At 66.8% G+C, this 56610-nt stretch carries 52 protein-coding genes and 2 pseudogenes (2 of these 54 cut by a window edge); 30 read left to right on the plus strand and 24 right to left on the minus strand.

Going from position 1 to position 56610, the window contains the following annotated elements:
• The 5 genes from ptsP to O8I58_RS06065 all read left to right on the plus strand — a co-directional run.
• Window positions 1-1399, plus strand: partial view of a phosphoenolpyruvate--protein phosphotransferase gene (gene ptsP / locus O8I58_RS06045; protein ID WP_298321502.1) — the 3' portion only. 320 nt of this gene lie to the left of the window's left edge; the window shows 1399 of its 1719 coding nt (coding positions 321-1719); its start codon lies off the left edge, out of view; it ends in the stop codon at window positions 1397-1399.
• A 293-nt stretch (window positions 1400-1692) separates the two neighbouring features.
• A complete protein-coding gene (gene mgtE, locus O8I58_RS06050) occupies window positions 1693-3051 on the plus strand; it encodes a magnesium transporter (protein WP_298321503.1) in 1359 nt (452 codons plus the stop codon).
• 18 nt (window positions 3052-3069) lie between these two features.
• Window positions 3070-3684, plus strand: a complete 615-nt coding sequence (locus tag O8I58_RS06055) for a DUF1294 domain-containing protein (protein ID WP_298321504.1) — start codon at window positions 3070-3072, stop codon at window positions 3682-3684.
• Window positions 3685-3762: 78 nt separating this feature from the next.
• The gene (locus tag O8I58_RS06060; protein ID WP_298321505.1) at window positions 3763-4545 is read left to right on the plus strand and encodes a carboxylesterase family protein; all 783 of its coding nucleotides are present in this window, start codon (window positions 3763-3765) and stop codon (window positions 4543-4545) included.
• Between the two features lie 47 nt (window positions 4546-4592).
• Window positions 4593-5366, plus strand: a complete 774-nt coding sequence (locus tag O8I58_RS06065; protein ID WP_298321506.1) for a tetratricopeptide repeat protein — start codon at window positions 4593-4595, stop codon at window positions 5364-5366.
• Between the two features lie 24 nt (window positions 5367-5390).
• On the opposite strand, the gene O8I58_RS06070 is transcribed toward O8I58_RS06065, so the two are convergent.
• A complete protein-coding gene (locus O8I58_RS06070; protein ID WP_298321507.1) occupies window positions 5391-6776 on the minus strand; it encodes an amino acid permease in 1386 nt (461 codons plus the stop codon).
• A gap of 182 nt (window positions 6777-6958) precedes the next feature.
• Here O8I58_RS06070 and O8I58_RS06075 point away from each other — a divergent pair, with 182 nt between their 5' ends.
• From O8I58_RS06075 to O8I58_RS06085, 3 genes are all read left to right on the plus strand, one after another.
• Window positions 6959-7513: a peroxiredoxin gene (locus tag O8I58_RS06075; protein ID WP_298321508.1), complete on the plus strand. Its 555-nt coding sequence runs from the start codon at window positions 6959-6961 to the stop codon at window positions 7511-7513.
• Between the two features lie 230 nt (window positions 7514-7743).
• Window positions 7744-8235, plus strand: coding sequence for a M48 family metallopeptidase (locus tag O8I58_RS06080; RefSeq protein WP_298321509.1), 492 nt, complete (start codon window positions 7744-7746; stop codon window positions 8233-8235).
• 145 nt (window positions 8236-8380) lie between these two features.
• Window positions 8381-11407, plus strand: a complete 3027-nt coding sequence (locus tag O8I58_RS06085; RefSeq protein WP_298321510.1) for a ligand-binding sensor domain-containing diguanylate cyclase — start codon at window positions 8381-8383, stop codon at window positions 11405-11407.
• A gap of 63 nt (window positions 11408-11470) precedes the next feature.
• Here O8I58_RS06085 and O8I58_RS06090 read toward each other — a convergent pair whose 3' ends face one another.
• Window positions 11471-12484, minus strand: coding sequence for a transporter (locus O8I58_RS06090; RefSeq protein ID WP_298322793.1), 1014 nt, complete (start codon window positions 12482-12484; stop codon window positions 11471-11473).
• 224 nt (window positions 12485-12708) lie between these two features.
• Here O8I58_RS06090 and O8I58_RS06095 point away from each other — a divergent pair, with 224 nt between their 5' ends.
• The 5 genes from O8I58_RS06095 to O8I58_RS06115 all read left to right on the plus strand — a co-directional run bounded on the left by O8I58_RS06095 (window position 12709) and on the right by O8I58_RS06115 (window position 17536).
• Window positions 12709-13692, plus strand: coding sequence for a DMT family transporter (locus O8I58_RS06095; protein WP_298321511.1), 984 nt, complete (start codon window positions 12709-12711; stop codon window positions 13690-13692).
• 7 nt (window positions 13693-13699) lie between these two features.
• Complete coding sequence (locus tag O8I58_RS06100) at window positions 13700-14722, plus strand: GlxA family transcriptional regulator (RefSeq protein ID WP_298321512.1); 1023 nt, start codon at window positions 13700-13702, stop codon at window positions 14720-14722.
• A gap of 117 nt (window positions 14723-14839) precedes the next feature.
• Window positions 14840-15322, plus strand: a complete 483-nt coding sequence (locus O8I58_RS06105; protein ID WP_298321513.1) for a low molecular weight protein-tyrosine-phosphatase — start codon at window positions 14840-14842, stop codon at window positions 15320-15322.
• A 63-nt stretch (window positions 15323-15385) separates the two neighbouring features.
• On the plus strand, window positions 15386-15787 hold the full coding sequence (locus O8I58_RS06110; RefSeq protein ID WP_298321514.1) for a hypothetical protein: 402 nt from the start codon (window positions 15386-15388) through the stop codon (window positions 15785-15787).
• Window positions 15788-15922: 135 nt separating this feature from the next.
• Window positions 15923-17536, plus strand: coding sequence for an ATP-binding cassette domain-containing protein (locus O8I58_RS06115; protein ID WP_298321515.1), 1614 nt, complete (start codon window positions 15923-15925; stop codon window positions 17534-17536).
• A 155-nt stretch (window positions 17537-17691) separates the two neighbouring features.
• Here the strand turns inward: O8I58_RS06115 and O8I58_RS06120 are convergent, their stop codons facing one another.
• The 3 genes from O8I58_RS06120 to O8I58_RS06130 form a co-directional block, all read right to left on the minus strand.
• Window positions 17692-18630, minus strand: a complete 939-nt coding sequence (locus O8I58_RS06120; protein ID WP_298321516.1) for an NAD(P)/FAD-dependent oxidoreductase — start codon at window positions 18628-18630, stop codon at window positions 17692-17694.
• Window positions 18631-18836: 206 nt separating this feature from the next.
• On the minus strand, window positions 18837-19301 hold the full coding sequence (locus tag O8I58_RS06125) for an Rrf2 family transcriptional regulator (RefSeq protein ID WP_298321517.1): 465 nt from the start codon (window positions 19299-19301) through the stop codon (window positions 18837-18839).
• A gap of 45 nt (window positions 19302-19346) precedes the next feature.
• The gene (locus tag O8I58_RS06130) at window positions 19347-20120 is read right to left on the minus strand and encodes an SDR family oxidoreductase (RefSeq protein WP_298321518.1); all 774 of its coding nucleotides are present in this window, start codon (window positions 20118-20120) and stop codon (window positions 19347-19349) included.
• Window positions 20121-20248: 128 nt separating this feature from the next.
• Between O8I58_RS06130 and O8I58_RS06135 the strand changes: the two genes are divergently transcribed.
• The gene (locus tag O8I58_RS06135; RefSeq protein WP_298321519.1) at window positions 20249-21184 is read left to right on the plus strand and encodes a LysR family transcriptional regulator; all 936 of its coding nucleotides are present in this window, start codon (window positions 20249-20251) and stop codon (window positions 21182-21184) included.
• Between the two features lie 233 nt (window positions 21185-21417).
• Here O8I58_RS06135 and O8I58_RS06140 read toward each other — a convergent pair whose 3' ends face one another.
• Complete coding sequence (locus tag O8I58_RS06140; protein ID WP_298321520.1) at window positions 21418-22317, minus strand: LysR substrate-binding domain-containing protein; 900 nt, start codon at window positions 22315-22317, stop codon at window positions 21418-21420.
• A 161-nt stretch (window positions 22318-22478) separates the two neighbouring features.
• On the opposite strand from O8I58_RS06140, the gene O8I58_RS06145 reads away from it, so the two are divergent.
• From O8I58_RS06145 to O8I58_RS06160, 4 genes are read left to right on the plus strand one after another with little or no spacing between them, the layout of a single operon-like run.
• A complete protein-coding gene (locus tag O8I58_RS06145; RefSeq protein ID WP_298321521.1) occupies window positions 22479-23024 on the plus strand; it encodes a hypothetical protein in 546 nt (181 codons plus the stop codon).
• Entirely contained in the window at window positions 23017-23343 is a 327-nt protein-coding gene (locus O8I58_RS06150) for a hypothetical protein (protein WP_298321522.1), read from the plus strand. The genes O8I58_RS06145 and O8I58_RS06150 overlap by 8 nt, the downstream gene beginning before the upstream one ends.
• 17 nt (window positions 23344-23360) lie before the next feature.
• Window positions 23361-24200, plus strand: a complete 840-nt coding sequence (locus O8I58_RS06155; RefSeq protein ID WP_298321523.1) for an MBL fold metallo-hydrolase — start codon at window positions 23361-23363, stop codon at window positions 24198-24200.
• A gap of 57 nt (window positions 24201-24257) precedes the next feature.
• Entirely contained in the window at window positions 24258-24476 is a 219-nt protein-coding gene (locus O8I58_RS06160; RefSeq protein ID WP_298321524.1) for a hypothetical protein, read from the plus strand.
• 364 nt (window positions 24477-24840) lie between these two features.
• Here O8I58_RS06160 and O8I58_RS06165 read toward each other — a convergent pair whose 3' ends face one another.
• Both O8I58_RS06165 and O8I58_RS06170 read right to left on the minus strand, forming a co-directional pair.
• A complete protein-coding gene (locus O8I58_RS06165) occupies window positions 24841-25236 on the minus strand; it encodes a DUF2628 domain-containing protein (protein WP_298322796.1) in 396 nt (131 codons plus the stop codon).
• 253 nt (window positions 25237-25489) lie between these two features.
• Window positions 25490-26482, minus strand: a complete 993-nt coding sequence (locus tag O8I58_RS06170) for a DUF3829 domain-containing protein (RefSeq protein ID WP_298321525.1) — start codon at window positions 26480-26482, stop codon at window positions 25490-25492.
• Between the two features lie 262 nt (window positions 26483-26744).
• On the opposite strand from O8I58_RS06170, the gene O8I58_RS06175 reads away from it, so the two are divergent.
• Both O8I58_RS06175 and O8I58_RS06180 read left to right on the plus strand, forming a co-directional pair.
• Window positions 26745-26915 (plus strand): hypothetical protein, encoded by a 171-nt coding sequence (locus tag O8I58_RS06175; RefSeq protein ID WP_298321526.1) that lies wholly within the window; start codon window positions 26745-26747, stop codon window positions 26913-26915.
• A 380-nt stretch (window positions 26916-27295) separates the two neighbouring features.
• The gene (locus tag O8I58_RS06180; RefSeq protein WP_298321527.1) at window positions 27296-27943 is read left to right on the plus strand and encodes a hypothetical protein; all 648 of its coding nucleotides are present in this window, start codon (window positions 27296-27298) and stop codon (window positions 27941-27943) included.
• Window positions 27944-27955: 12 nt separating this feature from the next.
• On the opposite strand, the gene O8I58_RS06185 is transcribed toward O8I58_RS06180, so the two are convergent.
• The 6 genes from O8I58_RS06185 to O8I58_RS06210 all read right to left on the minus strand — a co-directional run bounded on the left by O8I58_RS06185 (window position 27956) and on the right by O8I58_RS06210 (window position 34104).
• Window positions 27956-28537 (minus strand): DJ-1/PfpI family protein, encoded by a 582-nt coding sequence (locus O8I58_RS06185; RefSeq protein ID WP_298321528.1) that lies wholly within the window; start codon window positions 28535-28537, stop codon window positions 27956-27958.
• Window positions 28538-28702: 165 nt separating this feature from the next.
• Complete coding sequence (locus O8I58_RS06190; RefSeq protein ID WP_298321529.1) at window positions 28703-29305, minus strand: hypothetical protein; 603 nt, start codon at window positions 29303-29305, stop codon at window positions 28703-28705.
• 109 nt (window positions 29306-29414) lie between these two features.
• Complete coding sequence (locus O8I58_RS06195; RefSeq protein WP_298321530.1) at window positions 29415-31421, minus strand: M1 family metallopeptidase; 2007 nt, start codon at window positions 31419-31421, stop codon at window positions 29415-29417.
• A 369-nt stretch (window positions 31422-31790) separates the two neighbouring features.
• Window positions 31791-32732: an aspartate carbamoyltransferase catalytic subunit gene (locus O8I58_RS06200; RefSeq protein WP_298321531.1), complete on the minus strand. Its 942-nt coding sequence runs from the start codon at window positions 32730-32732 to the stop codon at window positions 31791-31793.
• Window positions 32733-32996: 264 nt separating this feature from the next.
• Entirely contained in the window at window positions 32997-33446 is a 450-nt protein-coding gene (gene ruvX / locus O8I58_RS06205; protein WP_298321532.1) for a Holliday junction resolvase RuvX, read from the minus strand.
• A gap of 91 nt (window positions 33447-33537) precedes the next feature.
• Window positions 33538-34104: a YqgE/AlgH family protein gene (locus tag O8I58_RS06210; protein WP_298321533.1), complete on the minus strand. Its 567-nt coding sequence runs from the start codon at window positions 34102-34104 to the stop codon at window positions 33538-33540.
• A gap of 245 nt (window positions 34105-34349) precedes the next feature.
• Between O8I58_RS06210 and O8I58_RS06215 the strand changes: the two genes are divergently transcribed.
• Complete coding sequence (locus O8I58_RS06215) at window positions 34350-36578, plus strand: TonB-dependent siderophore receptor (protein ID WP_298321534.1); 2229 nt, start codon at window positions 34350-34352, stop codon at window positions 36576-36578.
• Between the two features lie 100 nt (window positions 36579-36678).
• On the opposite strand, the gene msrA is transcribed toward O8I58_RS06215, so the two are convergent.
• Window positions 36679-37350: a peptide-methionine (S)-S-oxide reductase MsrA gene (gene msrA / locus O8I58_RS06220; RefSeq protein ID WP_298321535.1), complete on the minus strand. Its 672-nt coding sequence runs from the start codon at window positions 37348-37350 to the stop codon at window positions 36679-36681.
• 33 nt (window positions 37351-37383) lie between these two features.
• Window positions 37384-37650, minus strand: coding sequence for a putative signal transducing protein (locus tag O8I58_RS06225; protein WP_298321536.1), 267 nt, complete (start codon window positions 37648-37650; stop codon window positions 37384-37386).
• Between the two features lie 184 nt (window positions 37651-37834).
• Between O8I58_RS06225 and O8I58_RS06230 the strand changes: the two are divergent.
• The 5 genes and pseudogenes from O8I58_RS06230 to O8I58_RS06250 all read left to right on the plus strand — a co-directional run bounded on the left by O8I58_RS06230 (window position 37835) and on the right by O8I58_RS06250 (window position 42703).
• Window positions 37835-39611 (plus strand): annotated as a pseudogene (locus O8I58_RS06230) (glutamine--tRNA ligase/YqeY domain fusion protein).
• Entirely contained in the window at window positions 39611-40093 is a 483-nt protein-coding gene (locus tag O8I58_RS06235; protein ID WP_298321537.1) for a hypothetical protein, read from the plus strand. Before O8I58_RS06230 ends, O8I58_RS06235 begins: the two are co-directional and overlap by 1 nt.
• Window positions 40093-40656: a nucleoside deaminase gene (locus O8I58_RS06240; RefSeq protein ID WP_298321538.1), complete on the plus strand. Its 564-nt coding sequence runs from the start codon at window positions 40093-40095 to the stop codon at window positions 40654-40656. Before O8I58_RS06235 ends, O8I58_RS06240 begins: the two co-directional genes overlap by 1 nt.
• An 8-nt stretch (window positions 40657-40664) precedes the next feature.
• Entirely contained in the window at window positions 40665-41714 is a 1050-nt protein-coding gene (gene rlmM / locus O8I58_RS06245) for a 23S rRNA (cytidine(2498)-2'-O)-methyltransferase RlmM (protein WP_298321539.1), read from the plus strand.
• 269 nt (window positions 41715-41983) lie between these two features.
• Window positions 41984-42703, plus strand: coding sequence for a hypothetical protein (locus O8I58_RS06250; RefSeq protein WP_298321540.1), 720 nt, complete (start codon window positions 41984-41986; stop codon window positions 42701-42703).
• A 144-nt stretch (window positions 42704-42847) separates the two neighbouring features.
• On the opposite strand, the pseudogene O8I58_RS06255 reads toward O8I58_RS06250, so the two are convergent.
• The 8 genes and pseudogenes from O8I58_RS06255 to O8I58_RS06290 all read right to left on the minus strand — a co-directional run bounded on the left by O8I58_RS06255 (window position 42848) and on the right by O8I58_RS06290 (window position 52155).
• A pseudogene (locus O8I58_RS06255) lies at window positions 42848-44027 on the minus strand (UbiH/UbiF family hydroxylase).
• Complete coding sequence (gene ubiH / locus O8I58_RS06260) at window positions 44024-45232, minus strand: 2-octaprenyl-6-methoxyphenyl hydroxylase (protein WP_298321541.1); 1209 nt, start codon at window positions 45230-45232, stop codon at window positions 44024-44026. The pseudogene O8I58_RS06255 and the gene ubiH overlap by 4 nt, the downstream one beginning before the upstream one ends.
• Window positions 45233-45285: 53 nt before the next feature.
• A complete protein-coding gene (locus O8I58_RS06265) occupies window positions 45286-45705 on the minus strand; it encodes a type IV pilin protein (RefSeq protein ID WP_298321542.1) in 420 nt (139 codons plus the stop codon).
• A gap of 2 nt (window positions 45706-45707) precedes the next feature.
• Window positions 45708-49724, minus strand: a complete 4017-nt coding sequence (locus O8I58_RS06270) for a pilus assembly protein (protein WP_298321543.1) — start codon at window positions 49722-49724, stop codon at window positions 45708-45710.
• Complete coding sequence (locus O8I58_RS06275; RefSeq protein ID WP_298321544.1) at window positions 49721-50257, minus strand: pilus assembly PilX family protein; 537 nt, start codon at window positions 50255-50257, stop codon at window positions 49721-49723. Before O8I58_RS06275 ends, O8I58_RS06270 begins: the two co-directional genes overlap by 4 nt.
• Window positions 50254-51177, minus strand: a complete 924-nt coding sequence (locus O8I58_RS06280; protein WP_298321545.1) for a PilW family protein — start codon at window positions 51175-51177, stop codon at window positions 50254-50256. The genes O8I58_RS06275 and O8I58_RS06280 overlap by 4 nt, the downstream gene beginning before the upstream one ends.
• Window positions 51174-51653, minus strand: a complete 480-nt coding sequence (gene pilV / locus O8I58_RS06285) for a type IV pilus modification protein PilV (protein ID WP_298321546.1) — start codon at window positions 51651-51653, stop codon at window positions 51174-51176. Before pilV ends, O8I58_RS06280 begins: the two co-directional genes overlap by 4 nt.
• Complete coding sequence (locus O8I58_RS06290; protein WP_298322798.1) at window positions 51646-52155, minus strand: GspH/FimT family pseudopilin; 510 nt, start codon at window positions 52153-52155, stop codon at window positions 51646-51648. Before O8I58_RS06290 ends, pilV begins: the two co-directional genes overlap by 8 nt.
• Window positions 52156-52529: 374 nt before the next feature.
• On the opposite strand from O8I58_RS06290, the gene O8I58_RS06295 reads away from it, so the two are divergent.
• The 4 genes from O8I58_RS06295 to lptD form a co-directional block, all read left to right on the plus strand.
• Window positions 52530-53150, plus strand: a complete 621-nt coding sequence (locus O8I58_RS06295; RefSeq protein WP_298321547.1) for a hypothetical protein — start codon at window positions 52530-52532, stop codon at window positions 53148-53150.
• A 19-nt stretch (window positions 53151-53169) separates the two neighbouring features.
• Complete coding sequence (locus tag O8I58_RS06300; protein WP_298321548.1) at window positions 53170-53733, plus strand: cob(I)yrinic acid a,c-diamide adenosyltransferase; 564 nt, start codon at window positions 53170-53172, stop codon at window positions 53731-53733.
• Window positions 53730-54674 carry a histone deacetylase family protein gene (locus O8I58_RS06305; RefSeq protein ID WP_298321549.1) on the plus strand — a complete coding sequence of 315 codons (945 nt, stop codon included), beginning with the start codon at window positions 53730-53732 and terminating at the stop codon, window positions 54672-54674. Before O8I58_RS06300 ends, O8I58_RS06305 begins: the two co-directional genes overlap by 4 nt.
• 92 nt (window positions 54675-54766) lie before the next feature.
• On the plus strand, window positions 54767-56610 hold the 5' portion of the coding sequence (gene lptD / locus O8I58_RS06310; RefSeq protein ID WP_298321550.1) for an LPS assembly protein LptD. It continues 559 nt past the right edge of the window; the window shows 1844 of its 2403 coding nt (coding positions 1-1844); the start codon lies at window positions 54767-54769; its stop codon lies off the right edge, out of view.

Below are 56610 nucleotides of genomic sequence, written 5' to 3' on the forward strand. Positions count from 1 at the left end.
GCGCCTGCAGCGTGACCGGTTGGCCGCCGTATTCCAGGACATGGACGACGCCTACCTGAAAAGCCGCATGGACGACCTGGACCATGTGATCGGACGCATCCACGCGCACCTGCACAGTCGCGCCGCCGATGCCGAAGGCCTGGCCGGCGAAATCCTGGTCACCGATACCGTGGCGCCCTCCGAATTGGCCCAACTGCAGGCGCAAGGCGTGGTGGCGGTGGTCACCTCCACCGGCAGCACGCTCTCGCACAGCGCGATCCTGGCGCGCAGCCTGCACATGCCGCTGGTGGTCGGCGCCGCGCACGTCCTGCAGAAGATCAACGACGGCGATGCCCTGATCGTCGATGGCGACACCGGCGAAGTGGTGGTCGACCCATCCGCGAACGACCTGCGCGATTTCCGCCAGCGCCAGAAGGACGCGGCGAAGGAACAGCGCGAACTCGGCCGCCTGCGCAGCAAACCCACCCGCACCCGTGACGGCGTGGATATCGCTCTGCACGCCAACGCCGAATCGCGCGAGGACGTGGCCCGCGCGCATGCCCTGGGCGCAGCCGGCATTGGCCTGTACCGCACCGAATTCCTGTTCCTGCAGCGCAAGGAACTGCCAGACGAAGAAGAACAGTTCCGCACCTATCGCGACGTGGTGCTGGGCATGAGCGGGCGCCCGGTGACCATCCGCACGCTGGACCTGGGCGCGGACAAGGCCGACCGCACCGGCCTGGCCCTGCGTGGCGAAGAGAACCCGGCCCTGGGCCTGCGCGGCGTGCGCCTGTCGCTGGCCCACGGCGATGTGTTCGATACCCAGCTGCGCGCGATCCTGCGCGCGTCCGGCTACGGCCCGGTGCGCGTGCTGGTACCGATGGTCAGCGTGCGCGAGGAACTGCTGCAGGTGCGCAAGCGGCTCAAGCGCCTGACCACGCAGCTGAGGAAGGAAGGCCATGAAGTCGCCGCCGAGGTCCCGCTGGGCGCGATGATCGAGGTGCCCTCGGCGGCGATCTGCGTCGAGCACTTCATCGACCTGGTGGATTTCCTGTCGGTCGGCACCAACGACCTGGTCCAGTACCTGCTGGCCGCCGACCGCAACAACGATGCGCTGGGCGAACTCTATTCACCGCTGCGCCCGGCCCTGCTGCGGCTGCTGGACATGGTGCTGCGGGCCGGCCGCGAACACGGCAAGCAGGTCGCCATCTGCGGCGAGATCGCCGGCGATGCAGCGATGGCGCCGATCCTGCTGGCGCTGGGGCTGGAACACTTCAGCCTGCATCCGTCGAACATGCTGGAGCTGCGCCGTACCATCCGCGACCACGACCAGGGCGCACTGCTCGGGGCCGCCGACAAGCTGCTCAAGGCCCGCGACCGCGCCGGCATCGAACGCTGGCTGGAAAAAGTCGGCGGCTGAACCACGCCAGCCACCTGCGTGGCGTTGTTTCCCGATCCGGGCGTGCAGGCGTTTTTTCCGTCGTGCTACATCGGCGCCGCCACATCCGTCGATACCGCCGCACATGCCTGCCCACCTGCATGGCATCCATCGCGCGGAACCGGCGCTACCAACGCAAACCAGGCTGCCACACGCAGGCCCAAGGGTGTCCTTTCCCGGCAGCGGAGGGGATAATGCCGCGATGAACACCTGATCTGCAGCGCATCGTCTCCCGGCGGCGCGGTGCTTCCACCGACCGCACAGGGGCCACGCGCATGGCAGAAGCCGTCCGCCACGACAAGACCGCGCGACAGCTGCGCCTGCTGTCCGATGCGCTGGACAGCGGCCGTCTTGGCCCGGTGCGGCGGCTGGTCAACACCTTGTCGCCTGCCGAGATCGGCAACCTGCTCGAATCACTGCCGCCGGGCAAGCGCGAAGTGGTGTGGGGCCTGGTCGACCCGGAAGACGATGGCGAAGTGCTGGTCCACGTCGGCGAGGAAGTGCGCGAAAGCCTGCTGGCCGAGATGGACCCGGACGAGATCATCGCCGCGGTCGAAGACCTGGACATCGACGACCTGGCCGACCTGGTTGAAGACCTGCCCGATACGGTCATCGACGAAGTCCTCAAGTCGATGGACCGCGAGAACCGCGAGCGCCTGGAACAGGTGCTGTCCTATCCGGAGGATTCGGCCGGGCGCCTGATGAACCCGGACGTGGTCACCGTGCGCACCGACGTCAACGTCGAAGTGGTGCTGCGTTACCTGCGCCTGCGCGGCGAGCTGCCCGACCACACCGACTACCTGTTCGTGGTCAGCAAGAAGCACCAGTACCTCGGCCGCGTGCCGCTGGCGGCGCTGGTCACCCACGAACCATCCACCCCGATCAACCGCCTGGTCGACGACGAACAACCGGCCATCGACGTGCAGGAAGGCTCGTCGGAAGTGGCCCGCCAGTTCTCCGACCATGACTGGGTGTCGGCCCCGGTGGTGGACGACAACAACATCCTGCTCGGCCGCATCACCATCGACGACGTGGTGGACATCATCCGTGACCAGGCCGAGCACCAGGCCATGAGCGCCGCCGGCCTGGACGAAGACGAGGACCTGTTCTCGCCGATCCGCCGCGCGTTCCGCCGCCGCATGCTGTGGCTGGGCATCAACCTGGGCACCGCGTTCATCGCATCCTCGGTGGTCAGCCAGTTCGAAGGCACGATCTCCAAGCTGGTCGCACTGGCCGCGCTGATGCCCATCGTCGCCGGCATGGGTGGCAACGCCGGCACCCAGGTGCTGGCGCTGATGATCCGCGGCCTGGCGCTGGGCCAGATCGGCGCGTCCAACGTCGGAGTCCTGTTGCGCAAGGAGCTGGGCGTGGCGCTGATCAACGGCCTGGGCCTGGGCACGCTGCTGGGACTGATCGTGCTGGTCTGGTTCCGCCAGCCGGGCCTGTCGCTGGTGATCGGCAGTGCGCTGACCCTGAACCTGCTGACCGCCGCCGCCGGTGGCGTGGCCGTACCGCTGCTGCTCAAGCGGCTGGGCTTCGATCCGGCGCTGGCCGGCAGCGTCATCCTGACCACGCTGACCGACGTGATGGGCTTCATGAGTTTCCTCGGACTGGCCACCCTGGTCCTGCTGTAAGCCATCGCGGAAGACGGCATGAACGGGCTGGGCAAGGTCAGCGAATGGAATGACGAACGCGGCTTCGGCTTCGTGCAACCGCAGGCCGGCGGGCCGCGCCTGTTCTTCCACATCCGCGATTACCGGCAGCAGGGCCGCAGGCCCGAAGTCGGCGAATGGGTCCGCTATGCCGCAGGCACCGGCCGCGATGGCAAGCCGGCAGCCAGCCAGGTGCGTCGCGTCGTGCCGCCAAGTGCCTCGGCCCAGGCAAGCAGGGCGCAACAGGCGCCACGCGGCTGGAACGGCGGCTGGCCTGGCTGGGCCATGTTGCTGGCCTACGCCATCGCGCTGGGCTGCACCGTGCAGTCCGGGCGCCTGCCGGACTGGGCCGCGCTTGGCGTGCTGGTGATGAGCGCGGTGACCTGGATCGCCTATGCGCTGGACAAGCGCGCCGCAGGACGCCAGGCACAGCGCACCCCGGAAGCAAGCCTGCACCTGATGGAACTGCTGGGTGGCTGGCCCGGCGCACTGATCGCCCAGCGCAGCCTGCGCCACAAGAACCGCAAGCGCAGCTACCAGCTCGCCTTCTGGTGGATCGTCGCCCTGCACTGCGCCGCACTGGCCTGCTGGATCTGGAAAACAGCCTCGCCATGAGCGCGTGCTGCAGCGCCCCGTGCCCGCCTGCGTCAGGACCACTAGGCTCGGGTCTTTCCGCTGCCCACCTGCCTGTTGATGGAACGTGCACTCCTGCTGTTGCTGGCCTGCCTGCTCAGCGCCTGCGCGAAGCCGCGTGAGGTGATGCCCGGCCACTTCGTCGAACGCCAGGTCCAGGTCGATGGCGCAAGCCACCGTTACCAGGTCTTCGTGCCCTCGCCCGCCGCATACGCAGGCAAGCCGGCGCTGGTGCTGTTCCTGCATGGCTCGGGTGAGCGCGGCAACGACAACCGCGCGCAGCTCGATGCCGGGCTCGGTCCGTACCTGAGGCAGCACACCCGCGACTTCCCCGCCTTGGTGGTGCTGCCACAGGTGCCCGGCGACGATGAGTGGACACAGACCAGCGCGCGCGTGGCGCTGGCCGCGCAGCAGGCGACGCGGGTCGAATTTGATGCCGACCCGCAACGCGTCTACGCCACCGGCATGTCGATGGGCGGCTACGGCACCTGGGAAGTGGCGATGCTGGCCCCGGAGCGTTTCGCCGCGCTGGTCCCGGTCTGCGGCGCGGTGCATCCGCCCCGCCCCGAGCGTCCAAGCCTGCGCGTGACCCAGGTCGATGGCGCGGCCGATCCATACGCGGCCATCGCCCAGCGCCTGCACGGCATGCCGGTGTGGCTGTTCCATGGCGCGCTGGACGACGTGGTTTCCACCCACGATGACCATCAATTGGTGGCCGCCTTCAAGGCCGTCGGCGCACCTGTGCGCTATACCGAATATCCGCAGGGCAACCACAACGCCTGGGACGCGACCTACGCCGATCCCGCCATGTGGGCCTGGCTGTTTGCGCAGCGCCGCCGCTGAGGCAAGCTGCGCCTGCGGCGTCACGCCGCCCAACCTGGAGTTCGAACATGAAAGGAATCATGCGCGGTGCCTGCCTGCTCCTGCTCGGAGGCGTGATGCACGTGGCGAGCGCCGAGGTCGGCGTCGTGGAAACCTACCAGTACTACGCAGCCGAACCAGCCACTGGTTACGCGTATCGCGCCGATGTCGGCAAGGCCACCCGGGCCCTGCAGCAAGGCGACATCGCCACCGCCAGGCCGCTGCTGGAAAAGGCCCTCGCTTACTGCGATGCCCAGCGCCAGCAGCCCGGTCGTCGGGCGCTGAGTTTTTCCAGCCGACGCCAGTACGAGCAGTACATGGACGGACCCGGCAAGGGCCAGCCCACCGAATGGCTGGACGTGGCCTGCTCCAGCGCCTATCAACAGACCGGTTACATGCTGGCTGGTGCCAAGCGCATGGAAGAAGCGCTGCACTTCCTGGACATCGCCATCGAAGTGGGGCCATACGACCCAATGGCGCGGGTTGAACGCGGCTTCGTCCTCAACGCACTCAAACGCTTCGACGAGGGCCTGGCCTCCTATCGCACGGCACTGGACCTGGCCCAGCAGAATGCCGAATCGGCCTTCATCAAGCCCATGGCCCTGCGTGGCGTCGGCTACACCCTGGTCGAGCTGGGCGACCTGGCCGGCGCGCGCGAGGCTTACCAGCAATCGCTGCAGCTGGAACCGGGCAACCAGACGGCATTGAACGAGCTGGACTACATCCAGCAGCAACTCGCAGTGCTGCCCTCGCCTTCGAGCGAAGCCACCCAGGCCATCGTCCCGGCGGCCACGCCGCACTAACTCGCAGCGACGCGTGCAAAGCGCTTAGCCGCGCGTGCCTCGCAGGCTGCGCGCAGTTTTGATGAGCGCGGCGATCACGCCGGTCAGCACCACCATCGAGACGAATTGCATCCGTGTGGAAGGCGTGACCACCAGCAGCACGAAGATCAGGCCAAGCACTGCCAGCCCGACCAGGGTCAGGACCGGATAACCCCCCATGCGGAACGGCAGCGGCGTCCCCGCGCGGTCGGCGCGTACGCGCAGGATCAGCTGGGACAGCAGCGAGATCGCCCACACCAGCAGGCAGATCGCGCCGACGATATTGAGCAGCACGGCCAGGACCTTGCCCGGGTACAGCAGCTCCAGCACCGCCGCGGTAAAACCGAACAGCACGCTGGCCAGCACCGCCAGCCACGGCACGCCACCGTTACTGAGCACCGCCAGCGGGCGCGGTGCCTCGCGACGCTGCGCCAGCGAATGGATCATCCGCGAGGCGCCGTAGAGGTTGACGTTCAAGGCCGACAACAGCGCGACCACCGCGATCAGGGTGATGACGGTGACCGCGCCGGGGATATGCGCCACCTGCAGCACCGCGGCAAACGGCGAGGACAGGGCCGGATCGGTCCACGGCACCACCGCGATGATCACCGCCAGCGAGCCCATGTAGAACACCAGCACGCGCCAGGCCACGGTCCGCACCGCGCGGGCGATGCTGCGCCCCGGATCGGCGGTTTCGGCCGCGGCCACGGCCACGATCTCGGTGCCGCCAAAGGCGAACACCACCACCAGCAGCGCCGCACCGATACCGGTCAGTCCCTTGGGCGCGAAGCCGCCATTGTTGGTGAAGTTCGAAAGACCCGGCGAAGGCACGTTGGGCAGCCAGCCGGCCAGCAGCGCGATGCCGATGGCGATAAAGGCCAGGATCGCAGCCACCTTGAGGATGGCGAACCAGAACTCGAATTCGCCGAAGTTGCGCACCCCCAGCAGGTTGACCGCAGTGAACCCGGCCATGAACAGCAGCGCCGCCGCCGGCACCGACAGCCCCGGCCAGACCGTGGCCAGCAGGCCGGCCGCACCGACCGCCTCGGCCGCGATCACGATCACCATCTGCAACCACCACAGCCAGCCCAGGGTCGCACCCGCGGTTGGCCCCATCGCCTCGGCCGCATACACCGAGAACGCGCCGCTGGACGGCATCGCCGCAGCCATCTCGCCCAGCGCGTGCATGACGATGATCACCAGCGCGCCGGCGATCAGATAGGACACCAGCACCGCCGGGCCGGCCGCCTGCACGCCGACGCCCGAGCCCAGGAACAAGCCAGCCCCGATCGCACTGCCCAGGCCCATCATGATCAGCTGGCGCGGCTTGAGCCCGCGTTCCGGCGCTAGCGTGGAGGAGAGTGCGGCGTCGCCGCGCGGGTCACTGGACATGGAAAGGCACGGTCGGGGCGAAAGCGCGCCACCATACCGGTTCGCCCGCCACCTTGCCTTCCCCATGCCCGATCACGACGCCAGTTGTCCAATGATTTCGGTCATGCCGCGACACGCCGATGGCGGGCGCGGCACGCGGGCAAGTGGCGTATAAGAAGCGCCATCCCGTCAGGAGTCATCGCATGAAATCCCTGTTCAAGATCGCCGCCCTCGGCCTGGCCGGCACGTTGGCCCTAGCCTCCACCGCCTCGGCCGCATTGAAGGAAGGTGCCGCGGCACCGGAGTTCAGCGCGCCAGCCTATCTGGCGGGCCAGCCCTTCACCTTCGATCTCGCTGGCGCGCTGAAAAAGGGCCCGGTGGTGGTGTATTTCTTCCCGGCCGCCAACACCGCCGGCTGCAACCTGGAGGCACACCTGTTCTCCGAAGCCGTGGATGACTTCAAGGCGCATGGCGCCACGGTGATCGGCGTGACCGCCGGCAACACCGACCAGCTGGCGACCTTCTCCAAGGACACCGAGACCTGCGGCGGCAAGTTCGCCGTGGCGGCCGATGAGGGCGCCAAGATCGCCAAGCAGTACGACGCGGTCCTGCCGATGAAGCCCGGCTGGTCCAACCGCACCTCGTATGTGATCACCTCCAGCGGCGTCGTCGCCCACGCCTATTCGGACCTGAATCCGAAGCAGCACGTGCAGGAAACCCTGGATGCAGTGAAGGCCCTGGAACACAAGGGCAGCTGATCGCCGCGACCAGTAGCGCCGGCCCCAGGGTCGGCGCTCCTTCATGGCCGCAACTCGGCCACCTTCACGGCAAGCGTTTCGCGAATCCGGAATCGCGGCCGGCAATCTCCGACCTAGTTGCAGCGCCCATGCGCGGATGCACCTTGCGTGCGGCCCGCTGCCCGGCGAATCGATGCCCGATGCAGGCCGCGCCGATGAGCGCTGGTGGCGCAGGCCGCTAAGCTGTGCGCATGTCCACGCTGAAATACATCGCCGGCTATCCCGAACACGTCCAGGCCCAGGTCCGCGCGCTGCTGGATGCCGGCAAGCTGGGCGAGGTGCTGGCTCGCCGCTATGGCGAATCGCACGTGGTCCGCACCGACCGCCAGCTCTACGACTACACCCAGGGCATGAAGGAGCGCTACCTGCGCTCGGCCCAGCCGCTGCACAAGGTGATCTACGACAGCAAACTGCAGGTGCTCAAGCACGCGCTGGGCACGCACACCACGGTCTCGCGCGTGCAGGGCGCCAAGCTCAAGGCCAGCCGCGAGATCCGCATCGCCACGGTGTTCCGCGAGGCCCCGGCGGAGTTCCTCAAGATGATCGTGGTCCACGAACTGGCCCACCTGAAGGAAGGCGACCACAACAAGGCCTTCTACCAGCTGTGCACGCACATGGCGGCCGACTACCACCAGCTGGAATTCGACCTGCGCCTGTACCTGACCGCGCTGGAGCAGCGCTGAGCCGTTGCGCCAAGGGGGGCACGGCGGACATCCGCGGCCCCGGAAATCGAAGGAAACCCAGCCAACCGGGCGCTCCGCCGGCCTGGCGAACAGCCCCGCAGATGAAATCGTTATTGCATACTCATTCCCATAGGGAAGTGGGGATATGTCTCGAATCGGGGTGCTGCTCTGGATGCTGCTGTGCATTGCCATGCCCGCTGCCGCACAGGCACCGGCAAGCAGGGCTGCGCCTGTCACGCCCCTGGACCTGATGGAGCTGGGCGCGCCGGCCTTCACCGACTTCACCACCCGTGATGGCCTGCCCGATGCGGGCATGATGTCCACGGTCGTCGACCGCGAAGGCTTCGTCTGGGGCGCATCACCTGCGGGCGTCTACCGCTACGACGGCCGCCACTGGGTGGCCAGCGACGACCCTGCCATGGCGCATTCGGCCGTCAACGTCTATATCGACCATCGCGGCACGCTGTGGGCGGCGTTCCGCAACACAGGACTGGCGCACTACGACGGCACCCGCTGGCATGCGGAAAGCACTGCCACCGGCCTGCCTTCCGACCAGATCCGGCGCTTCGCCGAAACCGTCGATGCCCATGGACTGACCACGCTGTGGGCGCTGACCTGGGACAACGGCCTGATGCGCCTGGTGGGTGATCGCTGGCAGCTGGACCCGGGCAACGACTCCCTGCCTGCCGATCCGCTGCGCTCCATGGCCCAGACCCACCAGCTGGGCGCGCCGGGGCGACAGTGGCTGGGCACCAATGCCCGCGGCCTGTGGTACCGCGATGAAGGCCAGGCCCATTGGCGTCGCTGGGAAGGCCATGCGCTGGATGCGACCCAGGTCGAACACATGCTGCCCGTCATGCGCGACGGGCACGAAGAGCTGTGGATCTCGACCTACGTCAACGGCCTGTGGCGCCTGCGCGCCGACGGCATGGACCATTGGAGCCAGCAGCAGGGCAACCTGCCCAGCAACGTGCTCTACAGCATCGCCGCCACGCCCCTGCCCGACGGCAACAGCGTGATCTGGGTGGCCACCCGTTCCGGACTGCTCCGGGTGCGCGGCGATACGTTGCAGATCTTCGACCGCCGCCACGGCATGCACTCGGACGTCATCCGCGACATCAGCGCCTGGCGCAGTCCCGATGGGCTGGATGTCCTGTGGATGGCCACCGACTCCGGCGTCTCGCGCACCGCCCTGGGCGCCAGTCCCTGGTCGATCGCTTCGCTGATGGGCACCGGTTCGCTGGGCGTGTTCGGCTTCCTGGTGGAACCGGACGGCCGTGGCGGCGAGCGGCTCTGGGCCAGTTCGGCCGGCGAAGGGCTGGCGCTGTACGAGGACCACCACTGGCACCGACTCACCGAAAGCGAGGGCATCGCGTCCAATGCCAACATCGGCTCGGTCATTGCCACCGCCAATCCCGACGGCGGCAAGACCTACTGGATCACCCTGCGCGGCGGTGCGCTACTGCGCAGGCGACCGGGCGAATCGCGTTTCGAGTCGATGGCCACGCCCTGGCGGCAGCGCACGGGGGAAATGGTCTACGACACCCTGGTCCGCACGGTCGATGGGAAGCAGGAACAGTGGTTCGCCACCCGCGAGACCGGGCTGTACCGCTGGCGCGACGGCGTCTGGACCAGTTTCCCGCCCCCCGACGCCAAGGTCCCCTGGCGCGCCATGCGCGTGCGCGAAGTGATCGATGGCGGTGGCCGTTCGTGGTTGTGGGCGGCCACCAACCAGGGGCTGTCACGGTTCAACGGGCAGCGCTGGGACACGATGAGCCACGACATCGGCCTGCCTGAAACCAACGGGATCGGCCTGACCATGATCCCCGATGCCGCGGGCCGCCAGATCCTGTGGCTGGGCACCAGCAGTGCCGGCGTGACCCGTGTGGATGTCACCGACGCGCTCGATCCACGCGTGCTGCCCAACACCCTGCCCACGCCGCCCGATCCCAGCGTCTACAACGCCCAACCCGACAGCAAGGGCCGCGTCTACCTGTGCACCAACAACGGCGTGCAGCTGCTGACCCCGACCGCGAACGGCTACGACAGCCGTGTCTTCAACCGGCGCGATGGCATCGTCCACCAGGAGTGCAACTACGTGCAGGCGGTCGATGCCCACGACCGTTTCTGGACCGGCACCCTCGGTGGCCTGGCGGTCTACGATCCGCAGCACGAGCTCTACGACAACCAGCCAAAACCGCTGAAGATCACCGGCCTGGAGATCGACGGCCAGCGCGCGACCGGGCCGCTGCTGGATGTTCCGGCCGGCGCCAGGGAAATCCGCATCGACTACGCGCTGCTATCCTGGTACCGCGAGGCCGACTCGCGCTTCCGCACCCAGCTGGTCGGCTACGAGACCACGCCCAGCGCATGGAGCGAACAGGCCTCACGCACCTTCAACGCGCTGCCGCCTGGCCGCTACCTGCTGCGCGTGGAAGCCCGCGACCACGCCGGAAACGCCAGCACGCCGATGGAAGTGGCCATCGTCCTGCACGCGCGGTGGTGGCAGACGCCCGGGTTCCGCATCCTCGTTGGCATGGCGGTGCTGCTGCTGGTCTACGTGGTCGTGCTGCTGCGCACGCGCCACCTGCGCACGCAGCGCAGCGCGCTGGAAGCCCACGTCGCCATGCGCACCGCCGAGCTCAACATCGCCAACGCGCGCCTGCTGGACCTGTCCTACCGCGATGCCTTGACCGACCTGCCCAACCGCCGGCGCCTGCTGGAAGCGCTGGAGGACCCGGCCCAGGCCGGCGTGGCCACGCTGATCCTGATCGACGTGGACCACTTCAAGTCCTACAACGACCGCTTCGGCCACCTGGCTGGCGACCAGGCGCTACGCCATGTCGCCGAGGTGCTGCGCGGTTGCGTCCGCAGTGATGAACTGATCGCCCGTTACGGCGGAGAGGAATTCGCCTGCCTGATCCGGGGCGACGACATCGCCCACGCGCAGACGGTGGCCGAATGCATCCGCGCGGCAGTCGCCGGCCGCGATGTCCCCATCCAGGGCGAAACCCAGTCCATGCACATCACCGTGAGCGCCGGCATCGCCCGTGGCCCGCTCGGCGGCAGCGAACAGGCCGACCAGCTGCTACGCCGTGCCGACCGCGCGCTCTACCAGGCCAAGCACGATGGCCGTGACCGCGTGCACAGCGAGGACAGCGACACTCCTTAGCGTCCTCCCGAAGCCTGATGGCCAGGGCCACGATCAGGCTCCCGGTCAGACGCATTGCCCTGCTCAGTCGCCGCGTCGGCGAAAGGCCAGGTACGCCAGCAGCGCGGTCAGGATCACCAGCCCGCCCACCACGAGCGAAAACCCATGCGCGCTATGGGTTAGCGGCACGCCGCCGACGTTCATGCCGAACAGGCCGGCGATCAGGTTGACCGGCAGCGCCAGCACGGTGACCACGGTCAGTACGAACAGCGTGCGACTGGTGTTCTCGTTGATCAGCGCGGCCAGTTCTTCCTGGATCAGCTTGACCCGTTCCACCAGCGCCGATGAATCCCCGATGGCGGCGGAAAATTCCTCCGCTGCCTGCTGCAGGTCCAGCACGTCGTCGCGGCTGATCCACGCCGGCGGCCGATTGAGCAGGCGGAACAGCGCGGTCGGCTCCGGCGCCAGCAACCGCTGCAGGCGCACCAGCGAGCGCCGCAGCGTGCCCAGTTCCTTGCGGTCGGCCGGGACCCGGCTGGCCAGCAGCCGGTCTTCGATCTGGTCCACGCGCAGCGTGGACTTGCGCAGGATGTCGCCCAGCACGTTGGCCTGGTCGCGCAGCAGGTGCGCCAGCAGTTCGACCGGGGAGCGGAAGGCCTGGCCGCCGCGCACCGCCGCACGCAGGCGATCCACCGAACGCAGCGGCCGCAGGCGCGCACTCACCACCATGCGCGGCGCGATGCACAGGCTGGTGGTACCGACATCGGATGCATCGAAGCTCGCATCGAACAACACGTCATGGATCACCGCCACCAACGCGCCGTCGTCCAGCTCCAGCCGGGTGGAGCCGACCGCGCTGTCCAGCGAATCGTGGAAGGCATCGGGCAGGTCCAGCACCTCGCGCAGATAGCGCTTGGAGCCCTGGTTGGCCAGCGAAAAATGCAGCCAGACGAACGCCTGTTCGTCGCCTGCCTCCTCGCCCCCCAGGAACGCACGCACCGTCTCGGTGGTGATGGCTTCGGCCGGCCGGCCCGGTGAAAAGCGATAGCCCCAGATCAGGCCGTCTTCGTTCGAGCCGTAGGTGTTGTCGAGCTGCATGGACACGGGTTCGCCAGATATTGGGACGAGGGTAGCCCAACCCGGTTGCAGCATCGCGCCCGCGCCGGCAATCACCACCAAGGAAAAGCGCCAACCCGCATGCGCACAACGGCGCATGTCGTAAAACATCGCATTGGCGACGTCATCGGTCTCGCCACGGGAATGCCCACTGGAACAGAATGCGCAGGTCATTCTTCCAGGCCCTTTGGCCAGGGCCTTATCCCGTGGATCGCAATCCTCTCTGGCCGGGCATCAGCGCAGGCATCGCGGCCGGTGCGCTGTGGGGCCTGGTGTTCCTGGCACCGGAACTGGCCGGCGCCTTCAGCCCACTGCAGCTGGCGGCCGGGCGCTATCTCGCCTTCGGCGTGATCGCAGCGGTGCTGCTGGTGCCGCGCTGGTCGCGCGTGCGGGCATCGATGGGCCCACGCGAATGGCGGGCACTGGTCGGGCTGAGCCTGACCGGCAACATCGTCTACTACGTGCTGCTGGCCAGCGCGGTGCAACTGGGCGGGATCGCCATGACCTCGCTGGTGATCGGCTTCCTGCCGGTGGCGGTGACCGTGCTCGGCAGCCGTGGCGCGGGCGCCATGCCGCTGCGCCGGCTGGCCTGGCCGCTGGTGCTGGGCATCGCCGGCATCGTCTGCGTGGGTTGGGAAACCCTGGCTGGTGCCGCGCCGGCCAAGCCAGCTTCCGCCCTGGGCTTTCTCTGCGCGCTGGGCGCGCTGGCCAGCTGGACCAGCTACGCCATCGTCAACAACCGCTGGCTGTCGCGCCTGCCGCACGTCTCCGAGCACGACTGGAACCTGCTGATCGGCGTGGTCACCGGGGCGCTCTCGTTGCTGCTGGTCGTCCCCGCCTTCCTCGGCCGGCAGGCATCGCATGCGGCGCCGGCATGGGGCCTGTTCGTCGCCGTGTGCTGCGGGATCGCACTGCTGTCGTCGGTGCTGGGCAACGCCTTCTGGAACCGCGCCAGCCGGCGGCTTCCGCTGACTCTGGTCGGTTCGATGATCCTGTTCGAAACCCTGTTCGCGCTGCTCTATGCCTTCGCCTGGGAGCGGCGCGGCCCGACCGGCTACGAATCGGTGGCCATGCTCCTGATCAGTGGTGCGGTGCTGGCCTCGGTGTGGGTGCATCGCCATCCAGCGCAGCACGCCACCCAGGCGCTGCATCCGCAGGCCGATGGTCACGGCCCGGCCGCCGGCCCATGATGGGAGGATGAAGAAACCACCGTCGCCATCCGATGCGCCAGTGAAGCTTCGGGTCGGCATCGTCCTGATGCCGAACTTCACCCTGACCGCATTCGCCGGCTTCATCGATGCGTTGCGCCTGGCCGCCGATGAAGGCGACCACAGCCGCCCCATCCATTGCCACTGGGACGTCATGGCCGCGAGCGGTGGCGATACCACCACTTCCAGCTGCGGTGTCCGGGTCGGCACCAGCACGCTCTTCAAGCCCGTCGACAGCTATGACTACATCGTGGTCGTGGGCGGCGTGCTACATGGCGGGCAACGCGTGTCGGCGCCGGTGGGCCGGTTCCTGAAACAGGCTGCGGCCAGCGGCGTCAAGCTGGTCGGGCTGTGCACCGGCTCGTTCGTGCTGGCGCGTGCGGGACTGCTGCGCGGCCACCTGGCCTGCGTCAGCTGGTTCCACCGCGACGACTTCGAAGCCGCATTCCCCGACCAGCACGTGGTCTCCAGCCAGATGTTCGTGGTCGACCGCGACCGCCTGACCTGCGCCGGCGGCACCAGCGTCGTGCACCTGGCCGCGCACATCATCGAACTGGCACTGGGACGGGCCAGCGCGGTCAAGGCGTTGCGCATCCTGATCGAAGAGCAGCCGCTGCCGTCCAAGGCCCTGCAGCCCGAGGCCGTCGTCTCGGAGCGCGCGACCGATCCCATCGTGCACAAGGCGATGCTGCTGCTCGAACAGCAGCTACAGGTGCCCGCGCCGATCAACCGCGTGTGCGCGCCACTGGGCCTGGGCCAGCGCCAGCTGGAGCGCCGCTTCCAGCACGACATCGGCCTGACGCCCGCGCAATACCGGCAGCAGCTGCGGCTGGAACGCGCACGCTGGCTGCTGCAGCATTCGGCACTGGGCCTGCAGGACATCGCGCTGGAATGCGGCTTCACCAGCGGCGCACACCTGGCCCGCCTGGTCCAGCGCGAACTGGGCCAGAGCCCGCGCGCGATCCGCACCGGTAAACCGCAGGCACGCGCAACCGCGTCCTCCCGGCGCTGACCGCCCGGGCGTCAGTCGAGCATCGACCTCCCGCGGGATTCGCCCGACCCGGATTCGCTCGACGCGGTGCCACGCGGCAGCATGCGATGCTCCCCGTCCCCCGCACCTCCATTCGCCATGCCCTCGCCCATCCCCTCGGTCCTGTTCGTCTGCACCGGCAACATCTGTCGTTCGCCCACCGCGCAGGCATTACTGCTGCACAAGGCGACAGCACTTGGCATGCCGGCCCACGCCGACAGCGCTGCGGTGACCGGAGAGGAAATCGGCAACCCACCCGACCGCCGCGCCCTGCAGGAACTGCGCCGCCGTGGCGTGCCGATGCCGGCGCACCGGGCACGCCTGGTACAGGCGCGCGACTTCCAGCAGTTCGACCTGGTGCTGGGCATGACCGCCGCGCACGTGCGCGCCCTGCAGCAACGGGCGCCGGCCGACGGCAGCGCCACCATCGACCTGCTGATGCGCTATGCCGAAGGCGGAAATCCCATCGATGTGCCCGACCCCTGGTACGGCGGTCCGCAGGATTTCATCGAAGCCTTCGACATGATCGAAGCCGGCATCGACGGATTGCTGCAGCGCTGGGCAACGCAACGCAGCGACTGAACACCGCCCCCATCCTGGCAATCGACGGCGACGCCGGCCGTCATCCACCGGAGGACTTCCGTCATGTCCCACGCCCGTTCCGCCATCGCCGGCCTGCTGCTGTCCTGCCTGCCGCTCGCACCGCGGGCCATCGCCCAGGATGCGCCTACGATCGCCGTGCATTTTCCGCAGCGCGCCAACAGCACCACGGTCAGCGGCACCCTCGCCGGCGATGCCAGCGTCACCTACACGGTCGACGTCGCCACCGCGCAGGTCATCCAGCTGAAGCTCAGCGGCAGCAGCACCGTCTCTTTCCATCTGTACGCGCCGGGCGAAGACACCGCGCTCGATACCGGTGGCGACGGCCAGCGTTTCAGTGGCCTGCTGGCCACACCCGGCACCTACCGCATCCAGCTCTACCAGCCACAGCCAACGGCCCGCGCTGCTGAAGTGGCGCGCTTCACCCTGAGCGTCTCGCTGCGCTGATAGACTCCGCGCTCCCTTCCGCCACACCGGTGCCCGGGCCAATGCGCCAGTAATGCCTTCGCCGTCGACCTGACGGCCTGACCGCCTCCCTCCCTTCGCGGGATGGATCGTGCATGGCATTGCCCTGGAGTCCGCATGACCCCTGTGTCCCTGGCGCTGGAAGGCGTCGCGTTTTTCCTGCCCGATGGCAGGCCCCTCTTCAGCGATCTGGACGTGCGTTTCGACGCGCGGCCCACCGGCCTGGTTGGTCGCAACGGCGCCGGCAAGAGCGTGCTGGCGCGCATTCTGTCCGGTCAGCTCGCGCCCAGCGCCGGGCGCTGCCTGCGCGCGGGCACGGTGTTCCACCTGCCGCAGCAGATCGCGCCTGTCCCGGGAACGACCGTCGCGCACGTGGCCGGCGTGCAGCCGGTGTTTGACGCCCTGGCGCGGATCGAAGCCGGCAGCGTCGACCCAGCCGATTTCGATATCGTCGGCGAACGCTGGGACATCCACCAGACCTTCGCCGCCGCACTGGAAGCGCACGGCCTGGGCCACCTCACGCCTGGCCAGCCGGCCACGCAACTGAGTGGTGGCGAACACACCCGCCTGGCATTGCTGGGCGGCTGGCTGGCGGAGCCCGATTTCCTGCTGCTGGACGAACCGACCAACCACCTGGATCGCACCCAGCGCCGCGCCCTGATCGAACGCCTGCAGCACTGGCCCAAAGGCCTGCTGGTCATCAGCCACGACCGCGAACTGTTGGACACGATGCAGCGCACCGTCGCACTGACTGCCTTCGGCCTGCAGGATTACGATGGCGGCTATCGCCTGTACGCAGCGCAGCGCGCGCAGGAACAACAACACGCCGTCGATGCACTGGAACGCGCCAAGACCGAACGCCGCCGCGCCGAGGCTGAAGCCCGCGTCCTGCGCGAACGCCTGGATCATCGCCAGGCCCAGGCCACCCACAAGGGCCGCGATGCCAACCAGGCACCGATCCTGCTCGGCGGCCTGCGGCAGCGCAGCCAGGTCAGTGCCGGCAAACGCGTGCACCAGCAAAGCGGTGCACTGGAAACCCTGCAGCAGGGCGTGCGCGATGCCGCCAGCCGCATCGAGCACCGCAACCCCATCGCCCTGTTCGCACCGCTGCCTGCCGCGGCCGCACAGCGCAGAGCTGTCGTTGCCGAACAGCTGGTGCTGCCGTTCGGCATCGCCGGTGGGCAAGCGCTGGATCTGGTCGTCACCGGGCGACAACGCATCGGCCTGGTCGGCGACAACGGCGGCGGAAAATCCACCTTGCTGCAGGTGCTGGCGGGCAAGGTCGCGCCGGTGTCCGGTGCATGCGCGATCCCGGTGCCTTTCGCTTACCTGGACCAGGGCCTGGACGCGATTCCCACACACGATTCGCCGCTGCAGCATCTGCTCGCCGCCAACCCGCAGGCGCGCGAAGCGCAGGTCCGCATGCAGCTGGCGCAACTGGGCCTGAGTGGTGACACCGTGACCACGCCCTGCGATCAGCTCAGCGGTGGCGAACGCCTGAAGACCGCGCTGGCCCACGCGCTGTATCGGGACACGCCGGCCGAACTCCTGTTGCTGGACGAGCCCACCAACCACCTGGACCTGGACGCGCTGCAGGCGCTGGAGCAGACCCTGCGCAATTACCCTGGCGCGCTACTGGTGGTCTCGCACGATGCCGCATTCCTGCAGGCGCTCGATCTGCAGCTGCGTCTTGAAGTGCATCCGCAGGGTTGGCGCCTCATGCCGTGGTAACGCCGAATTGGCTGCACCGCAGCGCTTGCGCCCTCTGTAGAGCGGAGCTTGCTCCGCTGGGGCTTTATGCAGCATCGCGAAAAGCAGCGGAGTCCCCAAGAGGGGATTGCCACAAGCTCCGCTCTACAAAAGGCGGACGCACGGCGCGGAACAACTTACGCTGCCAGTGCCCGCGCCACCTTCGCCGCCATCAGCGCCCGATGCGCAGCCAGTCCCGCCATCGCACCGGATGACACCGACAACACTGCGCTGGACATCGGGCTGGCCATGTCGCCACCGGCGAACACGCCCGGCACGCTGGTCGCACCCACGCCGTCCACCACCACGTACGGACCCAGCGGACCATCGGCCAACTTGCAGCCCAGCTGCTCTGCCAGCGGACTGGTGAAAGCCAGCTTTGGCGCCGTGAACATCGCCTGCACCGGTACGCGGCGGCCATCGGCCAACACCACCGCCGACAGCGACGTGCCTTCGCCTTCCAGTTCCACCACCGGCTCGCGTTCGATCACAACACCCAGCGCCAGCAATCGCTGCATTTCCTCGTCTGTGGGCTCGAAACGGCCCTGGGTGAAATAGGTCGTCGCCCCCCACTCCGGGATCATCTCGGCCTGATGCACGCTCATCGACGAGTTCGCCAGCACCGCCAACTGTCCGCCCGCCACCTCATAGCCATGGCAGTACGGGCAATGCAGCACGCTCTGGCCCCAGCGCGGCGCCAGGCCGGGGATATCCGGCAGCACGTCGCGCATGCCGGTGGCCAGTACCAGCGTGCTGCCTTCCACCGGCGTGCCTTCGTCCAGGGTCAGGCGGAAGCCGCCCTCCACCTGTGACGCCTGCTGCACATAGCCGATCCTCAGCTCCACCGTCGGGTATGCCATCAGCTGGCCGATCGCCTCGCCCAGCAGCTGTTCCGGTGGCTTGCCGTCATGGCCAAGCAGGCTATGCGCGTGATCGGAAAATCGGTTGCGCGGCTGGCCGCCATCGACGAGCAGCACGCGCTTGCGGGCACGCGCCAGCATCAGCGCAGCGGACAGGCCGGCAAAACTGCCGCCTACGATCAGCGCGTCATGGCGCGCGGGGTTCAACGTCGTCATCGGGCATTCCTTCCAGCGGGCGGTTCCGACGTGGGCGCAGACGCAGCGCGCAAGGTCGCGGAAACCAGTGCGTCGCATCTTACGACACTTTTATTGTTACTTGAATGAACCGGCAGCGAAACGCAGCATCGCGAGTGCCGTTCCGGCTCGCGCAATCGTCTGTCATCGGTGTGTGGAGCGCCGCCGCAACGCGTGCGGCGCAGCGGTCAGTGTCGGTGCGCGCGGGCCGTCTTGCGCTGCCAGCCACCGGCTTCGCACAGCGCGTCGAACTCGGCGGCCAGGTCGGCCAGCGACACCTCGGCCAGGCGCGCCAGCAGCAACGCCTCGGCTTGCTTCAATGCATCGTCGATGGCCGCGTTGACCACCCGCTCAACCCCGCAGTCAGGGTTGGCGTTTTCGTGGCCCAGCGCGAACAGCCTGACTCCGCCCACGGCGCGGTGCACGTCCAGCAGGGTCACCTTGCCCAGGTCGCAGGCGATCACCCAGCCACCGCCGTGGCCGCGCGCGGACCGCACGTAACCGGCGTCGCGCAGGCCGGCCATCGTGCGCCGCACGACCACCGCATTGGTGCCCAGCATCTGCGCGATCTGATCGGAGGTGAACGGCGCATCGTGCCGGGCCATGTGCAACAGCACGTGGAGCATGCGGGAAAGGCGGCTGTCCGTTCTCATCGCCAAAGTGTAAAGCCCAGCCAGCGCCACGCTGGCTGGCCTGGATTACTTGGTCGTGTAGCCGCCGTTGACCAGGATGGTCTGGCCAGTCATCCACCAGCCATCGGACACCAGGAAGCGGATCCACGGCACGATGTCGGCGATGTCGGTCAGGCCGGTCTTGGAGAACGGCGAAAGCGCCGCGGCGGTCTTGTGGTAGGCCACGGCTTCGGCCCCTTCGGCCGGATAGAAGAACGGCGTGTCCATCGGGCCCGGGCCGATGGCGGTGACCGAAATACCGCGCTCGCCGAATTCCCTGGACGCCGCGCGCGTGTAGTGTTCCACCGGCGCCTTGGTGCCGGCGTAACTGGCATAGAACGGGGTATAGGCGCCCAGCAGCGAAGTCACCAGCGTGCACACCTTGCCGTTGTCGGCCAGCTGGCGGCCGGCCTCCTTCAGGAAGAAGAACGCGGACTTGGAATTGACCGCGCTCATGTCGTCGAACTCGGCCTCGCTGATGTCCACCATCGGCTTCTTCAGGACCTTGCCCACCGTGTTGACCGCGATGTCGATCCGGCCCAGCGCGGCCTTGGCATCGGCGAAGAGTTTTTCCACCGCATCGGCTGCGGTCAGGTTGGCCTGGAAGGCATGGGCCTGCGCACCGACCGCCTGGATGGCCGCCACCGTCGCCTCTGCGGCGGCCCGCGAGGCATCGCTGTTGTAGTGGATGGCGATGGCAGCGGCGCCCTGTGCGGCCAGGTCCCGGGCCAGCAGGCCACCCAGGTTCTTGGCGCCACCGGCGATGAGGACGGTCTTGCCGCGGATGCTGTGATCGGTCATGGCAGGTCTTCCCGTATGGATGGAGGCGCGGCCACACGACGCGGCTGCGCGGGTAACCGCTACCGTACCCGCTGGAAATCCCGGATAAAGACGGGGATGCTGACTTCACCTGTCGGGAAGATCGAACAATGGCGCTGGACCGCATTGAACTGTTCCGCATCTTCGTGCGCGTGGTGGACTGCGCCGGCTTCAGCCGTGCCGCCGATCAGCTGGACCTGCCCCGCTCCACCGTGTCCGAGGCCGTGCGCAGCCTGGAACAGCGCCTGGGCGCGCGCCTGCTCCATCGCACCACCCGGCGGGTGACGCCTACCCAAGACGGATTGGCCCTGTACGAACGCTGCCAGCTGCAGATCGCCGACATGGACGAGACCGAGCAGCTGTTCCGGCAGGCGCCGCAGGCGCTGGCCGGGCGCCTGAAGGTGGACCTGCCCAGCCGCATCGGCCGGTTGATCGTGGCGCCCGCACTGCCGGATTTCCTGCGCCAATACCCGCAGATCGACGTGGAACTGGGCATGGGCGACCGTGCGGTGAACCTGGTCGAGGACGCCGTGGACTGCGTGCTGCGAGTCGGCCCGCTGGAAGACTCGCAACTGGTGGCGCGTCCGGTCGGCCCGCTGCCGCTGCTCAATGTCGCCAGCGCCGACTACCTGCGCCGCCACGGCACGCCCTCCAACACCACCGACCTGGACGCACACTGGGCCGTGCTCTACGCCTCGCCCACCAGCGGCCGGGTCGAACCCTGGGAATGGCGCGAAAACGGCGAACTGCTGGCCCGGCGCATGCGCGGGCGGATCACCGTCAACAGCGCTGAGGCTTCCATCGCCTGCTGCCTGGCCGGCCTTGGCCTGATCCAGATTCCCGCCTACGACGTACGCGACGAACTGGCCGCAGGCCGGCTGGTGGAGGTGCTGCCCGACCATCGCGCCGACCCGTTGCCGATGACCCTGCTTTACCCGCATCGCCGGCATCTGTCGCAGCGGCTGCAGGTATTCCTCGACTGGCTGCATGCGGTACTGCAGCGCGAAGTGCTGGCACCCGGCCCGCCGTCGCCAGCCAACACCTAGAACACGCGCAAAGGCGCCCCCGTGGTGCCTTCCGGTGCAGGCCGGGCCAGCGCCTTCGGTCCACTGAAAACTGCGGTGCAGGATCACCCGCCCGCTGCCGTCGAGCTCTCCGGCATGCCCATGCCAGGCGCATTACTGCGACAGGCCACTGTCAGGTAGAACGCGCCTGGCGGCGCTGTGCCATGGCAGACCAGGCAACGGCCTGGTCCATCCATCCAGCGAAACCGAAGCCCCTATGACGCGGCCTCCGCGGCCTGCTTTGCCTCGCCCAGGATCCACTGTGCAAACGCCCGTATGGGCTCCCCGCTCAATCCGATCGGTTCTGGCAGGACCAGACAGAAGGTCTTGGAGATGGTTTTCCCCTCCGGCCAAGGCGCGACCAACCGGCCTTGGGCGAGCTCTTCTTCAACGTACAGGCGTGGCACCAGGGCAACACCGAGGCCGGCCAATGCGGCTTCGATCAACATGGCGTGGAGATCGTAGCGGGCACCGGTTGCGGGATTGCCCAGGGGGATCCCGGTTTCCGTGGAATAGCGCAGCCAGGCGTCCGGGTTCTGACGACGATGCAGGCGCGGCAGCGTGTCCAGCAGCACCTCCTTATCGCCCTCCAGCAGCGCTGGATGGCACACCGGAACCAGCACTTCATGCAACAGCCGATGCGTCCGCATCCCGGCCCAGGCCGGATGCTCGAAATGGACCGCAGCGTCGAAGCCGCTTCCAGCCAGGACAAACGGATCGGTGCGCTCGGCAAGGTGCACGGTGATGTTCGGGTATGCCTGGCGGAACCGCGACAGGCGCGGAATGAGCCATCGCATCGCGAATGTCGGGACGGTTGCAATGTCCAGGCTTGCACCGTCGCTCGGCTGCCCCATCAGGTACTGGCTGTCGCGGTCCAGCCGGTCGAGCAATTCGCGGACCTGAAGCGCGTAGCGCTCCCCATTGGGAAGGAGCCTGACGCGGTTGCCGACCCGCTCGAACAGCGTGGCCCCAAGGAAGGCTTCCAGCCGGCCGATCTGGCGACTGATCGCGCCCTCGGTCAGCGCCAGCTCGGCCGCAGCGCGGGCGAAACTGCCGTGGCGGGCCGCAGCCTCGAAGGCCGTCAATGCGGCGCTACTGGGGATCTTGCGGCGCATGGGGACTCCTGACGCTTGGCGGGGCACTCCATCTTGCCTTGATATTTGCTCAATGAAGCATGCCAAAGAATCGATTTGTTGGCGAAGATCATGGAAATACCATGATCGAACATCAACAAAGACCTGGGGGCGCATGCGCGCCTCCAGCCAGGAGCGACCTGATGATCTACACCGTCGAATGCAGCTTCACCGACCCTGCCAGCGAAGCGGAATGGAACGATTTCTACAGCCTGGACAAGCTGCCAGCGCTCATTTCAGTGAGCGGATTCCACACCTCGCAGCGCTTCAGGGCAGTGAGTCCCGGCTGTCCCGTCTACCTTGCCATCCACTCCATCGACGGCCTCGATGTTCTGCAGGGCGATGAGTACCGCCAGAAAGGCGGTGGCAATTTCGCCCGGTGGCAACAGCACATCACCGACTGGCACCGGAATCTCTACGACGGACTTGAACGCGCGCCAGCCATCGGCGCCCATGAACACCTGCTGGTGAGCGCAACCGGGCCCGAGCCACTGATCGGGCTGGGCCTCGCCCCCTGCCAGATGCACGCCGTTGCCCTGGAGAAGTCACCCGAACATCGCTGGCTGGCCAGGCTGGATCGTCCCGCACACGCGATCCCCCAACACCTGCCGGAAGGCGTCCATCTCTACGCCGCGATGACCGAGCAGCTGACCAGCCGCCGCGATCCAGGCCAGCGCACAGATGCCTAATGTCACCTTCTTCATCCAGGTGGAGAACATGCCGCCGTCAAACGTCCTGGCGGAACTCACCGCGCACTGCACCCGGCTGTGTACGGGAATCCTCAACGCTGCGCTGGAAAACGTGCACATCATCCATGTCGCCGCTCACCAGGGGCGCGGGCATCCGATCTTCGCGGAAATCAAGTACCGCCTCGATCCGCTCCGGACCCGGCAGGTCATGGAGGACTTCATGGAAAAGCTGGATGAAGCCATCCACCGCGAGACAGGCCTGACCGCGCGCATCCGCTGTTTTGGCTATGCGCCGCCAAGCATTCACGCACGCAACTGATGACCAGGAACCCTGCGATGGACGGTCCAACATTCCCGAGCCAGCAGATCGGGGAATTCTCGATCATGGCCCTCAGTGACGGCTATCTTTCCGCCAACCTGGCGCTACTTTCCAATATCGATCCAGATGATGCCGCCGGGCTGCAGAAGGCCGCAGGCCTGCGCGACCCTTCTTCGATCCACATCAATTGCTACCTGGTCCGTGGCCGCGGCCGGACGATCCTGATCGATGCCGGCGCCGGGGGATTCAAGCAATGGGGTGGCGAATTGAAGGCGAATCTCGCACTGGCTGGCGTACAGCCCTCCGAGATCGACACGATCCTGCTGACCCATGCGCATCCCGATCATGTCGGGGGACTGCTCAGCGCGTCTGGAGACATCGCCTTTCCCGAAGCCGAGCTGGTCGTGCACCAGCGCGAGCTTGCCTTCTGGGAGGACGACGGCAATCTCAGCCGGGCAAGTGAGCGCGCCCGCGGAAATTTCCTGTTTGCCCGGAAGGTGTTCGATGGGTATCGGGAGAGGATGCGCACGTTCACCGATGGCGCGTTGCTCCCCGGCATCAGCGCCATTCCGCTTCCAGGGCATACGGCGGGGCATGCTGGCTATCGCCTCGAATCCGGCGATCGCAGCCTGCTTGTCTGGGGCGATATCGTGCATTTCCCCCAAATCCAGATTGCGCGCCCCGACGTCTCCATCGCATTCGACCAGGACCCGCTTCTCTCCGCCGCCACGCGCGCAAGGCTCCTGGATATCGTCAGCTCGGACGACCTTCTGATCGCGGGGATGCATCTTGGCGAACTCGGGTTCGCACACATCAAGCGGACAGGCCGGAGCTACGAGATTTCCTACGAGCACTGACGACCAATCCGGCCGACCGGTTCAGGCCCACTTCCACGCTGAGTCGCAGGCAAGGCCGTGGGGGCAAGCTCCGCGCCACAAGGGCCGCGTGGAGCTGGCCGAGGGCGCGTAAAGTACGCAGGCGCGCCACACCGGTGGTGTTGCCAGGCCGATCAAACCGACAAATACGAGGGCGTCATGAGCAAGGGTATGGACCAGAAGAAGAACACCAAGAAAGAGCCGACCAAGACGTTGAAGGAAAAGCGCGCGGCCAAGGCGGAAAAGAAGAACAAGTGACCTGAGCCGGTCGGCAAGCACGACCGGCCTGTCGGAAGGCCAAGGCGGCGCCTGGTGATGAAACCCAGGCGCCGCTTCTTTTTGCCAGCCTTCGGCGCCGCTGCTTTTGGCGAGAAGCTTCGAGAGGCCACACAGCTTGCGGGGGAGCGGCCCGTGGCCGCGAGAGGCTTTCCCGACAAGGCCTCTCGCGGCCATGGGCCGCCCCTACGAGAGGTCATGCGCTCCCGCGCGATCCAGCACACCCTCACTCAACGCCAACAGAGCCAACAAAAAAGCCCGAACATGGCGGCGCCAGTTCGGGCTTCGGTAAAACGTTACTGCATCTGGGCGGCCACTGGCTGCAGGGTTCAGCGCTTGCGCGCGATCACCACCAGCGCATGCCTTCGTACGGATTCCAGCTGGTGCTGCGCTTGACGCGATCCAGGTAGAACGCGTAATTGGCCGCCATGGCCGTCAGCACCGAGAACGCGGTGCCCAGTCCGCGGACCAGCACGTCGGGCAGCAGGAAAGCGCAGACGATCAGCAGCACCCACAGGCCGACCAGCGCCAGCGCCTTGCGCCACAGCCCAAGGATGAAGAAATAGATCCAGCCGAAGAAGAACGCGTAGAAGTTCATGTTGACCTTGAGCTTCTCGCCGAACTTCAGCGCCTTGAGTGCCGTCTTGAAGCGCGGGTCCTGCGGACCGCCGTGCTCGTCGAAGAAGTTGAAGCGGAACTGCCACTTGGGGCTGTAGGAGGTTCGGGTATCGGGGGTTTCCATATCCGGAATCATTACTCACTTGTTGAAAACGGTTACATGATAATTGGTGACGATGCTGATTGGCACGCGCTTTCGCCCCGGGGCCAAGTGTTGCCGATGCAGTACATCGGCCTGCCCCGGCGACGCGGGAACATCCGGGGCATGCCGGCAGCGACGTCTGGCGTGCCCGCGCACAACAGCGAAGGCACCTGCTTTTTCGGGCGCGGACGCGCGTGGCACATGCGCCGTGCCACGCACGCCATGCATTGCGGTGTCAGCAGCGCTGGCTGTTCAGTTGCGCAACCAGATCGTTGTAATTCCGGCGGAAGTGGCTGGCGTCGTTGACGACCGGGCTCATCATCTTGCTGATCGGGTCGTTGAGGTCGTAGCGCTTGTAAGCGCCATCGGCCGCATGCTTGAGCGCATCACGGGCATTGCCCAGCATCAGGTTGGCCTGCCTGGTCACCGATCGGCAACCGGCCGGGATGGTTTCGCGCACCTTCTTGTCCCAGGCTTCGGACATCTCGCCGACCTTGTCCAGCGAGGTCTTGAACGTGTCGGCGGTCTCGGCCGAGCCCAAGGACTCGAAGAACGCATCGCCGGCGTCCATCGACTGATGTGAATACAGGATCATGCCGGCACGGTAGTAGGCCTGGCTGCCTTGTTCGGCCTGCTCGAAGGCATCGCGGATGTTCTTCTCGTCCCGGGCGGCAATGCCGGCCATGAACGCGCCCTCGGCCCTGGCCACCGCGGTCAGTGCAGCCACGTACGCGGGATCCTGCGCGCGCGCCTTGGCGCCGTCATCGGCCAGGTAACCCTTGGAATCGGCGTAGCTTTCCAACTCGCGGTTGAGCGGCACCAGCGCATCCAGTGCATCGGCGAACTGCTTGGCGGCGGGGTCCAGGTCGTCCATCGCCGGCGCCATGGCCAGGCCCTGCTTCAGCTCCTTGTCCAAGCGTTCGATCAGCATGGTCATGGGGACCGAATACATGTCCAGCTTGCCGCCGCCCTTGAGCCTGTCGCCGTACAGACGCAGGTGTTCACGCAGCTCTTGCGAAAAGGACGTATCGATCTGGTTGGCTGCGTCGACATAGGTGTTGTACTTGGCGATCTGTTGCTGTTCGGCCGAGGTCTGCGACGAGGTGCCGGAAGCCGACGTCGCAGCACCGGGCTTGCCGCCGCAGGCGACCAGCCCGGTGCACAGCGATGCGGTGATGGACAGGGCCAGGATCGACCGGAACGACATCCGGGATGACTTGGTGTTCAAGCGTGGAAACTCCTTGGGGGGAAGGCAGGCATGCCCGCAAGGCGGCGCAGTGAATGCGGCCGCGCGTGGCGAAGGGGGGATCTTTCGCAGCTGCGCCTGGGCGCTGCGATGGCCGGGACAGCGGCCCCGACCGCTTCATTTTAGTGCGGACCGGAGCCCCACGGCCAACCGACCCGAGCTTGCGCCCGGCCGGAAGTACCGCCTGTTCACACCCGTGCCGCGCCAACGTTGTATAGATGCAGTGCACCCGCAAGAGACGCTTATGACGACACTGCGCAGCACCAAGGCCATGCCACCCGACACCCTGTTCAAGCGGCCCCGCGAAGACAAGCGCGCCGCCCACGAAGTGCTTCAGGACAAGCTGGATGCGTTCGAACGCGCCGGCGGACAGATCGAGAAACTCGGCACCACGCTTCCACCCAAGAGCGGCTGAGTCCCCCTTACGCAATGACGCCGGGCCAGCCTGCAAGGGCTGGCCTTGCTGCAAGCGCGCCGTTCCGGCTGCCGGTCACTGCGATGTCGGCCACAGGTACGCCTGGATGACGGCCCGCCTGCCGGCGATGACGCGGGCCAACCCCGGCGCGATGGCGTCATCTCCAACGCCCGGCGTGATGCGCAGCCGAGCAGTCACCAATACTGGCCACCAAAGGCTGACGACGACACAAAGCGGCCCTGCCGCTGCCATACGGGTTGAACATTGATCCTGTACCGCCGGCCAACGCACCGCGCGCGTCACCCGCGGGGACGGACTAGAATCCGCGCCCCACCTTGCGGGCGTTTTCGATTCGCCTGCGCCCGTCCTTTCGGAATTTCATGAAGCATCTTGCCCAGTGCGTGGTCCGCTACGCGCAATGCCTCTGGGAGGCACAGCCACTGCTGCTGCCGCAGCTGGCCACGCCCGCTTCCGCACACCACCACGCCGCCGCGCTGGCCAATCGCTACCTTGCCAGCCTGCTGGCCTCGCTTTCCGCCCTGCCTGCAGAACAACGCGCCACGCTGACCCTAGCCGGGCGCATGGGCCTGCGCCCGGTGCTGGCCAGCCAGCGCAGGCCAGACCCGGTGCGCGATGCGCTGGTGTCCGGCGAAGCGCTGGTGCCGCCACACCCGTTGAATGCCGAAGCCGAACCCTGGCGCGATGCGTCCCTGGCTGCCGTCGTCCTGCGCAGCCTGCAGTACGCACTGGACCTGGCCGATGCCCTGCCCGACCCGCACGCGGCCGCGCCCATGACCGGCCTGAGTAGTGAGCAGCACGCTGCACTGTGGACCGCCGCACATGTGGTTGATGAGCAGCAGGCCGCGCTGTGGGATGCGGTGGAAGCGATCAGTGCCGCCGAAGCCGAACTGCTGGCCGAGGCGGCGCGCATCGCCGTCCAGCAGCTCGCCCCGGGCAGCCAGCACGCCGAGCTGCTGGCCTACTTCGCCAGCGGCATGTTCGCCGAGCGGGTGTCGGCCAAGGGCTGAGGCCCCGACACGCTACAACGCGATGCGCGTCCCCAGCAGCACCAGGAATTGCGCGATCCAGGCCGGATGCGCAGGCCACGCCGGCGCAGTGACAAAGGGCGCATCGGTGATGGCCTGATCCACCGGGATATCGGCGTATTCGCCGCCGGCCATGCGGACTTCCGGCGCGCAGGCTGGATAGGCCGAGATCTTCTTGCCCTTGATGACATCGGCCGCCGCCAGCAGTTGCGCCGCATGGCAGATCGCCGCCACCGGCTTGCCGGCCTTGACGAACGCCTGCACCAGCGCGATCACGTCCGCATCGAGGCGCAGGTATTCCGGCGCACGGCCACCGGCAATGGCCAACGCGTCGTAATCGGCTTCCCTGGCCTTGTCGAAGCCCGCGTTGAGCGTGAACAGGTGCCCCGGCTTTTCGCTATAGGTCTGGTCGCCTTCGAAGTCGTGGATCGCCGTCTTGATCGTGTCGCCGGCGCCCTTGCCCGGGCACACCGCATGCACGATGTGGCCAACCGCCTGCAGCGCCTGGAACGGCACCATGGTTTCGTAGTCTTCAGCGAAATCGCCGGTGAGGAACAGGATCTTCTTGGCTGCCATGGGGATCTCCAAAGGTTGGGGAGTTGCTCGTGGGAAACCGCACTCTAGGTGCGCCTGGGTTAAAACCGCTTTAAGCCCTCACGCCCCGGCTTGCGCGGGCGCGGAAAGCACGAACGTGCTGGTTCAAGCCATTCCTGACACGCGTGCGCGATTCCGGCTTCGGACTCACTCAAGGCGCTTCAGCTCACCCGGCTTCCACTGCAGATTCCAGACATAACGGCCGGGTGGCGGGCATTCGCTCTGCGACCATTCCGGGTGGCGTTTTCGCAGCCCCCGAAGACAGGCATGTGATTCAAGCGTCGCCATGAAGGTCACTCGGATGGTGCGGCCCACGATGACCAAATGTTCGATCTCGCCAGGCACATGTAGCGCGGCGTCGTACTCGTATCCCAGGTCAATCAAGGACTGTTTCGGATCATCGAACATCGAAATGAAGGGATCTTTTGAGCTGAGAATCTCTGCGTCTCGGTTGATCGGCGTCTTCAGCACCGTCACCGAGTTGGTGCAATCAAAACTTCCGCCACCATCACATGGGATCCGATGCAGGTAAATCACCTCATCCTTCCCATCCCGGTCGAGGTCAGCGATCTGGACATACCGTGCCGGCTCGTAGGTTTCATGCGCATCGCCCGGATACTGGATGCGCGTCCAGAGGTTGGCTGCCCGCACCGCTGCTTGACTATCAACCGCCCAGACATCGGCTGCGATCAGTGGCATTAAGGCCATCAGCGCCGCCAGCGCCAAAACACCCGTCCTTGATCGTTTCACCGAACGCTCCCTATTCGTGGAATGTCGCGACCTTGCGACAAGAAGATGTGGTCCGCAATCGACCCGCATAAAAAAGGCGGATGTCCTGTGACATCCGCCTTCCGATTCATCAACCGCCAATGCTGGCCGTGTTGTTGCCGCGGTCCGCATCAGGCAGCTTGTGGTCCGGGTCCAGCGTCACCCTGGCCACCGGTTTGGTGGTCGGGAATGCGACTTCCGGGGCGCTGCGCTGGATCCAGGCCTCCACCGGGATGCGGCGGTCGTCGTGGCTGCCGTCGGTGTAGTCGATGCGCAGGGTCGCCGGCATCACCATCTTCTGCCGGCTTTCCAGCGCGACCACGATGCCGGTGTGGCTATCGTCGGCATAGCGGGCCGAGCTGATGCCCATGTCCAGCTGCCAGTTGTTGAAGTACCAGGCGCGCCACCACCACGACAGGTCCTCGCCGGATTCGCTTTCCATGAAGCGGAAGAAGTCCGACGGGTCAGGGTGCTTGTAGGCCCAGGTGGCGATGTACTTGCGGAACGCCGGGTCGAAGCGCGCCGGCCCCAGGATCTGCTCGCGCAGCAGCACCAGGCCCAGCGCGCCCTTGAAGTAGGTCACCGGGTGGCGGTACTTCTCGCTGGTGCCATCGGCGATATGCATCAGCGTCGGCGCGTCGGTATCGGCCAGCACCGGCAGGATTTCATCGACCGGGTTTCCGCCCTTCGGCGCATACTCGCCATCACGCTTGGGACCGTATTCGCCGTTGTTGAACGCATCGGAGGCATACACGTCGATGAAGGTGTTGAAGCCTTCATCCATGAACGCATGGCGGCGCTCGTTGGAGCCGACGATCATCGGGAACCAGCTGTGGCCGATCTCGTGCGCGGTGATCCAGAACAGCTTGTCCTTGTCGTCCTCGAAACCGTCGAACACGATGCCCGGGTATTCCATGCCGGCGCCGTGGCCGCCCAGGTTGACCGCCACCGGCCATGGGTACGGATACCACTTGGACGAGAAGTGCTCGATGGCCCCCTTCAGGTATTCGGTGGAGCGGTCCCACTTGTCCGGGCCGACGCCTTCGGCCGCGTACACCGACATGGCCAGCGACTGCTTGCCTTCCGGCAGGTTGATGCGCGCGGCGTCCCACACGAACGCCGGCGAGGCGGCGAACGCCACGTCACGCGAGTGCTCCATGTGGAAATGCCAGGTCTGCGTGCCAGCCTGCCTGGGTCGCGTGGCGGCCTGGCCGACTTCCTCCGGACGGACGATGTAGACGGTCTTGTCGCTGCCACGCGCCTGCTGCAGGCGCTGCTGCTGCTGGGCGGTGAGCACCTCCTTCGGGTTGGTCAGCTCACCCGAGCCGGCCACGACGTAGTTCCACGGCACGGTCACGGCATAGTCGAAGCTGCCGTATTCCAGGTAGAACTCCGAGCCCAGGTAAGGCTGCGTATCCCAGCCACGCAGGTCGTCGTACACCGCCATGCGTGGATACCACTGGGCGATTTCGTAGATGTCGCCGTTCCTGGTCGGCGTGACAGCGGTGCGCCCGCCCCAGGTACCAGGCACGGTGTAGCGATAGGTCACATGCAGCTTGATGCTGCCATCAACGGCCTTGACCGCAGTGGGCAGGTCCACGCGCATGCGCGTGTCGTCCACCAGGAAATCAGCCTTGCTGCGCTTGCCGCCCTGCTCCACCTCCACGCTGGCGATGGTGATGCCATCGTTGTACTGCGGCGTGCGGCCCGGGCGCGGCGAACGCGCCGAGGCGGCGCGCGAATCGGCGCGATAGATGTTCTGGTCCAGCTGCAGCCACAGCACGTCCAGGGCATCGGGACTGTGGTTGGTGTAGCTGATGGTCGCTTCGCCGGTCAGCGTGTGGGTGGCCGGGTCGATGGTGGCATGCAGGTCGTAATCGGCGCGGTTCTGCCAGAACAGCGGACCGGGCTTGCCGGCGCCATCGCGGATGGCCGTGGCTGGCACAGGCAGCTGCAGCGGCGCGAAGAACGCGATGGGATTGAAGGCTGCATCCTGCGCCGCCACGGGCGGCGTGGCCGGCGCTGCAATGGCCGTGCAGGCCAGCGATGAGAACAGCAGGGCCGAGCCGCGCAGGCTCCGGCGATGGAACGGCTTCATGGGCGCAGGGACTCCAATGCGACGAGGGGACCTGAATCCTACCTTGCAGGATGGTCAGCGCATGGGCCGTTTGGGCTAGTTTTCGCTTCCTTATGCGCTTTCAAGCGGACGCAAGGCTTTCGTGCGGCATCGCTGTGGGACGAGGGATTTTCTACGAGGCATCCCTGTCCCGTAGAAAACGACGTACATCCATGTGCGGCGCCCTTCAGGCCTGACTTTCACCCTTCCGCTGTGCCTCAAGGGGATTTGAAAGCAGGAGCCGAAAGCAGCGGAGCAAGCTCCGCTCTACAAGAGCGACATCACGACCATCTGACAGGACACATGAACCGTAGAGCCGAGCTTGCTCGGCTGCTGTTGCTCAGGCTTTGCTCAGCCCAGCAACATCTCCAGCACCGCCATGCGAACGGCGACGCCGTTGCCCACCTGGCGCAGGATCAGCGATTGCGGGCCATCGGCCACTTCGTCGGTGATTTCCACACCGCGATTGATCGGCCCCGGGTGCAGCACGACCGCATCGGGCGCGGCCTGCTTCAGGCGCTCGGCGGTCAGGCCGTAGTCGCGGTGGTAGTCCTCCAGCGAGGTCACCAGGCCTTCCTCCATGCGCTCGCGCTGCAGGCGCAGCATCATCAGCACGTCGGCGCCCTTGAGCGCGGCGTCGAAATCACCGGTGGTCTTGCAGCCAGCGCTGATCTCCGCTTCCGGCAGCAGGCTGTCCGGAGCGCACAGGGTCACGTCGGTGGCCCCCAGCGTGCGCAGCGCCTGCAGGTCCGAGCGGGCCACGCGCGAATGCTTGATGTCGCCGACCATCACGATCTTCAACCGGGAAAAGTCCGCGCCCTTGGCCTGGCGGATGGACAGCATGTCGAGCAGCCCCTGGGTGGGGTGCGAGGCACGGCCGTCACCGGCATTGATGACGGTGGTGCCTTCATGCGCATGCCGCGCCAGCATCTGCGCGGCGCCATCATCGGGGTGGCGCACGACGAAACCACGCACGCCCATCGCCTCCAGGTTGCGCAGCGTGTCCAGCGCGGTCTCGCCCTTGCGCGCGGACGAGGTGGACGCATCGAAATTGACCACGTCCCCACCCAGCCGCTGGGCAGCGATCTGGAACGAACTGCGGGTGCGCGTGGAGGGCTCGAAGAACAGCGTGCACACGGTGCGACCGACCAGGGTATTGCGCTTCTGGGTGCGCCCCAGCGCAGTGTCGCGGATGGCGCCGGCGCGATCCAGGATGCGGCACAGCGTCTCTTTCGGCAGGCCATCCAGGGTCAGCAGGTGCAACAGGCGGCCGTCGGAATCCAGTTGGGTCATGGTGTGCTCGTGGGGTGGCGGTGGGCGGCAGCCCGGTCTGGGGCAGGCGCGGAGTTGGAATTTTGAATGCGCGTGTTGAAAGAGGGCTGGAGGTCCAGGGCCATGGGGTTCGACGAACCCTCGTCCCGAACCTGCAGTTGCAGGTTCACTTCGCGCCACCTCGCTGCGCGCCCCTGCGTCGGCAAGCACGCCGACGCGCTCGGCATCGCGCGAACCCGTGGCTCGCAAACGCGCTCCCTCCCCCAAAACGGAGAAGGGAACGGGTCACTCGACATGCGTGGCGTCATGCGGCGCGGCCAGCCAGCGTTCGACGATGACCGCGGCGGCCACCGCATCCAGCGCGGCGGCATCACGCTTGCGCTTGCGGCCCTGCGCGCGGTCCACGGCAAAACGCTGTGCGGCTTCGACCGAACTGGAGCGCTCGTCCACCAGCACCACCGGCAGCTTGTAGCGCAGGCGCAGTTCGCGGGCGAAGGCGTGGGCGCGCTTGCGGATCGGCTGGTCGCCGCCGTCCAGGGTCAGCGGGTCGCCGACCACCAGGCCGTCGGGACGCCATTCGGCGCGCAGCTTGTCCAGCGCGGCCCAGTCCGGGCCGCTGGGGTGCACATCGACCACGGCCAGCGCGCGGGCGCCGGTGCCGAAGGCACTGCCCACTGCCACGCCGATCCGGCGCGATCCCACGTCGAAACCCAGCACGGTGCCATCGAGCTTCATCGGCAGGCTCCGGGCAACGGGACATGGGGGCAATGCGCCATCTGCGGACGGCGCCAGGCGCGGACGAGGAGGCGGATCCCGGCACGGTCCATCATGCGTGCCCGCTGTAGTCGGTCAGGCGGGTCATGTCCACGCCGATCAGGCCGCCGGCAGCCTGCCAGCGCTGCTCCAGCGGCGTGTCGAACAGCAACTCGCCATCGGCCGGCGCGGTCAGCCAGCTGTTCTCGCCCAGTTCGAATTCCAGCTGGCCCGCACCCCAGCCAGCGCAGCCCAGCGCGACCACCGCATTGGCCGGCCCGCCGCCCCCGGCCATGGCTTCGAGGATGTCGCGCGAGGTGGTCAGGTACAGCCCGGCACCGATCTGCAGGGTCGAATCCCAGGCATCGCCCCCGTCATGCAGGACGAAGCCGCGCTCGGGGTGGACCGGCCCGCCGTACAGCACCACGCGTCGGCGCAGCGCCTCGTCGGCGGTCTTCAGGTTCATCTGCTGCAGCACCTCGCCCAGCGTGTACTCGGACGCGCGATTGACCACCACGCCCATGGCGCCATCGCCATCGTGCTGGCAGATCAGCGCGACGGAGCGCGAAAAATGCGGATCGTCCAACGCAGGCAGCGCGATGAGCAGCTGGTTGGCCAGGTTGTCGGGCAGCGCGGACATGGGTGCATTCTAGCCCGAGGGCCGCCGTCGGCTCCCGATCGGCGGCCGCAGCTGCTCCTGCTTGCCATCGCTTGCCGCCAGCGCCACCGTCTCCAACATTTTGGGGCTTGCCCTGCACCAAAGCGGCCCATACCCTTTGTCGCCCGGAAGCCGAGCGTTGCGCTCCGCCCCGGATCTCATCGCCCCCAGCCAAGCCCTTCGGGCCCAGCCCTGCGCGTCAATCTTCATCCACAGGGCCTATCGCCATGTCTTTGTCCTTGCACACCGTTCCGTGCGGCGTTCTGCCGCGTTTTTCCGCACTTGCCGTCGCCTGCCTGCTGGGCTGCACCGCGTTGTCCGCCGGTGCCCAGGAAAGCACCAGCACCACGACCGACGCCACCACGATGGATGCCGTCCGCGTCAATGCGTACCGCACCAGCACCAGTACCAGCAGCGCGACCAAGACCAATACCGTCGTGGCCGAAACGCCGCAATCGGTCTCGGTGATCGCGCGCGATGAAATGGATGCGCGCAACACCCAGACCCTCAACGACGTGATGCGCTACGTGGCCGGCGTCAGCCTGGAAAGCACCGGCATCGACAACCGCGTCGACGACTTCCGCATCCGTGGCTTCGACGCAGGCAGCTGGAGCGACAACGTCACCCTGGACGGCATGCGCGCGCCGCAGGGCAGCCAGTGGAACCGCAGCTCGTTCGACACCTGGAACCTGGAGCGCGTCGAAGTCCTCAAGGGTCCTTCGGCAGTGATGTACGGCCAGGTGGCACCGGGCGGCATGGTCAATCAGGTCAGCAAGCTGCCACAGCCGCACCAGAAGCAGCAGCTGCGCGTCGGCGTGGACGCCAACGGCCAGGCCAGCACCGCCTTCGACCTGGGCACTGGCAGCACCGACGACACGCACCTGTTCCGGCTGGTTGGCCTGTACCGCGATGGCCAGACCCAGATCGACCAGGTCGACCAGAAACGCTGGTTCCTGGCGCCCAGCTACACCTGGCAGGTCAGCGATGACACGCGCCTGACCTTGCTGGGCATGTACCAGAAGGACACCGGTGGCTCGACCTACCAGTTCCTGCCCATGAGCGGCACGCTCAATGCCACCCAGTACGGCCGGATGAAGAACACCACCTTCATCGGCGACCCGGACTGGAACACCTACGACCGCACCCAGTGGAACGCAGGCTGGTTGTTCGAACACGCCTTCAACGAACACTGGACGCTGTCCCAGAGCGCACGCCACACGCACGTGGATTCGCTGTTCCGCTCGGTCATCATCAGTGGCGCCCTGAACAGCGACGGCCGCACCCAGGCCCGGCGAGCAACCTGGGGCACCGGCGACTCGGACGGCAACACGGTCGATACGCATCTGAAGGGCCAGTTCGATACCGGCGCGATCGCCCACACCGTGCTGGTCGGGGTGGACTACCAGAAGGCCGACTGGGATGGCCAGCGCGGCACGATGGCGAACCCGGCCTCGATCGACATCTTCAACCCGGTCTACACCAGCTACACCCCGGTGACCACCGCCATCGCCCTGTCCGAGGGCACGGACACCCAGACTGGCGTCTATGCCCAGGACCAGCTGGCGCTGGACAAGTGGCGCCTCAGCTTCGGTGGCCGCTACGACTGGACCAAGGACACCAGTTCCACGGCCACCTACACCGTGGCCAGCGACACCACCACGGCCTGGACCCGCACCAGCGTCAAGGACGAAGCCTTCACCGGCCGTGCCGGCCTGCTGTACGTGGCCGACAACGGATTCACTCCGTACGTCAGCTACTCCGAGTCGTTCCAGCCTTCGATCACCGACATCAACCTGAGCTACACCCAGACGCAGTTCAAGCCGATCACGGGCAAGCAGTGGGAAGCCGGGGTCAAGTACCAGCCAACCAGCTTCGATGGCCTGATCACCCTGTCGGCCTATGACCTGCGCCAGCAGAACATCCTCAGCGACGACCCGGATGCGACCCACAACACCTGCGGATCGACGGGCGTGAAGCAATGCCAGGTGCAGAACGGCGAAGGCCGCGTGCGCGGCGTGGAGCTGGAAGGCCGGATCACCCCGATCACCGGCTTCAGCCTGATCGGTGCGGTGTCGCGCATGGATTCGGAAATGCTCGCCAGCGACGACGGCTACGCGGGAAATCAGCTGGCCCAGGTGCCGGACTGGACCGCATCGGCCTGGGCGGATTACACCTTCCAGACCGGCAGCCTGTCCGGCCTGAGCCTGGCCGCCGGCGTGCGCTACACCGGGGTCAGCTACGGCGACAGCGCCAACCTGTACAAGATCCCGTCCTACACACTGTTCGACGCAGCCATCCGTTACGACGTTGGCCGCATTGGTGGCATCGACACCCAGCTCTCGCTCAATGCCAGCAACCTGACCGACAAGGTCTATGTGTCCACCTGCACCGCCGTGGCCGCCTGCCATTACGGCTCGGGCCGCGCCGTCATGGCCAACGCACGCTTCAGCTGGTAAGCCGGCAACGCGTCATCGCACGCGCTGAAAAAGCAACGGGCCGGCAGTTGATCTGCCGGCCCGTTGTCGTTTTGCAGGGATCGCGCGTGCCCTGCGGGCGCTAGGCATCCAGGCCGATGGCGCAGCTCACGCCGGTACCGCCCAGGCCGCAGTAACCGTTGGGGTTCTTGGCCAGGTACTGCTGGTGGTAGTCCTCGGCGAAGTAGAACGGTGGCGCCGGGTAGACGATCTCGGTGGTGATGTCGCCGTAGCCGGCCTCGCGCAGGCGCTGCTGGTAGGCGTCGCGACTGGCGATGGCGGCGTCGTACTGGGCCTGCGTTTCGCAGTAGATGGCCGAGCGGTATTCGGTGCCACGGTCGTTGCCCTGGCCCATGCCCTGGGTCGGGTCGTGGTTTTCCCAGAAGGTGCGCAGGACCTCTTCGCGCGAAACCTGTGCAGGGTCGAACACCACCCGCACCACTTCGGCATGCCCGGTCATGCCGGTGCAGCTTTCCTCGTAGGTCGGATTCGGTGTGATGCCACCCTGGTAGCCGACCGCGGTGGTGTAGACGCCAGGCAGCTGCCAGAACTTGCGCTCGGCCCCCCAGAAACAGCCCATGCCCACATCAAGGGTCTCCATGCCGGGGAAATTCCCCTGGAGCGGATGGCCGTTGACGAAATGCACGTTGTGCAGCGGCTGCGGCTGCGCGCGGCCCGGCAGGGCTTCGCCCTCGCGCGGCAGGCGCTGCTTGAACGCACCAATGCCCAGGCGGGCGGTCAGTTCTTCGAACATGGGAAAACCTCCGGAAAGCAGGGATGCCAGCCGTCAGGCGGGCAACAGGCCCGAATCGGGCAGCTCCTCGTAGGTGGGGTCTGCCGGGCCATCCAGCAAGCCAGCGGCTTGCAGCGCGTCGCGCGCGGCGGGCAAGGCGCTGTCGGGCACGCAGACCCGCAGCACGCCGAACAGCGGCAGCTCGCCGCCGGCACCCAGCAACGATTCGCCGAAGACGAAGGCCGGGATCTCGACATCCTCCAGCACGTGCTTGGCCAGATGGGCGTCGAACAGGTTGTCGGCGCGATAGGCGACTTGCATGGAGGCTCCCGGGAAGCAGTGGGCAATGCGCCGGAGCATACCCGTGCAGGCGCTCAGTGGCCGTGTAAAGCCTGTATCCCGCTGACTTCCAGGCGGAACACGTCCCCAGGCATTGGACACAAGCGGACCGGGCAGGACCGGCCTCGGCTAAACTTGCGGTTTATTTGCCGTCGCCCGCCCGATCATGTCCGAAACGCCTGCCATTCCCGCCGATTCCGCGCCTGAAAAGCGCGCCTCCGACGCCTTGGCGTCGGAGAAAAGGGATTTCATCCGCCAGATCGTGCGCGAGGACCTGGCCCAGGGCCGCCAGCACGCCGTCCGCACGCGCTTCCCGCCCGAGCCCAACGGCTACCTGCACATCGGCCATGCCAAGGCGATCTGCCTGGATTTCGGCATCGCTGCCGAGTTCAACGGGCGCTGCAACCTGCGCTTCGACGACACCAACCCGGCCAAGGAAGACCCCGAGTTCGTTGCCGCCATCCAGGACGACGTGCGCTGGCTGGGCTTCGAGTGGTCCAACCTGCGCCATGCCTCGGACTACTTCGGCGTGTATTACCTGGCCGCGCAGAAGCTGATCCGCGAAGGCAAGGCCTTCGTCTGCGACCTGTCGGCCGAGGAAGTCCGCCAGTACCGCGGCACCCTGACCGAGCCCGGCCGCAACTCGCCTTACCGCGACCGCAGCGTGGAAGAGAACCTGGACCTGTTCGCGCGCATGCGTGCCGGCGAATTCGCCGATGGCGCACGCACCCTGCGCGCCAAGATGGACATGGCCAGCGGCAACATCAACCTGCGCGACCCGGCCCTGTACCGGATCAAGAAGGTCGAGCACCAGAACACCGGCAACGAATGGCCGATCTACCCGATGTACGACTTCGCCCACGCGCTGGGCGATGCCATCGAGGGCATCACCCACTCGCTGTGCACGCTGGAATTCGAAGACCACCGCCCGCTCTACGACTGGTGCGTGGACAACGTGGACCTGGCCGGCGACGCCGCGCTGCTGCAGCCGGTGCTGGACCAGGGCCTGCCGATGGAAGCGGCCAAGCCACGCCAGATCGAGTTCTCGCGCCTCAACATCAACTACACAGTGATGAGCAAGCGCAAGCTGACCACGCTGGTCACCGAACAGCTGGTGGACGGTTGGGACGACCCGCGCATGTACACCCTGCAGGGCCTGCGCCGCCGTGGCTATACGCCGGCGTCCTTGCGCCTGCTGGTGGACCGCGTCGGCATTTCCAAGCAGAACTCGGTGATCGACTTCTCGGTGCTGGAAGGCTGCCTGCGCGACGACCTGGACGCCAGCCGCGCACCGCCGCATGGCCGTGATCGACCCGGTCAAGCTGGTGCTGACCAACCTGCCCGAAGGCTTCGAGGAAACCCTCACCTTCTCCAACCATCCCAAGGACGAAACCCAGGGCACTCGTGAGATCCCGTTCTCGCGCGAACTGTGGATCGAGCGCGAGGACTTCGCCGAAATCCCGCCCAAGGGCTTCAAGCGCCTGGTCACCGGCGGCGAAGTGCGCCTGCGCGGCGCCGGCATCATCCGCTGCGACGAAGTCATCAAGGACGACGCCGGCACCATCACCGAACTGCGCGGCTGGCTGGACCCGGAATCGCGCCCGGGCACGGAAGGCGCCAACCGCAAGGTCAAGGGCACCATCCACTGGGTCAGCGCGAGCCAGGGCGTGGAGGCGGAAATCCGCCTGTACGACCGCCTGTTCTCGGTCGCCAACCCGGACGACGAAACCGACGGCAAGACCTACCAGGACCATCTGAACCCGGACTCCAAGCGCAGTGTGCGCGGCTACGTGGAACCGGCCGCCGCACTGGCCACGCCGGAGCAGTCGTTCCAGTTCGAGCGCACCGGCTATTTCGTCGCCGACCGCCGCGACCACACGTCCGACAAGCCGGTGTTCAACCGCAGCGTGACCCTGCGCGACACCTGGGCGGCACAGGCCTGATGCGCCCGGGCCCGGCCCTGCCGGTCTGGCTGCTGGCAGTGGTACTGCTGGCCGGCTGCGCGGCACCGGCGACCACGCCGGCCACGCAGACGCCGCCTTCGGACACGGTCGCGCCCGCGCCTGACGCCAATCCCGCGCCAGCGCCCGCCACCGGCGCGCCGGCCGAACAGCCGGTCACCGCCGCGCCGTCGCCGACCCCGGTCACGCCGGCCAAGGTCGACACCAGCTGCAAGCGCGACGCCGACTGCGCGGTGAAGAACGTCGGCAGCTGCTGCGGCGAGCTGCCGGCCTGCGTCAACGCCGACAGCCCCACCGATCCGGCCGCCGTCCAGGCGCAGTGCCAGGCCAGCGGCCGCATGGGCATCTGCGGCTTCCGCCAGATCAGCACCTGCCAGTGCCAGGCCGGCACCTGCATGCCCGCCGACGACGGTGCCAACCCACTTTCCCCTACGACGGCGCCCGCGCCGAGACCGGTACGTTGATGCTTTACACCCAGATCCAACTCAGCCTGCCCGACTGGGTCCACCAGGTCGTGGACCACGCCGCGCTTTTCCGCGGCGATGAAGCCAAGGTCGCCCTGGCCATCGAGCTGGCCCGCCTGAATGTCGAACACGGCAGCGGCGGTCCGTTCGGTGCAGCCGTGTTCGGCCCGGACGACCGCATCGTCGCGGTCGGCGTCAACCGCGTGGTGCCACAGAACACCTCGCTGGCCCACGCCGAGAACATGGCCTACATGCTCGCCCAGCAGCGCCTGCAGACCTTCCGCCTCAACGGCGCGCTGGCCAGCCCGGTGACCCTGGCCACTTCCGCCCAGCCGTGCTGCCAGTGCTACGGCGCCACCGTGTGGGCCGGCGTGGACCGGCTGCTGATCGGCGCGCGCGCCGAGGATGTGGAAGCACTGACCGAATTCGACGAAGGTCCGCTGCCTGCCGACTGGGTGGGCGAACTGACCAAGCGCAACATCGAAGTGGTGCGCGACCTGCACCGCGAAGCGGCCTGCGCCGTCCTGGCCGCCTACGGCCAGCGCGGCGGCAGCAAATACTGAACGCGCCCATGCAAGGCGTGCTGGCCTATTGCCGCCAGGGCTTCGAGCCCGAGCTGGCTGCCGAGCTGACCCAGCGCGCGGCCGAGGCCGGTTTCGCCGGCTACGCACGCACCCAGCGCAACGACGGCTACGTGGTGTTCGCCTGCGACGACGCCGACCTGCCGGCCGCATTGCCGTGGCAGCAGCTCGTGTTCGCGCGGCAGAAGCTGGCCCTGGTGACCGAGCTACGCGGGCTGGACCCGTCCGACCGCATCACCCCGATGCTGGCCGCACTGCAAGGCCTGCCGCGTTTCGGCGACCTGTGGGTGGAGCACCCGGATTCAGACGCGGCCAAGCCGCTGGCCGGGCTGGCCCGCAGTTTCGGCAACGCGCTGCGTCCGGCGCTGCGCAAAGCCGGCCTGATGAGCGCCAAGGAAGACACCCGCCTGCCGCGCCTGCACGTGCTGTTCGTCAACGGCGACCACGCCTTCCTGGGCATTGCTGATCCGCAGGACGCCGCGCCGTGGCCGCTGGGCATCCCGCGCCTGCGGCTGCTGCCGGATGCACCGTCGCGTTCGGCCCTGAAGCTGGAAGAAGCGATCCTGGCGCTGCTGCGCCCGGACGAGCGCGAAGCCCTGCTGCGCGCCGGCATGAGCGCCGCCGACCTGGGCGCCGCGCCCGGTGGCTGGACCTGGGTGCTCACCCGCGAACACCTGCGCGTGACCAGCGTCGACAACGGCCCACTGCGCCAGCACGTGCTGGACACCGGCCTGGTCGAACACCTGCGCGCCGACGGTTTCCGCTGGCAGCCTGCGCAATCGCTGGACTGGATGGTCTGCGACATGGTCGAGCAGCCGCGCCGCGTGGCCGAGCGCATGGCCACCTGGCTGCGCGAAGGCTGGTGCCGCCACACCATCTTCAACCTCAAGCTGCCGATGAAGAAGCGCTGGGACGAAACCACCCTGTGCCTGGACATCCTGCATGAGCAGTCCGGCGGACTGCGCACCGTGCGCGCCAAGCAGCTCTACCACGACCGCGAAGAGATCACAGTGTTCGCCTCCAAGGGCGGCAACCGCTGACGTCTCCCGCCTGGGGGAATTTGCGTGGATGAAGCGTCGCCCGGGTAAGCGCACAGCGCACCCGGGGCGCTCGATCCCAATGCGATGGACCGGGATCGGCCACAGACGGTTCCTGATGCAATCACCAACAGCCCCGCGGATGCGGCCTTTGGCCTTATCCGGGCCACGCGCGCCAACGGCTCGATCTTCGATCTAGCGCACAACGCATCTCAACCCCTGCAATCGGGCCGTGCGATCCTGCAGGCCATCGAACGAAAGGCCTGCGCGCCATGCAACCCATCCAACTCAAGGACCCGGCCGGGTTCGCCGAGGAATTCCTGCGGCTGTCGCTGATGCAGGGCTTCGGCTCGCTCAACAAGCGCGACATGGAACTGCTGACCTTCGTGCTGCTGGAGCGCGACGGCGCGATTTCGCGTTCCAGCTCCAATGCCATGGCCGCGCTGCAGCTACGGATCACGCCCACGCGTGTGAAAAGCCTGCGCCGCGATGGCTATGCACGCTGGCGTGCGCTGGTGCCGGAAGAAAGCGACGCGGCGCTGCAGCGGATCGTGGCCACGGTATTGACCGAAGAGAACCTGCGTTCGGGCGCCAAGCACGTGAGCGAACGGGCCAAGAAGGACGGCTTCCTCGCCATCCGCGTCGAACACCCGGACGATGCCCAGCAATTCGAACAAGCCATTCTTGATGTGGGCGCACTGCCGGTCTACGAACGCAACCGCGAAGTGGTCGCGGTGCGCTTCGACACGCTGCTGAAGATCGCCGAGAAGTGGGGCTACCTGCAGCCAGACCCAGCCGCGATCACCCGCGAACTGAAGAAACTGCAACCCACCGCCAGCGAAGTCGCCGACCTGCTGCAGAAAGACCTCAGCAAGCTGCGCTGGGAAGACGCCCGCAACGCCCTCAACAGCCTGGGCGCGAAGGCCATTGCCTCGACCGCCGAGGGCGGCCTGAAGGGACTGCTGAAGCTGGTGTTCCCTTTCCTGCCCTGAGCATTGCCAGGTATCTCGACGCCGCGACGCACCTGTAGAGCGCAGCTTGCTGCGCTGGAGCTTTCCCTCGATCTGTCCGGAGAGCAGCGGAATCCCCAAGATCGGATTGCCACAAGCTCCGCGCTACAAAAACATCGCCTTCGGCTAAAGCCCCGCCGCCCTGCGCCACAGCAGATCAGTCAACGGCGGCAGTTTTCCCGCCAACCCCAGCAACGGACCGCGTGCCAATGTGGTGTGCAGCTCATCGGTGGAAAACAGCCGGTTGATGCCGTCGAAGGTATAGGCGGCAACGGTATTTTCGCTGCGGCGCGTGCGTGCCCAGCGCTGCAGGCGATGCGGCGTATCCCAGTCGGCGCGCCGCGACTGCGCCGCAGCCACCAGCTGTTGCAGGCCAGCCACATCGCGCAGCCCCAGGTTGACGCCCTGCCCGGCCAGCGGATGGACGACGTGCGCGGCATCGCCGATGGCGACCACGCGCCCTTCGACATACTGCTGGGCCAGCTGAAGTTTCAGCGGGAAGGCCGCGCGCGGCGAATCCATCGTGAGTTCGCCCAGGCGCGCACCGAACGCATTGGTGAGTTCACGCGAGAACGCCGCATCGTCCAGCGCCAGCACGCGTGCGGCCTCGGCTTGCGGCAGCGTCCAGACGATGGAGCTGCGGCCTTCGGTGCACGGCAGCACCGCCAGCGGCCCCGTCGGCAGGAACCGCTGCCACGCGGTGTCCTCGTGCGGACGTTCGCTGCGCAGATAGCCGACCACGCCGCGCTGGACGTAGTCATGGCCCTGCACCGGCAGGCCGGCGAGTTGGCGCAAGGTTGAATCCTTGCCGTCTGCGGCGACCACCAGCCGCGCTTCCAGCCGCGCGCCATCGTCCAGGCGCAGGCGGACACCACTGGCGTCCTGTTCCATCCCCTGCACGCGCGCCGGGCACCGCAGCTGCACGCCCGCGGCTGGCAAGGCCGCCCACAGGCGATCGGCCAGCAGCGCGTGTTCGACGATCCAGCCCAACTGCGCACGGCCCATGCGGTCGGCATCGAAGCTCAGCTCGTCGCCGCCCGCCGCATCCCATACGCGCATGCGGCGATAGGCCTGCGAACGCGTGGTCCGCACCGCTTCCCACACGCCCAGCCGCTGCAGCAGCGCGGCGTTGTCTGGGGCGAACGCGTAGACCCGCAGGTCGGGTTGCTGCGCCGACCACGGCGTGGGCGCCTGGCCTTCGACCAGCGTGACGTCCAGGTCCTGCGCGGCCAATCGCCAATGCACAGGCAGCGCCCACCACGCCGCCGCCGACCACGATCACATCGCTGCGTCCACGCCGGCTCACGGTGCGGCCTCGCGGCACAGCGCCGGCACGTCGCCGGCAAAGCCCATCGCGCCGCCGACCAGCATCGACTGCACGCTCTGCAGTTGGCCGGCAGCCAGCAAGCCGGCGCTGCGCAATGGCCGCAGCAGCGGCGCATCGTTGCTGGTCAGGCGCGCCAACCCATCGGAGAAGCGCAGCGTGCGCTCGCGATCCGGCTGGCGCCGGCGCAGGTAGTCGGCCAGCAGCGCGTCGCTGCCAGGGTCATCGTGTTCGACGATCAGCTCGGCCAGGGTCAGCGCATCGCGCAGGCCCAGGTTGAAACCCTGTGCACCCAATGGATGGATGCTCTGCGCGGCGTTGCCCATCAGCACCGCCCGCGGTGCGATCAGGCGTTCGGCCAGCACCTTGATGATCGGATAGGCACTGCGTGGCCCACTGGCGAGGAAGCGCCCGGCACGCCAACCGAACGCCGCCTGCGCATGCGCCAGCCAGGCGGCCTCATCCAGCGCCGCGACGGCCTCGGCCTGCGCCTCCGGCACGCCATGGATCAGGCCATGGTGGCGATCACCGCGTGGCAGCAGCGCGGTCGGGCCGTCGTTGCCGAAGCGCTCCCAGGCCGTGCCGTCCGGCGCGCGCGAGGTCCGTACCCGCGCCACGAACAGGCGCTGGCCGTAATCGTGGCGCTCGGCGCCGATGCCCAGCGCGCCACGCACCATGCTGTTGCTGCCATCGGCACCGACCAGCAGCGGCGTCGTGAGTTCGACCTCGCCTTCCACCGTTCCGACGCGCAGGACGCGCTCGCCACTGCCTGCGGCCGCCAGGTCCAGGAACTTCGCCGGCCGATACCGGGTGAGATGCCTGCAATCGGCCAGCGCATCTTCCAGCGCCATGCCGAAATCACGCGCCACCACCACCTGGCCGAATTCGCTACGCCCGTAGTCCTGCGCCGACAGCAGCACCCGGCCAAAATCCCCGGCCCGGCTGACGTGGATCCGCTGGATCGCCCCGGTCGGATTGCGCAGGCGCTGCATCACGCCCAGCGCGGTCAACGCATTGACCGTCGCGGCCGCAAAACTCAGGTTGCGTTCGTCGAACACCGCCGGCACGTCGCCCAGCGGGGTCGCTTCAATCAGGGCGACATCGCGCCCCAGCCGGTCCAGCGCGATCGCCAGGCTGGCCCCAACCAGGCCGCCGCCGACGATCACCACATCATGTCGTGCACTCATGGCCGACATGATACGACCCCGCGACGAACGCCGCGGTCAGTGCCGCGACAGGCCTACCAACACTGGGCCGGGCTGCTCGCGGCCGTTCCGCTGGCCGTACGCACGCCCTGCTGGTTGATGGTCAGGGTGCCGCACAGCGTGTCGTTCTGCTTGCTGGTCGGCGTGGCCGTGATGGTGAAGGCGCTGGCCGTGGGCGTGCCGCCGCTGACCGTGTAGAACGTCGCCGACACGCCATCGCAGGTCGTCGGCACCGTCGCATCCTTGTAGGACATGTTGGTCGTGTAATAGCGCTCCATGAACTGCGCCCCCTGCTGCAGGCAGGTCACGGCCGCGGCACGGCGGCTCTTGACCATGGCCCAGTTGTAGCTGGCCATGGCGATGGCCGCCAGGATGGCGATGACCGCCACGGTGATCATCAGTTCGATCAGGGTGAAGCCGGTGACACCGGCGCGCATGCGCTGCGTTCTTTTCATGTTCAATCCTCCTGCAGCACTTCGCGCCACGAGGTGCGCGCCGAACTGATCGCCGTGGTGCCTACGCTGGTCAGCGCGCCACTGGAATCGCTGACCACCAGTTTGCCGTTCAGCAGTGCCGCCAGCGAGGCGATGCCGGTGCTGACCGAGACCCCTCCCAGCACCTTGCCATTGCTCGTCGTGTCACCCACGCCATCACCATCCAGGTCGAAATAAGACGACGAACCAGCCGTTCCGGTGAACATGTCCAACGAGAGCTCCCAACTGGTGCCGCTGGAACTGCACCCCGTGGTTTCGCTGGGGATAATGGTGTTGAACACTAGGTACGTCCCGCTGGCCTGTGGCGTGGAGATGATCCGCTCCCCCTGCGCCGTGCCGCCACTGACGACCAGATTGATGTACCAGCCCTTCGTCAACCCGGCACTGTCGTAATCGTTGAAATAACGCTGGGTCGTGGTCACGCCACCACTGGTGGTGCTGATCGCATACATGCTGCGCGAGGTCAGGTCGCCAGGAGTCAGCGTCGTGCTGGTGCTGGAAGTGGTCGCGTCGATGAAGCCGTACAGGGTCTGCACCGAGGTATCGGTGATATCACTGGTCTCCAGATACTTGCCGGTGCCGACGAAGGCCCATGTGGCGCCGGTACTCGGATTTTCCGCAACCAGCACGCCGCTGGTGATGGGCTGCGCCGTGCTTGTCGTGCCGGAGGTATAGGTGGCGGTGAACAGCGGTTCGGAACTGTTGCTCAGGCCCCAGCTGCTGGACGATGTCGAGGACAGGTCGAACTTCCAGACATGTCCACGCAGATCGGATGCGTAGACATAATCGGTCGTGCCGCTGCTGTCGTCGTCCCAGCCCGTCGGTGCATTCAGTCCGTTGGTGGTGGCAGCGGTGGTGCCGCCGACGCCGGTATCGATCTGCTTGATCAACGCGCCGGTCAACGCGTTGTAGATCAACAGCACGGCATGGCCGTTGGTGCTGTTGATGCCGTTGCCAGTGACCAGCGCGGTGACGCCGTTGTTGAGCTTGGCAATGAATGGCTGGCCCAGGATCTTGCCCATGTTGCCAGTCGTGCCGGTGGTTTCGGTCTGTTCCCACAAGACGCTGCTGGCACCGAAGCTGGCCGGCGTGGTGACATCCAGCCCGTACAGGCCCTTGCCGCCGCGACCCAGCGCGCCGACCAGGATGTTCTTGCTGGCGGTCTGCGCGGTGGTGGATACCGTAATCGGGCCGTCGACGAAATACCTGTGCGCATACGTGGTGCTGGCCAGCGAAGCCAGATCCGAACCCACCACCGAAGCAGGTACGTAGGCAAACAACTCCGCGCCCGTCGCCGCGTTGAAGGCGTGCAGCATGCCGTCATTGGCGCCGACGTAGATCGTATTGGTCGCACTCACGTAGGTCGGCGAAGAATCGACGATATCGCCCAGCACCGTGCTGCGATTGCGCAGGGTTCCGCCGTTCAGCAATTCCTTGGTCTGCAGGCCGCGCAGGTAATTGGTCACATCCACCCCGCCCAGCGTGGTCTGCTGCGCCGTGGTCGGAAACGTGGAGCCGGTGCAGGTCCCGTCACTGCCCAGGATTCCGCAGGTATAAATGCCGCGACCGGCGATCGAGGTTGTGCTGGTACCGCTGTACTGGGACGCCAGGGTGTCGGCCGTGGTCCACAGCGGGCTGACGCAACTGCTGTCTGTGGCTGCACAGGCATACAGCTTTCCCGTCCACACACCGGAGACGTAGTTGGAGAAGAACAGCGAGTTGCTGCTACTCGCACTGGTGCTCTGCGAGATCACGTTGGAGAACGACCCCGTTCGCTCGGTCACCGCGGCCAACGCATTGCGCAGACCTGTCGCAAACGCGTCTGGATCATTCGCGGCAACATAGGTGCCATGCCCGTTGACCGCGGCATGCAGCAGGTCGTCGATGGTCGTCGAGGAATTGTTGACCGGTGTCGGCCAGCCGGTGGCGGTCGTGGTGCCCGAGGTGTAGGTCGCGTAGCCCTGTTTCAGCACGCCATACACGCTGGACTCGTTGACCGTACCGCTCAGGCCCAGGCCGATCGTGAAGGTGACCATGTGCTGCCAGAACGCCGGGTCGGGCGTATTGGTCGAGGACAGCGTGGTACTGGTCGGCACGATGTTGGAGAGATCGGTCCGCAGATCGTTCTTCCAGTAGTAATTGGCCACGTCCGCCAGGGTCGGGTAGCTGGCCGAACCGTTTGAGCTGTTCTTGGCCAATCCGCCGATGTAGGGATTTTCAGCCGTGTAACCCGCACTGACGCCGCTGGAACTGGTGTACGTGGTGCCACTGACGCTGTCCGAGTTACCGATCGTGCTGTTGCTGTAGGAATCTTCATTCCAGTAGCCGTCGGTGGTCAGGATGGTGAAATTCTGGCGGCAGGCATACTGGTCGCTTCCGGTTTCTGGGCCATAGGCGCCATTTCCGGACTGCGTCGTGCTGTTGGCGCCCCCGCTCGTGGTCAGGTCACTGAAGTAATAGCCTGCGGTTTGAAGCGCACCTCGCAGCGGAGTGTTGCCGCTGGGCACGGTGGAGAACAACCGGTTGTACCACTGTGTACGGTTATTGAAGGCCGTGGTGCTGCTGTCGCTGCCTGTGTCGGAAAACACGCCGTTGTTGTAGTTGACCGGAATCGGGACGTCCTGAGTCGGCAGGTTGTAGGCGCTCGAATAGGTGGTCTTGCAGGTGCCGGTGCTGCCGTTGCTGTAGCTGGTGCTGCCACCGCAAGCGCCCCTGCTGTTGATGGTGCGATAGCCGACCCGCACCGAGCCGTCCATCTCGGCAAAAGCCGCGCTGGCGCCGGCCTTGGCCGCCTTCGTACGGGTGCGGTAGTAGGAATACCAGGTGGCGTAATTGGCCAGTTCCTCGGCCGTGGTACGGCTGGTATTTGGCAGGGTCGCGCTGCAGTTGCGCCAGCCGTAGGTGGTGGTTCCGGTGCTGGTGTCGCAGCCCCCCGTGGCAGCGGTGCTGACGGTATAGCTGTAGCTCAGCGTGACGCCACTGATGCTGGTGTTGTTGCTGGTCGCATAGATATTGACGTAGTAGACCGAACCAGAGGTCGGGGAACTGACCGAGCAACTGGTGCTGGAGGTGCTACCACTGGCGCTGCAGGCAGCGCCGCTGTTATTGGTGTTGCTCACCGCCGAGCCGCTCTTTGCATACAGCGTGAAACTGCTGTTGTTGGCGCCACTGGCTGTGAAGGTCACCGTGGTCACGTTGGCCGGTATCGCCAACGTGTAAGCCGTCGAGAACGATTTTCCGCTGGCGGTGACACCCGTTTTCAGCGTACCCGAGCTCGTGGTGCTCGGCGTATTGCTGGATGTGTACGTGGCGTACTCGCTGCGGTAGATCGTGCCGCTGGTCAATATCTGATAGCGGTAGTAGTTGGTTGCCAGGCTCAGGTAGCTGTTGGCGGTCTGGGTGGTGTCCTTGGGGACGTAGAAGGTCCTGACACTGCTGGACAGATCGGTCGTGGTGCTGGTGGTGGTGATGGTGCCGCTGCCGGCGGGACCGGTGCCGCTGTAGGGCACGAACATCGTGTCCGCGTAAGCCGCCGAATAGCTGGTACCACCGCTCATCCGATAGGTGGTGGTGCTGTCCGAGGCGGGCAAGGTCCACGGGTAGTACGTGGTAGCCGGGTTGTAGTAGAGCGTATTGCGCGGATAGGCACTGCAGCCCATGTAGCCGATCGCGGTCGAGTTGACGTAGTTGCCGCAGCTCAACGTGCTGGTGGTGACCGAGGTACTGATCGCAGGCACGTCGTCGGGCATGTACTCATAGGACATCGATCCCGAGTCGTCGAGCACGAACAACAGGTTTGGCGCGATGGTCGAGTCCGTGATCAACGGACTGTCGGGGATGGTCAGCCCGGTCACGGTGGTGGCCGCGCCAACCGGCCAGGCGGCGATGGCCACCACCGCCGCGGCAAGCGACAACGGGCACAGCGCCAGCAGTGGGCGCAAGCGGTGCGGGCGGCGGACGTCTTCTTGAGATGCGGTCATTGGGGCGTCACGAAATTGGTCTGCAGCACGACCTGGGCGCGGCCGTCGCCCTCGCTACGCGCGGTCACCCGGTAGCGCAACATCGAGCAGTTGGGATCGACGGAGGAAGACGTGGACTTGGAGGTGTTGCAGTTCGGGCCATAGGCGCCGTCGCCCATGTATTCGGCGATATAGACGGTGCTGATTGCCGCGTCGCGATTGCCGGTGCCGTTGGAGGTCTGCCAGCCGGAAAAGCTGGAGTCCAGCCAGCGGTCGGCCGCACCTGCGACGGGCGTGGCGCAAATGCCGCTGGTGCATCCGCTGTCCGGGATGGTGACGCCGGCGCTGATCTGCGCTTCGGCCTGGCGCAGCGCCGACTCGGCCGCCTGGAACTGCGCGTTCCGGTCGATCATGTTGGCGCTCATGTGTTCCTGCAGACCGGTCGTCCGCAGGGCGGCCAGGCCCAGCAACGTCATGATCAGCAACAGGATCAGGGCCACCACCAGCGACACACCGCGCTGATGCCCGGCGATTGGAAAACGGGGTCGGTTCATCCGTCGCGGTTCCTGAGCGAAATCACATTGACCATCGAGCGGGTCAGGGCCTTGCCGTCGGTGCCGACCTTGGCCGTGCTGGTGATGGTCATGGCCACACGCACCGAAAGCACGGTGCTCCAGCTGGTCACCGCCGAAGCATCCACGTAGGACGCCGCGCCGCTGACCAGATAGGTCATGGTCAAGGCGGACACGCCTTCGGCCACCTCCTCCTGCGCACTCGTCCCGCCGTCTTCGCGCAGGCGGAACAGCGCCGGATTACCCGCAGCATTGGTGCCGACATACCAACGCACCGCATTGAAGCGCGCGACCGCTGCATTGGCCGCAAACGTCATCGTCGTGGGGTGCGTCACCGCCGCGCCCGACACCGTGGTGGCATTGAAGATCATGGAGCGATTGGTGTCACACACCACCATGACGTCGCTGGAGACGAAATTGGCATCGCTACGATTGAGCGTGAACACACTGCCGCTATCGGCGGTGACGGTCGCCACCTCGTCCCCGCCGGAGAACAGGTCCACGGCGGAGGTCCCGCTCAGGCGCGTGCCGGCGCTGGTGCCGAACGCTGGACCGCCACTGCTGAAGGCCGTCGTCGTGGAATACCCCTTGACCGCACTCCCCCAGTCACTCAACTGTCCCCACCACTCCCCGGTCCCGCTGGTCAGCGCATTGGTGACGGCGCGGGTATTGCAGGCATTGCCACCGGCCACGCGCAGATCGCGCGCCAGCAGGTCGTAAGCGGTGCGCATGTTTTCCTGCATGCGGCTCATGGCTTCGCTGCTGCGGTAGATGTTCTGGCTCGACAGGAAGATCCCGATCGCGGCGCCAGTGACCACCAGGCCGATGACCAGCGCGATCATCAGCTCGATCAGGGTGAAACCACCCTGCTTGCCCGACGCGGGCGGACGAAGGCCAGTCACAGCTGCGCGCTCGCACTGATTGAGTACGTGGCATTCCCGGCTGCCACGCCGGTGCCCGACGCATCGGTCGCGTGGCTGTCATCCCAATCCACCTTGACCGTGCAGGCCAGTGGACTCCCCGAGCAGGTGATCGTGCCGCAAGCTGCACTGCCCAGGGACGTCTGCAACGCGCTGATCCAGCTGGACAGGTCGTTGCCGGCCAGGGTGCCGCCGGACGGCGCGGTGCATGTGCGGGAGATCGCGTAGGCGCCTGCCAGGGCACTGGTCCGGTTGGCACGCATGGAATCGAAAATAGTCTGGATCTGCGTGGCGGCCTGGGAGCGCTGCATGGCGCTGCCGTTGTTGCGCAGCGCGGTGGCCTGCATTGCGGCCACGCCCAGCAAGCCGACGCCAAGGATCAGAATGGCGATCAGCACTTCGATCAGGATCTCGCCGCGCGCACTGGCACGCCGCGCCATGCCGTGTGGCCTATTCATTGGCCGGCGCCTCACAGCCGCTGTCGGCGTCACTGGTCACCGAGACGCGGCTGCCGCTGGCAATGCCCACCAGACGGCGGTTCTGCTCCAATCGCGTGTTCGTCATGCACACCGACACGTTGGCGACCAGCAACGAGCTGGTCGCATCGCGCGCCAGGCCGTCGGCACGGAATGTCACGCCATTGTCGTTGCCGGTGATCCGGTCGCTGGCCAGGACCGTCACGGCGGTGTTCACGTCATTGACGCGCAGCACCTCTGCCGTCTTCACGACCTGCACGATCCACTTGGTCCAACTCGTGGCGGCTGTCGCGCAGGAGGCACCGTCGCTGCTGGGGCACAGGATCACGCGCGCATTGCGACGGATCGCCTCGGAGCGCGCCACCTGGAGTGCGGCCACCAACTCGTTGGCCTGTGCGGTCAGCCGGTTGCTCGCCAGCAGCTGGGAAAAGCTCGGCACCGCGATGGCGAGCATGATCGCCAGCACCGCGATCGCCACCATCATTTCGATCAACGTGAAACCTGCGACACCGTTGCCCGGGTACGCCCCGGACCCGCATGGCCTGCGGCGCCGCGCGTCCATCATCCCAGTCACCATCCGGTCCTCTTGCACCAACATCGCCGTGTCCCCAGCACGCCGCGCGCCGCCATGTCAGGACGATGGCGGCAGGGCGAATGTGGCAGGCACGCTAGAGCGGACCTTCTGCGCAGCAATGTCACCGATAGGCACGAAATGGAACCAAATGACACGCACGAACAACCTTTGTCAGCGGCGCCCAACAAGCCCGACAAGCGGTCGCCTGCCAGGGCTGGACGGTCCCGCACCCCACGCACCGGGCACGCGCGATAGAATCGCCTTTCACACTTCCGAACCCCGCCATGACCCGCCATCTCCCCGCACGCGCCGGCCAGCGCGCCGTCATCCTGGTCCTGCTGGCTGCCCTGCTGGTCGCAACGCGCTCGCACCTGCCGGCATTGCTGACCCACCTGGGGCCGATTCCCGACGCGTCGTGGGCGGTGTTCTTCATGGCCGGTTTCTACCTGCGCGGCTGGTCGCGCTGGGCGTTCCCGCTGTTCATGGCACTGGCGATGGGCGTGGACTACCTGGTGATCACCGGCCAGGGCATCGACTTCTTCTCGCATTACTGTGTCTCGGCCGCCTATTGGTGCCTGGTGCCGGCCTACCTGGTGCTGTGGATGGGCGGCAGCCTGACCGCGCGCCTGTCCCAGCAGCTGTCGGACAATCGCACGCTGGTCGCCGCCGCCGCTGCACTGGTGGCGTCGGTCGCGCTATGCCACCTGGTCAGCCAGGGCAGCTTCTACTGGGTCAGCGACAGCGTCCCCCAGCCGACCCTGGCTGGCTGGTGGGAGAACTACAGCGACTGGTTCCTGCCGTTCCTGCGCAGCACGGCGATCTACGTGGGCCTGGGGGTGATCGTCCATGTCGCCGTCCTGCAGGTCGTGCGCCTGGCCCGCCCGCAGGACCGCCGCGCCGGCTGATGCCGGTCGCGGGACGCGCATGGGCCACCGCCTGTCCCGGATCTATACGCGCACCGGCGATGACGGCAGCACCGGCCTGGGCGATGGCAGCCGCACCGGCAAGGATTCGGCACGGGTCACGGCCTACGGCACGGTGGACGAAGCCAACTCCGCCATCGGCGTGGTGCTGGCGGTTCCCACCGTCGCTGCGGACATCCGCGACCTGCTGACCGTGGTTCAGCACCAGCTGTTCGATCTTGGCGGCGAACTGTGCATCCCCGGCCACGCGGCGATCACCGCGCAGGACGTGACCGCGCTGGAACGCCAGCTGGACCATTACAACGCCAGCTTGCCGCCGCTGAAGGACTTCATCCTGCCCGCCGGCGGCGAAGCCGCGGCGCGCTGCCACCTGGCCCGCACCATCGTCCGCCGGGCCGAGCGCGAGACCGTGGCCCTGGCCCGGCTCGAGACAGTCCGTGCCGAACCGGTCCATTACCTCAACCGGCTTTCGGACCTGCTGTTCGTCCTGGCCCGGGTCCTGGCCCGGGCCGATGGCGCTGGCGAAGTCCTGTGGAACCACCAGCGCCGGCACGCCGCGCCGTGATCATCCTCAGCCACCCGGCCTGCCTGGCTCATGATCCAGGCCCCGAGCACCCCGAGCGCCCGGCCCGGCTGGAAGCCGTCCTGGCATCGCTGCGCCGCGACCACGGCGACCTGGACTGGCGCGAAGCCCCGGCCGCCAAGCTGGGCGACCTGCGTCGCGTGCACAGCCAGGCCCACATCGATGAGGTGCTGGAACACGATTTCACCGGCTATCGCCTGCTGGACCCCGATACGGTGGCAAGCCCCGGCTCCCGGGCCGCGGCATTGCACGCCGCGGGCGCAGTGATCGCCGCCGTGGACGCGGTGATCGACGGCAGCGATCCGGTCGCCTTCTGCGCGGTCCGGCCACCTGGCCACCACGCCACCGGCGAGGCCGCCATGGGGTTCTGCCTGCTCAACAACATCGCCATCGGCGCCGCCCATGCCTGCGAGCGCCATGGACTGGAGCGGGTGGCGGTGGTGGATTTCGACGTCCACCACGGCAACGGCACCCAGGCGATCTTTTCGCAGGACCGGCGCGTGGCCTATTTCAGCAGCCACGAATCGGGCCTGTTCCCCTACACCGGGGCGCCATCCGAGCGCGGCGCCGGCAATGTGATGAACGCCCTGCTGCCGCCGGGCAGCGGCAGCTTCCACTTCCGCAACCTGTGGGAAGACCAGCTACTGCCAGCCATCGAGGCCTTCCGGCCTCAGCTGCTGATGATCTCGGCAGGTTTCGACGCGCATATGCGCGATCCAATGGCCGACCTGATGCTGGAAACCGAGGATTTCGCCTGGATCACCCGCCGCCTGCACCAGATCGCCACCACCCACGCCCGCGGGCGGATCGTCTCGGTGCTGGAGGGCGGTTACGACCTGGAAGCCCTGCGCGAGTGCAGCGCCGCGCACGTGGCCGAACTGCGCGCTCCCGGTGGGCAGTGCGCTTTCCCGGGACCCGGATGAACCCAACCCGGCCGTTGCCGGCGCGTCTTCATTGCCCCCTGCACAGCGATACGGCAAGCTAACGACCGTTTTTCGTCCGGACTCCCCAACGCGTGCGTCGAGCCCTCCGCCTGCTGCCCATTCCGTTCAGCGTCGCCCTGGCCCTCCCGGCCATGGCCGCGAACGAAAAACCCGTCAGCTACGCGCTCTGCCCTGTCGAGGACCCGATTCCCGCGTTCGACGGGGCGCCGGCGGCCGTATCCCCCCTGGACCAGGCCGCCGAGCGCGCCAAGAGCCAGCTGCTACCCACCGACGTCACCGGCGATTCGCTCGTCGGCAACGGCGAGCAGAGCACGCTCGACTACAAGGGCAACGTGCGCCTGATCCGTGGCGACCAGTTCCTCAACGCCGACAACTTCAGCCTGAACCAGGATGAAGGGACCTACGTCGCCAATGGCAACGTGCGCTACCAGGACTCCGGCATCCGGGTGATCGCCAAGCGCGCCAGCGGCAACCAGAACGACGACACGCACAACATCGAGGACGTCCAGTACCAGCTGATGGCCCGTCGCGGCAATGGCATCGCCGACAGCATCCACATGGTCGGCCCCGAGGGCGCGATGCTGGGCTCGACCTACACCACCTGCGACCCGGAAGACCCCGCCTGGCAGCGCTGGTACCTGCGCGCCAAGGAAATCGACGTCAACACCGACGAGGGCTTTGCCACCGCGCACCACGCCACCGTGCGCATCGGCAAGGTACCGGTGCTGTACGCCCCCTGGTTCAAGTTCCCGATCGACGACCGCCGCCAGACCGGCCTGCTGTATCCGCGCATTGGCCTGTCGAGCAAGAACGGCTTCGACTACGAGCAGCCGATCTACCTGAACCTGGCTCCGAACTACGACGCAACGCTCTATCCGCGCTACATGAGCAACCGCGGCATCGTCCTGGGCAGTGAGTTTCGCTACCTGTACCACGGCGGGAATGGCAAGCTGGAAGGCGCCTGGATGCCCAGCGACGACCTGGTCCGGCGCCGCGCGGCCGACTATGCCAGCGGTGAAGATGAGGACCTTTACAACGACCCGCTGCAGGACAAGAACCGCGGCTTCCTCCGTTTCCGGGGCAGCCACGATCTCAACAGCACCTGGCAGGCGCGTGCCAGCTATTCCTGGATCAGTGACAGTCGCTACCTGAGGGACAACGGCGGCATCTCAAACGGAACGGGCTTGGCAACATCGGTGCTGACCAACACCGTCGGCGTCTATGGCCGGTCCCGCTACTGGAGCGCCGGCGCCGAAGCGCAGACCTACCAGCTGGCCGATTACACGATCAGCAAGAGCGCGCTCCCCTACAACGCCCTGCCCCGGTTCTATTTCAAGTACGAGCGCCCGCTGCTGGACTGGCTCGACGTCGGCATGAACGCCGAGCTGGCCCGCTTCGAACACAGTGAAAAGGACGGCGGCAGCCGTTTCGACATCAAGCCGTATGTCTCGATCCCGCTACGCGGGCCGTCGTGGTTCATCGAGCCCGGCCTGGCCTACCGCTACACGGCCTACCAGCTGGACTCTGGCCTGGCGGTTGACGGCGACCGCTCGCCGACCCGCGCCTTGCCCATCACCACCCTGGACGCGGGCCTGTATTTCGACCGCGACACGGTGTGGAACGACACCCCGTACCTGCAGACGCTGGAACCGCGCCTGTACTACCTCAACGTGCCTTACCGCGACCAGAGCAACCTGCCGCTGTTCGATACCGGCTCGATGACCTTCAGCTACGGCCAGCTGTTCCGCGACAATCGATTCTCCGGTGCCGACCGCCAGACCGACGCCAACCAGCTGACCCTGGCCCTGAGCAGCCGCAGCATCCGCCAGACCGATGGCCTGGAAAAATTCAACGTCAGCCTCGGACAGATCCTCTATTTCGAGGATTCCAACGTGGTCCTCAACAGCAGCCAGGA

Source organism: Pseudoxanthomonas sp. (genome assembly GCF_027498035.1).
In the GTDB taxonomy this organism is placed as follows: Bacteria; Pseudomonadota; Gammaproteobacteria; order Xanthomonadales; family Xanthomonadaceae; genus Pseudoxanthomonas_A.

Coding starts and splice junctions, on each gene's coding strand:
- mgtE (WP_298321503.1), top strand. CDS start 1,693: ATGGCAGAAGCCGTCCGCCACGACAAGACCGCGCGACAGCTGCGCCTG.
- O8I58_RS06055 (WP_298321504.1), top strand. CDS start 3,070: ATGAACGGGCTGGGCAAGGTCAGCGAATGGAATGACGAACGCGGCTTC.
- O8I58_RS06060 (WP_298321505.1), top strand. CDS start 3,763: ATGGAACGTGCACTCCTGCTGTTGCTGGCCTGCCTGCTCAGCGCCTGC.
- O8I58_RS06065 (WP_298321506.1), top strand. CDS start 4,593: ATGAAAGGAATCATGCGCGGTGCCTGCCTGCTCCTGCTCGGAGGCGTG.
- O8I58_RS06070 (WP_298321507.1), bottom strand. CDS start 6,776: ATGTCCAGTGACCCGCGCGGCGACGCCGCACTCTCCTCCACGCTAGCG.
- O8I58_RS06075 (WP_298321508.1), top strand. CDS start 6,959: ATGAAATCCCTGTTCAAGATCGCCGCCCTCGGCCTGGCCGGCACGTTG.
- O8I58_RS06080 (WP_298321509.1), top strand. CDS start 7,744: ATGTCCACGCTGAAATACATCGCCGGCTATCCCGAACACGTCCAGGCC.
- O8I58_RS06085 (WP_298321510.1), top strand. CDS start 8,381: ATGTCTCGAATCGGGGTGCTGCTCTGGATGCTGCTGTGCATTGCCATG.
- O8I58_RS06090 (WP_298322793.1), bottom strand. CDS start 12,484: ATGCAGCTCGACAACACCTACGGCTCGAACGAAGACGGCCTGATCTGG.
- O8I58_RS06100 (WP_298321512.1), top strand. CDS start 13,700: ATGAAGAAACCACCGTCGCCATCCGATGCGCCAGTGAAGCTTCGGGTC.
- O8I58_RS06105 (WP_298321513.1), top strand. CDS start 14,840: ATGCCCTCGCCCATCCCCTCGGTCCTGTTCGTCTGCACCGGCAACATC.
- O8I58_RS06110 (WP_298321514.1), top strand. CDS start 15,386: ATGTCCCACGCCCGTTCCGCCATCGCCGGCCTGCTGCTGTCCTGCCTG.
- O8I58_RS06115 (WP_298321515.1), top strand. CDS start 15,923: ATGACCCCTGTGTCCCTGGCGCTGGAAGGCGTCGCGTTTTTCCTGCCC.
- O8I58_RS06120 (WP_298321516.1), bottom strand. CDS start 18,630: ATGACGACGTTGAACCCCGCGCGCCATGACGCGCTGATCGTAGGCGGC.
- O8I58_RS06125 (WP_298321517.1), bottom strand. CDS start 19,301: ATGAGAACGGACAGCCGCCTTTCCCGCATGCTCCACGTGCTGTTGCAC.
- O8I58_RS06130 (WP_298321518.1), bottom strand. CDS start 20,120: ATGACCGATCACAGCATCCGCGGCAAGACCGTCCTCATCGCCGGTGGC.
- O8I58_RS06135 (WP_298321519.1), top strand. CDS start 20,249: ATGGCGCTGGACCGCATTGAACTGTTCCGCATCTTCGTGCGCGTGGTG.
- O8I58_RS06140 (WP_298321520.1), bottom strand. CDS start 22,317: ATGCGCCGCAAGATCCCCAGTAGCGCCGCATTGACGGCCTTCGAGGCT.
- O8I58_RS06145 (WP_298321521.1), top strand. CDS start 22,479: ATGATCTACACCGTCGAATGCAGCTTCACCGACCCTGCCAGCGAAGCG.
- O8I58_RS06150 (WP_298321522.1), top strand. CDS start 23,017: ATGCCTAATGTCACCTTCTTCATCCAGGTGGAGAACATGCCGCCGTCA.
- O8I58_RS06155 (WP_298321523.1), top strand. CDS start 23,361: ATGGACGGTCCAACATTCCCGAGCCAGCAGATCGGGGAATTCTCGATC.
- O8I58_RS06165 (WP_298322796.1), bottom strand. CDS start 25,236: ATGGAAACCCCCGATACCCGAACCTCCTACAGCCCCAAGTGGCAGTTC.
- O8I58_RS06175 (WP_298321526.1), top strand. CDS start 26,745: ATGACGACACTGCGCAGCACCAAGGCCATGCCACCCGACACCCTGTTC.
- O8I58_RS06180 (WP_298321527.1), top strand. CDS start 27,296: ATGAAGCATCTTGCCCAGTGCGTGGTCCGCTACGCGCAATGCCTCTGG.
- O8I58_RS06185 (WP_298321528.1), bottom strand. CDS start 28,537: ATGGCAGCCAAGAAGATCCTGTTCCTCACCGGCGATTTCGCTGAAGAC.
- O8I58_RS06195 (WP_298321530.1), bottom strand. CDS start 31,421: ATGAAGCCGTTCCATCGCCGGAGCCTGCGCGGCTCGGCCCTGCTGTTC.
- O8I58_RS06200 (WP_298321531.1), bottom strand. CDS start 32,732: ATGACCCAACTGGATTCCGACGGCCGCCTGTTGCACCTGCTGACCCTG.
- ruvX (WP_298321532.1), bottom strand. CDS start 33,446: ATGAAGCTCGATGGCACCGTGCTGGGTTTCGACGTGGGATCGCGCCGG.
- O8I58_RS06210 (WP_298321533.1), bottom strand. CDS start 34,104: ATGTCCGCGCTGCCCGACAACCTGGCCAACCAGCTGCTCATCGCGCTG.
- O8I58_RS06215 (WP_298321534.1), top strand. CDS start 34,350: ATGTCTTTGTCCTTGCACACCGTTCCGTGCGGCGTTCTGCCGCGTTTT.
- msrA (WP_298321535.1), bottom strand. CDS start 37,350: ATGTTCGAAGAACTGACCGCCCGCCTGGGCATTGGTGCGTTCAAGCAG.
- O8I58_RS06225 (WP_298321536.1), bottom strand. CDS start 37,650: ATGCAAGTCGCCTATCGCGCCGACAACCTGTTCGACGCCCATCTGGCC.
- O8I58_RS06235 (WP_298321537.1), top strand. CDS start 39,611: ATGCGCCCGGGCCCGGCCCTGCCGGTCTGGCTGCTGGCAGTGGTACTG.
- O8I58_RS06240 (WP_298321538.1), top strand. CDS start 40,093: ATGCTTTACACCCAGATCCAACTCAGCCTGCCCGACTGGGTCCACCAG.
- rlmM (WP_298321539.1), top strand. CDS start 40,665: ATGCAAGGCGTGCTGGCCTATTGCCGCCAGGGCTTCGAGCCCGAGCTG.
- O8I58_RS06250 (WP_298321540.1), top strand. CDS start 41,984: ATGCAACCCATCCAACTCAAGGACCCGGCCGGGTTCGCCGAGGAATTC.
- ubiH (WP_298321541.1), bottom strand. CDS start 45,232: ATGAGTGCACGACATGATGTGGTGATCGTCGGCGGCGGCCTGGTTGGG.
- O8I58_RS06265 (WP_298321542.1), bottom strand. CDS start 45,705: ATGAAAAGAACGCAGCGCATGCGCGCCGGTGTCACCGGCTTCACCCTG.
- O8I58_RS06270 (WP_298321543.1), bottom strand. CDS start 49,724: ATGACCGCATCTCAAGAAGACGTCCGCCGCCCGCACCGCTTGCGCCCA.
- O8I58_RS06275 (WP_298321544.1), bottom strand. CDS start 50,257: ATGAACCGACCCCGTTTTCCAATCGCCGGGCATCAGCGCGGTGTGTCG.
- pilV (WP_298321546.1), bottom strand. CDS start 51,653: ATGAATAGGCCACACGGCATGGCGCGGCGTGCCAGTGCGCGCGGCGAG.
- O8I58_RS06290 (WP_298322798.1), bottom strand. CDS start 52,155: ATGATGGTGGCGATCGCGGTGCTGGCGATCATGCTCGCCATCGCGGTG.
- O8I58_RS06295 (WP_298321547.1), top strand. CDS start 52,530: ATGACCCGCCATCTCCCCGCACGCGCCGGCCAGCGCGCCGTCATCCTG.
- O8I58_RS06300 (WP_298321548.1), top strand. CDS start 53,170: ATGGGCCACCGCCTGTCCCGGATCTATACGCGCACCGGCGATGACGGC.